Raw genomic sequence first — 57671 nt, 5'->3', positions numbered from 1 at the left:
GGCATGCCTTGATCCTGGCACAGACAAATAGCAGTAGAATCCATTACCTCCAAACCTTGAGTTAATACTTCAATATAAGTCAAATAATCATATCTTTTAGCGTTTGGATTTTTTAAAGGATCTTCGGAATAAACTCCGTCTACCTTAGTTGCTTTTAAAACTACATCAGCACCTATTTCGATGGCTCGTAAACAAGCTGCAGTATCTGTTGTAAAAAAAGGATTTCCGGTACCTGCTGCAAAAATTACAACGTGGCCAGTACGCAAATGAGTGATTGCTTTGCGTCTATGATAAGAATCAACTACCCCCAACATAGGGATGGCCGACATAATTCGCGCTGGCATATCAATACGCTCCAAAGCATCTCTCATTGCCAATGCATTCATTACTGTAGCCAACATTCCCATATGGTCACCAGTAACACGACCAACTCCTGCCTGGGAGAGTGCCTTACCGCGAAATAAATTACCACCACCTAACACAAGGCCTACTTCTACGCCCATTTTAATTAATTCTGATACATCCCTGGCTAATGTATCTAAAACAGAGGGATCTATACCGAATTGTGACTTGCCCATAAGGGCTTCGCCACTGTACTTCAGTAAAATACGTTTATACTTTAATTTAGAGTGACTTTCATTCATCATGTGCGAACCTGAGCCATCACTTCTTCCACAAAGTTATCTTCCTTTTTCTCTATACCTTCACCAACTTCATAGCGAACAAAAGAAAGTACTTCCGTATTTTTCTCTTTTAAAAGTTGCCCCACTTTAATGTCAGGATTTTTAACATAAGGTTGGCCTAACAAACTTACTTCATCAATAAATTTATTGATACGGCCTTCGATCATTTTATCGATAATATCTTGAGGTTTTCCACTTTCTTTTGCTTGAGCTGTAAAAATTTCACGCTCATTTTCAATCGCTTCAGCTGACACTTGATCTCTACTTACTACTATTGGCTTGCTTGCTGCAATGTGCATTGCAATATCTTTAGCAAGCTCTTCATTATTGCCTTTTAAGGCAGCCATAACTCCAATGCGTGAGCCATGTAAATAACAACCTATGACCCCACTATCACAACTCATACGCTCTAAGCGTCTTAGTTTAATATTTTCACCAATTTTTGCTACTAATTCTTGACGTGCTTGTTCAACAGAAATACTAGAAGTAAATGGAAGATTAGATAGTTCTTCAATAGTAGCGACTGTACTATTTAATGCTACTTCTGCAACAGTATTAGCAAAGTTAGTAAAGTTTTCATCACGAGCGACAAAATCAGTCTCACTATTGATTTCTAACATTACTGCGGTATGTCCGTCAGCAGAACGAGCAATAACAACAACACCCTCGGCCGCAACGCGATCCGCTTTTTTGTCCGCTTTTGCCTGACCTGCTTTGCGCATTTCAGTGATTGCTGCTTCAATATCACCATTGGTTGCTATTAGAAATTTTTTGCATTCCATCATGCCTGCACCAGTACGCGCACGTAATTCCATGACTAAACTTGCACTAATTGACATTTTTCATTTCTCCGTATAGCAAAAAGGGGGCGAATCAAGGGTTTATACCCCTAGCCCCCTATATTTTAAATTTAATTATTCGCCTGTTTTTGTTGCATCACTAGCTTGTTCAACTACTTCAACAAACTCAGCATTTGATGAACCCACACCTACAGTGTTACTTCCTTTTGCATCTAAAATCGCATCAGCAACACAACGAACGTATATATCTACAGCTCGCATAGAGTCATCATTACCAGGAATAATATAATCGATGTTTTTAGGACTATTATTTGTATCGACAATACCAATAACAGGGATTCTTAACCGATGAGCTTCCTCTACAGCGATATGCTCGAAACCAACATCAACAACAAAAAGAGCATCGGGCAAACCACCCATATTTTCGATACCGCCTAGACCGCGCTCCAATTTTTCCAGCTCACGCGTCAGCATTAATGCTTCTTTTTTAATCATATCATTGAATAATCCTTTTTCTTTCATTTCTTTTAGTTCTTTTAAACGAAAGATGGACTGACGAACCGTTTTATAGTTAGTTAACATACCACCTAACCAACGATGATCAACATAGGGCATACCACAGCGTTTCGCATGTTCGCGAATACTTTCTTGAGCGGCTCTTTTTGTGCCTACAAAAAGAATTTTTGCTTTGTTAGATGCTAGTCTTCCAACATAGTTTAATACGTCGTTGAGCATCACCATGGTTTTTTCAAGATTAATAATATGTATCTTGTTTCGAGAACCAAATATATACTCACCCATTTCAGGATTCCAAAACCGAGTTCTGTGTCCAAAATGAGCTCCTGCTTCAAGCAGTTCACGCATGCTTACATTCATAATTTATCTCCAGGGTTATTCCTCCACGCTTCCCATACGAAACCCACAAAGGGACCCTATCATATGTGCCGAAACGTGTGTGTATTTAAAGCGCGTCATTTATAACATATTAGATAAGATTCATCAATTAAATTTACTTAAAAATCATTTTTTTTAGATTGTGCTAAGCTTTAATTAAGAGCCATTTATATTTTTATTCCTGGTGACTCTTTAAGTTACTTATTGAACTCAAAATAAAGAATAAAAAATGTATCAATATAACCCAAAGTTACATGTTAAAATCTGGCTAAGTAATGATCCAAATGTATTTATAAATTTGGAAAATCAAATTCGTCTTCTTGAAATGCGTGAGAAAAACCCTAAAGATACAGTTCACTTGGTCTATGACTCTACATTATTAACCCACTCTTCAGTTCAAGCCCTTCATGAATTTAGTAAAGAAAACGATATCATTTTGATAGATGCACATAGAATAAAAGATATACTTGAACTTGAAAATGAAAAAAAATTATATGGTTTTTATAATGAAGAAATTTCCAATTTAAATTCAGGAGGAAATTTAGGAGTAGCTAGTGATATTTTAAGATGGCTTTCACCTATATATAAACTAGGAACCTATACTGATTTCGATGTTCCCATTGACACCGCAAATATTCCTTCCACTATACCCGTAGACAGTCCCCTGTTACTAAATATTGGTAGTTTAAAAATAGGAAAAAAAGAGTTTATCCTTGCCAATAATGATTTTGTAGCAATCATTGATGAAGTTGCCGGTAAAAATGAAATTGAACGTGTCCAAAATGGTCTTCTAGCAACACTGTCACAATATGATACAGATTTTATAGAAAAGACAGAAAAAGAACTATTGACTGATAGTTTTATCAATCGCTACATTATTAAATTGATGAAAAATCGCTCTGAATCTCTTTATATCTCGAAAACCAAAGATCTCATTTCCCTAGGTACCCCCAACTCATCGTTAAAGATTAGGGCTTATATTCATGAAATGATGACTAATAAAATTGATTTTTTAAATTTTAATAGGATATCTCCAAATGAATCCTCCCAAGATATCATCAATAGATTGAGAAAAGAACTCCAGTCGCAATTAAACCTGGTAAAATATCTATTCTTTAGAAAGGAATATTCTGTAATTAGAAATGCCCTGGAAGCAAATGATGAGAAATTTTTAAGCTATTTAATGAAAAAGGAACATGATCTATATCTCAAATCCATTGTCATTTGTACTACGGGACCAATACAAATAGCTAATTCATTATTTAATGATTATGTAGTGAATACTGATAAATTTAAAAATGAAATTCAGCCTTTATCTTTTAATTACTATGGATTACAAAATACTTTTCGCTCTCAAAACTCAATCCCATTGCATGAAAATGTTTTAGGAATGTTAAAATTTCTTGGTGTTGAAGATGGTGAATTAAACGACTCTTCCTGGCTTAATACCGGGAAGGAATTACAAGCATCGCGTATAAAACAGCTAGCGGTGCGCCAGCAAGAGCTCGCATTAAGTTTACCTTTGTCTTTTGCTTCGGTAAAAAATAACCTGGAAAAACATATCAATGACTCTTATCAAGTTATAAATGAAATAAACCAAGAGAAAATTAAAGCTCTTACGCTTATATTAAACTGTTTTCAAGAAAGTAAATTTAACATTCTGCAGTTTAAAGAAGTTTTACTCAGTCTCGAACACTTGTCAAAGGATATCTATACTTATCAAGTAATAGAAGATTTAAAAAAACTTACTCATGAAGCGGTTATCTTTAGCATCGCAAAAGGCAAAAAATTAAAATTAGCCACACATTCAAGTCAACCTGTTCTATCTACATATAATAATGTGCGTAGCATTAAACAATATGTCCATGATCTTATAACTTGGCCCAAATAGAGGAAGAAAATAATGAACAAAAAATTTATCTCGTTATCAGTTCTTACTTTGATAATAACCTTAGGACAGTCCAGTTTTGCATGTTCTGGTGACTCTAAACAATGCAATAAACAACATCACTCTGATAATCTAGCAAAAGAGCTTAATCTTACACCTGAACAACAGGCGAAACTGCAAACTTATAAAGAAGAAGCTCAAGCTAACTTCAAATCCAACTATACACAACTTCGAACGCTACGTACTCAAATTAACTCTTTAATCCAATCTGATAAAATAGACGAAGCAAAACTAGATTCATTAATAGATCAAGTTAATAAAATAAGAGGCTCGATGTTAAAGAATAAGGTTATCATGCAGCATGAGATGTATACTATTCTGAATGCGAAACAAAAAGCTAAATTTCTTGAATTAAAGAAAAAATGGTACTTGGATCATAATGTCTGATTTTAGCTGGTCTTAGCTTTAAAACAACAATTATTTAAATCAATTGATTGAATCTTTCGGTATTTATTTTGCATGCTCCATATAGGCACGCTGCGGGAAAAAGTAGGCTGCATAATAACTCTCGCCGCAGGAATAGTTTGTTTTAAAGAATTAGCTTTCATCAAATCAGCCAACTTATGTGTCATATTTTTTTAGACTGGTTCACCGATGTTAAGACTCTTTTCGGAAGCATCCTAAGGCACAGCGCTAAAACAAATGAACCCCGCGAACAAGTTACGGGGTACAGTATATTCAGGGATTTGAACTGGGAACAAGCTTTAATATTCTTTCAAAAGGTTAGAAATTTGGATAAATCAATTGTTAAATTCATACCGACTTCTTTTTGAATTCACTCGATGAGTGACACTCTTCCCTAGCTAATAAAATACTCGATACTTCATGGAAACATTCTCCTTAATATATCATCTTTATTAATAAAATGATGTTTTAACGCTGCAGCTGCATGCATACAAATAGCGGCAATAAGTGCATATCCTAACCATTCGTGAATCCATTCAAATAATATCCTTTTATCCTCATCTGGAGCAACAAGATTGGGTAATGTAAATAACCCAAAAAATGATGCTGGTAGTCCAGCTGAGGAAGTAATTAACCAACCAGTGATAGGCATAGCAAACATGAACACATAAAATGCCCAATGCATACTACGCGCAGCAATTTTTTCAAGCCATGGTAAGGCAAGCTCTGGCATTTCATTACTCAAACGCCAAATAATTCTAAAAATTGCTAAAAAAAGTACTAAAAAACCATATTCTTTATGCCAACCATATAATTTTAATTTTTCAGGACTCCATGGCAGCGCAACCATATATAGACCCAGTGCTAATAATCCAATTATGAGTAATGCAATAATCCAGTGAAGTAATATAGCAACTACCCCAAATTGCGTTGAACTGTTTTTTATTTGCATAAACTTACCCTGCTTTTTTATCAAGATAAGCTTCTGCGCCGATTTTGATATTTACTGTATCGCTTAAAGCAGGTAAGAAGGCATTAATGCCAAAATCCGAGCGTTTTATTGAAGTAGTCGCAGTAAATCCAACAGACATTTTATTACTGATTGGATTCATTCCTTTTTTAGTTAAAGTTACTTGTAATACAACGGGCTTACTTACACCACGCAAAGTTAACGTACCATCGACTGTTGCAGTTTCTTTTCCTGTTGGAGTCACCCTATTACTCACAAAAGTTGCAGCAGGAAATTTTTTTGTATCAAAGAACAATTGACTTTTTAAATGCTCATCGAGTTCTGGAATACCTGTAATCATATCCGCTACATCAATTTTGACATCAACTTTACTTTGACCTGGGTTATCTTGATCAAGTGTGACCTTGCCAGTTGCATACCACTTTCCATATTGTGTTGAAAAACCAAGATGATCAATACTCCATAACACATATGTATGTTTATTATCTAAAATAAAAGTTTCTGGCGCTGCATTTACTTGAAACGAACTTATAGAGAATAAGATAAATAATGAAAAATACTTCAGTAGTTGTTTCATACTAAAATTCCTTTTCTAATAATAATTGATATTCGTTTAGTAACATAAAATTTCTATATCATTAGTATCAAATTTTACACTAATAATTTTATTATTTTACTGAAAGACTACCCCCCACAATGCGTTCACAAATTCCTTTAGGTAACAAAATAAATGCGTCTTTTTGACCATCCTTGGTAGCCGAAGAGGCACATGAAGCAGTCGCAGTAGCACAATCATTCATACCTTTTTTAGCAATTCCATAGCACTTCTCGGTAGTTGTAGCGTCATTACTATCAGCAGCACTACTACCCGTTGCAACAAGAATAAAAAAAGCGGTCATTACTGATTGAATGATTTTTTCCTTTGTTATCATGATTTATCCTTAATATTTAAACTATTCTAAACATACAATAGAGAAATTAAATCAACAAGTAGATTTAAGATTATTTTAAAATTCACAGAGTGCGTAAAATAATAAACCGGCTTTTAATGAGAATATCGAATTGATACCAAGGATTACTCTGAGTTTACTTATTCTATGCGTCTTAACTATCAGATAGTTATTTCGGTTCTTTTATCGCGCTACAGAAGGATTTCTACATTCATTAATTCAACTCAACCGGCTAAAAATCCACACTCCCGATTATACATCAGGCTTAATTCGGCACCAGACAAGGAAGAAGAGCTTCGTTTTTGGAAACAAGAAAATAACTATCAACGGCGCTCATTGGTTGAAACGAATAGGTCGCGAATCAATTTTATTTTTGGCGATCAAATGAGTGTTCGTACGCCCGAAAACCCATTAACAGACCTTGTTATTCGATGTCGGATTATCAATAAAATGAATAAACCAGGCTTACCTAAAAGTGCGGCCGTTTTTTAAGTAGCCCCCTATGGGGGCTGGCAGAGAACCTGGGATATGCAACAACGCTGAACAAGTCGCGGCACGTAGGCTGTGGGGATGAATGGTCAACTCGCCTTAATTAGGCAGTTAAATCACGGGAACAACGTACTTTAAATTGATTTAATTTAAAATCATAAAGCTGGAAATGTTCTCCACTCGAAGAGTAATTTTGAAACCATGCATAAAACATGGGTAAATTAGAGTATTCAGTAGAACTCCAGTAATATCCTGAAAAGCCACCTATGCCCTTCTCAACTAAGTTAGCTTGGATATTTTGTTGACTCGAAAGACAGCCACTTCCACAACTGCCATCTTGTTTCTCATATCCTAGCTCACAAATGGCGGGCAAATACCAATCTGAATATCCTTCAATATCCATTTTGCAAAGTCCTGCAGCATAATATGCCAACGGATAGGAAGAAACTGGGCTGTAATAATTTAAAATATACCCAGTATTACATTGTCCATTAGCTCCTCCTTTACAAGGTGTTGCAGATTTTTCATTAATTCCATGTATCGCATAATGTACATCGCAGCTGGCTCTCCCTGAGCCATTAGAGCTCCAAATAATACCCTCGTGATAACGCTCTGTCTGATCCGAACTATTTACTACTTTACCCCTTATACTTCCATTCACAAAGGTATCATCGATTGAATAAATATACCCTCCCTGATAAATACATCCATAGCCTAATACAAAAACGCTAAGTTGAGTTGAAAAACCATTATCAGATGTTACAGCTATTTTTCCAGGTATAGGTTGGATCCCTGATGTACAAGGAGTACCTTCAGCACCACTACTTGCAACAGAACCAGGGAAAACCGTAACTGTACATGAATCATTGGGTTGAAGTTCATTTGAACAGGTAGTTGAAAATTTTGTTCCTTGCGGCAATCCAGATGATTCTACTGCAACATTAGTCGCATCAATTGATCCCAAGTTAGTAATGATAAATTGTCGTGATGCTCCAGTTAAAGCAGTATTTACATGAGCACAAGAAGGATTGGTGCTGGAACAAGCTACTGAGAGCGATAACTGAGATACATTTGGAGTCAAGGTAGCCTTACCAAAACTTACCTTAACTTTGTGGTGTGTTGTAACGTTTCTAAGCTGAAAAGTATGTCCTCCTTTTTGTACTTGTTTTTCATCAACGAACCAATCACTCACTCCATAACCAGTCTCAGGTGCTGCGTTAAATGTAATCGTGCTTCCTTGTTTCACTTTTTGAGTGATATTGGGCTTTATTGAGCCATGATCTGTTGCATTGGGTGTTATCATGTACTCTAAAGGTGGCTCTGGTTGATTAATTAATTGAATTGAAAGTTGAATCGCAGTGGATGGTTGGCTACATATAAGAGGAAATAATCGAAAACACAACTCAGGCCCGCCAAAAATATCTCCTTTTAGTTCATTTCCTTTAGCCTCTAAAACTAACCTACATTTTCGCCCGGGTAACAAAAGCATATTAGGCTCACAATCTTCCTTTTCATGATAAACTTGATGGATACCTGGTATTTCTTTCATAACCATATATTGAGGATCTTTTATTGCTGTATTTTTTACTATGTATTCAATTCTTTTTATTTCAGTCGGCGCCAGGGTAATATTCGTTGGTGTCAAGGCAGTAAACTCTATATTCAGCCTTGTAGCACCTTTTGCTTGGGCTGATACTGAAAGAAGAAAAGATACAACTACAATGATTGCTTTGTTGATTAAACTCATTCTTCAACCTCCAAAAAAAGGAAGATACATTCGATTTGAAGTCATAACTGTTGCAATTAACAGCAATCGCTTCGTTTTGCTTAATTTCTAAGTAATAACTAGTTAATTGCAACAATGGGAAGTATTTAAAAGTTGAAACAAGGAGATCTGTCACTAACGTCCTCTTCCTGACTTAGTGATATCTCATCACACTCCATATGCTGTATGCGCTTAGAAGTTTTGGAAAAGAATGAGACCAGACTTGTCTCATGTTCGTATTCAAGGCTATGGCGACTATAAGATTTAAATTCTGTTAAACATGCAAAAGATTTGTATGCAGCTGCAAGCATTGCACCAACAATAGTTATTCCTACTGCAACACCTAATACTGGTTGAACAATAAGTATGGGCAAAGCAATACCAAAAACAGCTGCATATAAAGTGGTTGCAGTAGCTGCCCAGAATATGGACTCTGCTGCTTTAGCAACATCATGATAAAGAACATTTCTTTTTCTGGAATTTATATCACGGCTTATTTGCTTTAATGCCATATCAGGACTGAGTTTCGTATTTTTGATTTGACTTAGATTATCCACTAACAGCTCATAGCTAGAAGTGATTTGTTCAATAGTTTTTGTGCGAGTTGCTTTCCGATAAGAGGTATTATAATACTGCTCTATTGCTTGGATCGTTTGAGACATCAATTGATGAGCCTTCATATAATCCTGAAATAAGGTACGTAACTTTTTGTCACACTTCTTTAAACGTTTTTCTATATCACTGTTATACACAACCATTTCCAATTCCTTATGTTATACGTTAACTCAAAATTACATTTTTGATATACAAAGTTAATTTGTTTCTATATGTAACATATATTTCATCAAATTGTCATTATTTTTAATTAACTTAGTAAAATAATTACATAGGAATCTGAATTCATTCAATTTTTTTATTGAGAATAAGTAATGAAGACATGTGCGTCCAGAAAATATACCCCAGGGCTCGATTTAACGGAGCATTTTATTATTTACTGTTATCCAGCCCAGGCCAAAAATGTAAATCCAGTAGATTGCTTTCAAAAGGAACCGTTGCCAATAGAGGTGATTCTAGTTTATGAACTAGGGTATCAATGTTTTCGGATAATGCTTGCATATTTGGGTCGATACAATTAGCAATCCATCCGATACATTCAATTTTATGAGCATTTAAAGCAGCTTCCGTAAGTAATGCATGATTAATGCAACCTAACCTTATTCCCACAACAACAACAACAGGAATTTGAGTTATTTTCAACCAATCAATCCAGGTTTCATCGTAGTTCAAAGGAACCATCAATCCTCCAGCGCCTTCGATAAATAATTGTTCAACTCCTTCCATGTTTAAATTAAGACAATAATCCGCTATTTCAGTTATTGATAAACGCACTCCTTCCTTTTCAGCTGCAATATGCGGTGATATAGGTAATTTAAACCGCCAGGGATTAATAAGATCTAAATCAAAATTATTGTTTTTTATTAATAATTGAGCATCATGACTAATTAATTGATTTTCAATTTCTATACATCCGCTTGCAACTGGTTTTATAGCGGCTGCATTAAAAAAATAATCGACTAAACGTGCGGTGACGTATGTTTTACCGCAATCTGTATCAGTACCTGTAATAAAATACCGTCTCATTTAATAAACTCTCTTATTTCGTCTATGAATAAATCCATGTGAGACAAAAATGGCATGTGTGCTGCTCGCTTAAAAAGCATATAGTTAAATTTGGGATACTCCATTTGCATAAAACGCATGGTTTTAACCGAGACAATAGGATCAAGTCGGCCAAACATAAAATATGCAGGTTTAGTAAATTGCTTTAATTCCTTGCGAAAATCCCAAGTTTCTAAAATACTAAGGCCGAATCTCAACCCATCTAAAGACGGAAGTTTATCCGGAAGATATTGTGATTTTGCCTGCATGGCCAATCCATGAAGATCGAGAAACTCACTTAGCGTCCTATGCGGATCCTCTGTTATATTTTTATAAAAACCCTGAAAAACCTCTTGGGAAATACCTGGCCATGGGTCATCAAACAAAAATCGTGGTGATGAAGTAACACTTATAAAAAAATCTACTCGCTCAGGTTCTTCCAGTGCCAAATGCATCGCATATAGCCCACCCATAGACCAACCTATTAAAGCAAATTTTTCCGGTAATTGATTCAGTAACACCGCTTTAAACAATTGCCAGTCCATGATTGGACTATGTCCAAAGCCTGGTAAGTCAACCAGTACCAATTGATAATATGGCCTTAGTTTTGGAACCAAAGCCAACCACACCTGGCTATCAAATCCCCACCCATGAAAAAAAACAAGAGGGAATCCATCACCGTATTTATGGATGTTTATATTCATATATTCTACTTAGTTTATCGAAAAACTCATAAATCTGTTCTGGGGTATGATTATAATTTAAAATAACCCGTAATCCCGATTCTTTGGTGCTGACTGTTGGCTTCCTTATGGCACAACAACTAATTCCTTGTTTTTTTAGTTCATTTGCATAATATAATGCTAAATGTGGGCATCCTAATCGCAACCTTTGGATCGGGCTTGTTGAGTCTGCCCAATTTAGGGGTGACTGTTTAATAAGATTTCGAAATAAAGCGATTAGTTGCATTAATTTTACTCTTCTATTTTCTGCAAGTACTATAATTTCTAAGGATTTGAGTAAACCGTAACTTAAAGCCGGACTAATGGCAGTTGAATAAATAATAGAGCGCCCCGCTTGTAATAAAGCATAGATCCAATCAGCTTTTCCAGCAACGATGGCTCCTTGAGACGCAAAGGCTTTTCCTAATGGAATCATTCTTAAGGGAACTTCCTTTTGGGTTAGCCTGTGAGAAACAACCGCACCTTTACCCTGATGGCCTAAAATACCAAAGGAATGAGCTTCATCTACTATGAGTACACTTTGTCTATCCCTAGAAAAAGAAGCGAGCTCGGCCAAAGGTGCTAACTGGCCACTCATGCTAAAAATCCCTTCGGTGATTACTACACTACCAGCAAAGTCTTTCGTACATTTACGTCTTAAGTCATCTAAATTATTATGAAAATAACGTACATAGTTTACTTGTGACAGGGCTAATCCATCATAAATTGAAGCATGGATTTCTTTATCTATAAAACAGTGTACTTTTAACTGGCCTAATAAAGCTGTCACGGCAAGATTTGCAGCATATCCTGAAGAAAATAAAAGACAGTCATCTACTGCTAAAAGATTAGCAAAGGCTTCTTCAACCGCTCGATGGGTTGTATGGTAGCCACTTAGCACCATGGAGCCACCACTACCACTTGGATATAAGGCATATCCTCGTTGGTAGGCTTCGGATATACGTTTATCCTTTGCTAATGATAAATAATCATTACTGTCAAAATGTATTAATGATGAGTCCTGCGACATTACTCGTGTTCTTAATAAACCTTGAGCAGCTAACTGATTTGTATAATCTCTAATTTTATTGCTAACAAGCATTTATGCCATCTCAGTGAGACCCAGTTTACTAAAAAGAACCTTGTCTTTGGAGCGCTGAGGATTATCTTCGGTTAACAATTTATCACCAATAAACACAGAATTTGCACCTGCAAAATAGCAAAGTGCCTGCAACTCATCACTCATTTCAGTTCTTCCAGCAGTCAATCGGATAACACTTTTGGGCATTAATATTCGCGCAGTAGCAATAGTACGAACCAATTCAATGCCCTCAACCTGCTTTGAGTGAGCCAGCGGCGTCCCCTCTACAGGAATCAGGCGATTTATTGGCACACTTTCTGGTGGTGTTTCCATATTTGCAAGAGTTAATAAAAATTCTATACGGTCTTCTCTTGTTTCACCCAAACCCAAAATACCACCACAACAAACACCAATTCCCGCTGTACGAACATGATCTAACGTCTCCAGGCGGTCACTAAACTTACGTGTAGTCACTACTTTTTCATAATACGAAGGTGAAGTATCAATATTATGGTTATAGAAATCTAAGCCTGCTTCTTTTAAGCTGGATGCTTGTTCTGGAGTTAACATGCCTAAGGTCATGCAAGTCTCTAATCCTAAGCTTTTTACGCCTTTAATCATCTCCTGCAACTCATTCATAGCCTTATCAGGTGGGCAACGCCAGGCAGCACCCATACAAAAACGTTTAGCTCCTCCATCTTTAGCCTCTTGTGCACGTTTTAATACTTCAGCAACTGACATTAATTTTTCTTTTTCAACATGGGTTTTATGATGCCCGCTTTGTGAGCAATAACCACAATCTTCAGGACAAGCCCCTGTTTTAATACTCAATAAAGTAGCGAATTGTAATGAATTAGGCTTATGATGCTCCCTATGTAGCATCTGAGCATGATACAACAAATCATTAAATGGTTGCTCATAAATCGCTGTAATTTCAGAAATTGACCAGTGCTTCTTTGCTTGAGTCACAATTATACCCCTCTGATATTCTTATTTTATTTATAAAGTGAACATGATAAAGTTCACATCAAGCTTGTCAACCAAAATTTTTTAAATGGTAAACACCCAACAATTAATTCATCGAGACTTAAAACATGTTTGGCATCCTTGTGCCCAAATGAAAGACTTTGAAATTTACCCCCCACTGATCGTTGAAAAAGCACAAGGATGTTATCTATATACTGATAAAGGCCCTTTAATAGATGCAATTTCGAGCTGGTGGTGTAAATCTTTAGGGCATGCTCATCCCAATGTAATTGCGTCAATAAACAGACAACTTAATCGGTTTGAACATGTTATTGCGGCTAATACTACACATCCTTTACTGGTTGAATTGGCAGAGGAATTAGCCAATATTACTCATAAACAGCATATATTTTTTGCGAGTGATGGGGCTAGTGCTGTTGAGATCGCTATGAAATTAGCCATTCATGCAAATCAAATCAAAGGGTTTTCAAACAAGAATCAATTCATCGCCTTAAAAAATGGATATCATGGAGAAACACTAGGAACTATGAGTATTAGTGACCTGGGAATCTACAAAGCACCTTATACATCATTTAATTTAATTTGCCATTTTATTGACAACATTCCGTATGTTACAGGGAAAAAGGATCCCTTATGGGCTAATTGTGAAACGCATTGGGCTACTATAGAAAAGCAATTGGAAACCATAGGAGATAATGTCTGTGCACTCATTGTTGAACCAATAATCCAAGGCGCAGGTGGAATGTTGTGCTATAGCCAAGATTTCCTAAAAAAGTTAGCACTATGGGCTAAAAGCAAGGGTATTTATCTTATTACTGACGAAATAATGACTGGTATAGGCCGCACTGGAGAATGGCTTGCTGCCAATCATGCTGAAATCGAAGCAGATATTATTTGCTTGTCTAAGGGATTAACATCAGGATCAATACCTCTAAGTTGCATTATGATCGACCATTCTGTTTTTGAGCTCTTTTATGCGGATTATTCAAGTGGTAAATCATTTTTACATTCACATACTTACAGCGGTAACCCGCTTGCTGTAAGTGCTGCATTAGCAACAATTAAAACAATACATGAGGAAAGAACAATCTCCCATGTCCAAAATATAGGCGAATATATGCTGACAACCCTGACAGAAGTTGCCCAGCTTTCAGGTAAATTAACAAATGTTCGTGGTATAGGGGCTATTGTCGCAGCAGATCTTGAAGATTCCACGCACCATAGAGTTGGGAATAAAGTATATCAACAAGCTATAAATTATGGTGCATTGATAAGGCCAATAGGGAATACACTTTATTGGCTTCCCCCATTAAACACAAGTCACGAAATAATTGGGAAATTAGCGGAAATAACACTAAAATCTATAAAGGGAGCATATGCGATACCTTAAACATGCAAGAATCACTCAAAAATTTGTTATTTTTTATCTATAGACGATTAAAATTGCTATGGATAGCGTTGGCTATTTTTTCCTTTTTCATACTTTCTTATATTAATTGGTATAATAACGATATCAAATCGTCGATTTTAGCATCAAAGGTCGCTAATAAGCTTGCGAATGATATAGACAATTTTATTAACAGCATATTTGAAGATATAAATAAGTTACTTGTAGATAAAAAACTGCATGTCACTAACAAAGAGACGATTATTTCTTCCCTACAGCATATCAATATAAATCATCCCAGAGTTTCCGGAATCGCCATTTGGGATCCTGTTCATCAAATTGTATATTCGACATTGCCTCATAATAAAAGCTTTCTATTAAATATTAACCCAAACCATGTCTTTGTTGGTCCAATAACCTCTACCTGGTTTGTCCATCCCATATATGTGATACAAAGGAAAATTGACCATTTTCAAGCTGAAGTCGTCATTATGTCCTCCATACTTGAAAATATATTAAGCTCTCCAGAATATAGCAGCTATTCAATTGTCTTACATGATGAAAATCGAAAAAAACCAATTATAACAATGGAACAAAAAGAAAAATTCCCGTGGCTGGATAATAAGCTTCTTCAAATTAAATCTCTTTTATTTCCGAAACTAGTAGTTTCTACAAGATTAAATAGCATTAGTGGCATTATAATCACTGTGGTTGAAAATAGGCGAAACATAATCCGTAGTTTTTGGTTCAAGGAAATTTTACTTGCTCTTGATATATTAGTGCTTTCAATTTTGTTATATTTTTTACTCAAACAAATCCTTAACAAATATTACTCGTTACATGGGGCTATCAAGAAGGCAATTAAAAAAGAACAATTTTATCCGGTTTATCAGCCCTTATTTGACGCACGAAATAATGTTTATTCTGGTGCAGAAGTTCTTTTAAGATGGAAATACTATCAAGATACAATCATAATGCCTGATCTTTTTATTCAAGAAGCTGAAGATACAGGCTTAATTATTCCCATAACATTGCAAATTGTTGAAACAGCTTTTAAAGAAACTAAAGAGTTGCTCTATGGCTCCCCTTCATTCCATTTAGCATTCAATTTATGTGCTTATCATTTCACTGATACGCTTTTTTTTGATCAATTTCATAAATTAGTTGATCAATATTCCATTTCCCCTAATCAAATATTATTAGAAATTACAGAACGCTATTTACTTGATGTAAATGACAAATCTTTTATCAAAAAAATGTTAGCGCTTCGAGAAGCAGGCTACTCTCTGGCTATAGATGATTATGGAACAGGACACTCAAGTATTAGCTATTTACAATATTATCCTTTCAATTTTTTAAAAATTGATAAAATATTTATTCAGGCTATAGGCTCAAAGGCAATTACAGAAACTTTGAATGATGCCATTATCAACTTAGCAAAAAAAATAAATTTAACTATTATTGCAGAGGGTGTAGAAACTAAGGAGCAAGTTAATTATTTATTGGAAAATGATGTGCACTTTTTACAAGGATGGCATTTTTCAAAAGCACTTTCAATTGACCAATTAACTGACTTATTAAAAGGAGAAAAAAAATGAATCGGTATATAACTTACTGCTTTCTAATTCTTTGGGGTTCATCTACTTCATGCTTTGCGGTACCTGTAGATCTTAACGGTGATTATTGGCAATGTACAACCCATGATGCGACAAATACCTTTTGGACCTCAAAAAGTACTTATCAAAAAATCGCTCTGAACTTTTCATATGCCAAATGCAAAAAAAATAGCAAAATACCCGCTTCATGTCGCACAAGCAAAGCCAACTGCGAAAACTTCATCGCAGGAGTTAATGTCATGCCTAAGTGGGAATGTACTGCATTTGATAAAGAAGCATTTGTCTGGACAAGTAATCGTTATCGACATCGGGAAGATGCTGCATTAGCCGCCCTGGCATATTGCAAGCAAAAAAGCCCTATACCAGATACATGTTATATTAATTTAATATCATGTATGAATAAGCAGGCACTTTAATAAATGGTTTATTGCGTAGGACTAACAGGTGATATAGCAAGTGGTAAAACCACCGTAGCCACCCTTTTCTCTCAGTTGGGTATAGAAATAATCTCTGCTGACAAAATATCTCGAGAACTTACCCAAAAAGATAAAAACATCTATAAGAAAATAGTCGCCCATTATGGAACTCTAATTCTAAACTCAGATAAAGAGCTAAACCGAAGCCAATTAAGGGAAATTATTTTTTCAAATCCCAAAGAACGTGAGTGGCTAGAACATCTTTTGCATCCACTTATTCGCAAAAAAATTAAAGAAAAGGTAGACAGTTGTTCTACACCCTATTGCGTAGTAGAGATACCTTTGCTTATTACAAAACATAATTATCCATTCATCGATAGAGTATTGCTTATCACCGCACCAATAGAAACTCAACTAGCACGGGTAATGCAACGAGATCAATGCAGTAAGGAGCAGGCACAGGCAATTTTATCAGTTCAGCCTAATATGAACCTACGTCTAAAAAATGCTGATGATGTGGTAGTTAATGATTTGGAAATTGAAGATCTGACAACAACGGTAAACAATTTACATCGTCAGTATCTTCAATTCTCAAAAGCTACCAAATCATAGAGTAACTTTTAAAGATTCATCATCAAGCTCTGGTTTCGATTCATTGCGCAAATTTTGAAGCATTGCCTTGGTATTTTGATAAAAGTCTTTGGGAATTTGGCCATTTCGATTCAGGCACAAATGAACTTTTTTATTGGCTGATTCATTAATTATATTATGTACCTTAGTTAAAGTAGTATCCCATGTTTGCTTATGATCTTGTGCACTTTTAATTTCTTGTAGAATTTTGTTCATTTCTTTAGGTACAGTATTGTCAACTCCGCTATTACTTGAAATTTTTACTGAGCTGAAAAAATTACTATTCCATTTAGTATGCATAATATCTTTTTGAATGTCTTTTAAAACCTCTTTTGCAATTGTTTCTTGTGATAATACTTGAACTTGATAAATTTGGAGCTTTTGATTTTTAGAAAATACATCTAATAATTGCTTTTCAAATTCGTCTTTTACTTCTTGACATTCATTAGAGTTTTTTAAACTATTTAAAATTATTTCAGCAGGTATAGTACGAAAAAGAGTTTCATAAAGGTATGCATTGTCTTCAGGTGAATTAGTATCAGCTTTTCTGGGAGCATGGACGAATTTATAGTGCGCAGCCTCTGCATGTTCCTTATATCCAGAATTATCATCAATCAAAATAATATTATCGGGTGCGATATTAAATTTTTTTCCATATAGCTCTAATATAGAATTTTTTGATTGTTCCGTGTTGTTTTCCCGAAGTTGTTTTCCTATTTCGCGGGCAATATCCTCTCCAAGGTAAGGCCTTTTCGATCCAAGAAAATGATTAAGCGCTTGATACATGGTAGATACATAATTTCCATAAAATGGATCATTGTCTGTCATTTGAATACGCTGTGAACCAATGACTGGTAGGATATTGTTTTGATATAAAATATCCAATGTTAATTTTAAAAAATTCTTATTGGGTACGCAGAAGTCTTTTGGATCATCACCCAAATCTAATTCCGGGCTTCGATTATGCCCTGGAAATATATTCTGTGTGGCACCTGCTGAATTTATAGGGCCGTCAACATCAAACACAACAATTTTATTGGGGTTTTTCATGTTTTTCTCCATTGCATTAGTATTCATTTTAACCATGAGGGTCATTTTTAGTCCAATTTGTTAATTTGATTTGTCATATAAGATTTATAAATAATTTATTAAGTTCAAGATATTGATGTTAATAGCACTATATAAATTCCCATTATCAATTCTAGATTCACGGAAAATGAATTATCCCCTGACAGCCTGAGTGATAGAGTGCTTTGATTTCAAATTGAGATATAAGATAAATTTTGATTTTTGATCAGTTACAAGTGACTGGACAAGGTAAAAGAAACAAGCTTGAAAAAACTATGAAACAATGGCCCAAAACATGATTCTAAAATCAATTACCCTGGATCAAGAGTATCAAGATAGCCATGTGTGATGAGAATTGGAAGGAATCTTATTTAACAAAAAATTTGTAACCGATATTTTAGGTATTTCCTATTATTAGAGAGACTAGCAGAAATTTTTCCTAAATGGTTTTACAAGAAATGATGACGTATCATCGCGATTATCTCTTGATTGGCTTCAGGGAAATTTTTAGGGTTCAACTCCTGAAGGCTAACCCATTTCATCCCTAACTGATTTTCCCTACACAAGGGTTCACCAGAAAAATGGGTTACCAGAAAAACGATCAATGTTACCGTCTTATCTGGATACTGATGCTTTATTTCACCTAATAGCTGATATTGATGCACATCCAGATCAACTTCCTCCTTGATTTCTCTAATCAATGCAAATTCTGAAGATTCATTTTCTTCTAATTTACCCCCTGGAAACTCCCAACATCCTCCATGGGAAGCATGCATAGGACGTTGGGTTATCAGGAATCGTTGTTGTTTATCAATAATAACTGCTACTGCAACCGTTATTTTCACACTAAACTTCCATGACAAGCTTTAAATTTCTTACCAGATCCACAAGGACAGGGATCATTTCGTCCAATTTTTTTCTCATGGCGCTTATAAGTTTGAGTTTTATCATTTTCTTCATCAGCATCACTAAAGTCACTGTGTTGCAAGCTCATTTTACTCACTTGTTCTGCACGTCGTTGCTCTTCAACCGCATTGACATCTGCGGCAGTCTGAACCTCCACAGAAGAAATGAGTCTAATTACATCATACTTTAAATTATCAAGCATTGTAGAAAATAAAGTAAACGCCTCTTTTTTATACTCTTGTTTTGGATCTTTTTGTGCATAACCGCGCAAATGGATACCTTGGCGTAATTGATCCATTGCAGCAAGGTGCTCACGCCATTGGTTGTCCAGGGTTTGCAAAATAACAGACTTTTCAAACTGAGATATTGTCTCTCTACCTGCCTGGCTCACTTTTTCAATATAGTGTTTTTCTGCTAAATCAAGGATTTTTTCCTTGATTTGTTCAGGTTGAATATGATGATCTTCCTCAATCCATTCAATTACAGGAATTTTAAGTTTAAATTCATCTGCTAAAACATCACTTAAAGCCTTGGGATCCCATTGATCTTCTAAACTTTGTGGCGGAATATAGGTATCAACGAGATTAGAGATCACTTCTTCTCTCATCATCTTCACTGTCTCTTCTGTATCTGTCATTTCCATGATTGAAGCACGCTGGGTATAAATGACTTGTCGTTGATCATTAGCCACATTGTCATAATCTAAAAGCTGTTTTCTTACATCAAAATGATGTCCTTCAAGTTTACGTTGCGCATTCTCAATTGCCTTTGTTACTAAACTATGTTCAATAGGTTCTCCGGGCTGCATTCCTAATCGTCGCATCATTGAAGCAACACGTTCAGAAGCAAATATTCGCATTAAATTATCTTCAAGTGACAAGTAAAAACGGCTGCTTCCTACATCACCTTGACGGCCCGAACGACCTCTTAGCTGGTTATCAATTCGGCGTGACTCATGCCGTTCAGATCCAATGATCCTTAATCCACCTGCCGCAATAACCTCATCATGACGTTGCGTCCATAATTTCTTTACTGCCTCTTTTTCTTCCTCAGTTGCAGATTCTGGTAATTGAGCTAAATCAGCTGCTAAACTTCCGCCTAAAACAATATCTGTTCCCCGGCCAGCCATATTTGTTGCAATAGTAACAGTGCCTGGACGGCCTGCCTCAGCAATGATTTGTGCCTCTTTTTCATGAAACTTAGCATTCAAAACTTGATGTTTGACATTTTGCTTTTTTAACAGTTGGCTCAAAAATTCTGAGGCCTCAATAGACACCGTGCCCACCAAAACAGGCTGCTTACGTGCAACACACTCACGAATATCAGTAATAACCGCTTGAAATTTATCTTTTTGGGTTAAATAAACCAAATCAGGTTCATCTTTTCGTATCATTGGTTTATTTGTTGGAATTACCACTACATCAAGATTATAGATCTGTTGTAGTTCATAAGCTTCTGTATCTGCTGTTCCAGTCATTCCCGATAACTTATTATACATTCGGAAGAAATTCTGGAATGTAATAGAGGCAAGCGTTTGGTTTTCATTTTGAATAGCAACATTTTCTTTTGCCTCAACAGCCTGATGTAGTCCCTCAGACCATCTTCGACCTGGCATTGTTCGACCAGTATGCTCATCCACAATGATGACCTGGTTGTCTTTAACAATATAGTCGATGTCACGATGAAACATAGCATGAGCTTTTAATGCTGCATTAACATGATGCATTAGCATAATATTGCTCGCATGATATAAGCTCTCACCATGATCCAGCAATTTTGCTTTAACAAGTAACTCCTCTATGTGTTGGTGGCCTGTGTCGGTAAGATGAGCTTGTTTTTGCTTTTCATCAACCGTATAGTCCCCCTCCCCACCTTCTTCCTGTTTTTTTAAATGAGGAATTAAGGTATTAATTTTAATATACAGTTCCGAACTGTCTTCAGCAGCACCAGAAATTATCAACGGGGTGCGCGCCTCATCAATAAGAATTGAATCTACCTCGTCTATTATCGCAAAATTAAGTTCTCTTTGTACTTTATCTTCAAGACTAAATGCCATATTGTCACGCAAATAATCAAAGCCATATTCATTATTGGTTCCATAAACAATGTCGCATCGATAGGCCTCTTGTTTTGCAGCATGAGGCATGTCCGGATAAATAACTCCTACAGATAGACCTAAAAACTCAAATATAGGTTTCATCCATTGGCTGTCGCGTTTGGCAAGATAATCATTAACCGTGACTATATGAACACCTTTTCCAGAAATCGCGTTTAAATATGCAGGAAGTGTAGCAACCAATGTTTTTCCTTCCCCTGTTCGCATTTCAGCAACATTACCTTCATGCAACACCATGCCACCAATTAACTGCACATCAAAATGACGCAATCCCAAAGTTCGTACCGAGACTTCTCTTACAGTAGCAAAAGCTTCCGCCAACAATTCATCAAGGGTTTCTCCCTCAGCAAAACGTGCTTTAAAATGCTGGGTTTTTGCAGCTAACTCAACATCGGTTAAGGTTTGCATTTGCGCTTCAAACGCATTAATTGCCATTACTGCTTTTTCCATACGCCGTAATGTACGCTCATTTCGGCTTCCAAACATTTTCTTAATCAACGCATTCAGCATGGCCTAAATAATCCTCTGGAGATTTCAAATAACAAATTTGTTAATGTACTAAAAATTCGAAAAAAATACTATGAATACCTTTAATTTAAGTGAATATTGGATGTTTATTTTCAATTTCTAACAAGTACTGGCTTAATTGTTCAAACAAGTAGATATTCTTAGTTTGCAAAATTTCCATTAATTTTCTTTTCCACTGGCTCGCCCCAGGTAAGCCAAAACCTAGATTAAATATAGGTTTAATCAGTAAACTAAGAGAAACCCCTTTATAGAACTCATCAAGCAAGTATTCTAAATAATCATTAAATATTTGACTACGAGATCTTTTAGTGATTTCAGGATAGAGCCCATGATGCACTGTTGCGATCTGAAAAGGATTATCACAAGCCAATCGCCCTAACATCACCCCATCGACATAATTGAGATGCTCATTGATTTCGTTTAAATTCAATATATTACCATTAATAACAATAGGGATATCGGGAATTTCTTTCTTTAAGCGATAGACATAATCATAATGAACTGGTGGAATGGTTCTATTTTGCTTTGGGTTTAAGCCTTGCAACCACGCTTTACGTGCATGCACAATTATTTTTTGTGCACCTGCCTCAACTAATTGATGTACAAAATTACTAAAAAACTCATAACTGTCTTGGTGGTCTACTCCTATCCTGGTCTTTGCGGTAACAGGTATATTTACTGCCTCTCTCATGGCACGAATACAATCCCCTACCTTTTCTGGTTCTTTCATTAAACAGGCACCAAAATTTCCAGCCTGGACTTTATCACTGGGACAACCTAAATTAATGTTTATTTCATCGTACCCTTCTTGCTCCGCTCTTCTAGCACACTGAGCTAGAAGATTTGGCTCAGAACCACCTAATTGCAATGCGAGAGGATGCTCCTTTCTATTAAATTGTAATGACCGGATAGGATTATTGCATACAGCCCCTGTAGTTTGCATTTCTGTATACAAAAGCGCATTAGGCGCCAATATACGCATAAACACGCGAAAATGACTGTATGTCCAATCAATCATCGGGGCTATTGCTATGGGAGAAAATAAAATCTGTGACACTTTTATATTTAATTAAAAACCATGATTATAACCGATCTTTCAATTTGGTACAAAATTAGAATGGGGGTCATCATTTTGGTTTCGGAGATTAATAGATTGCTTAAGTCTCAGCAATTTAAATTGCATTTTTAGATTTCTAGAGAATATATCTAAATTTTAATAAACCCTAAAGTGTGTCATAGAGTTTATTAATTAGTTGAAATAACACTAGTATTAGTAATTTTCATATTGCATATAGATATTTCAAATTGGATTAAATTTAACAACAATGATTTAATCTATTTAATTCATAAAATGTAAATTGAGACACATCATGCATTCTGAAGACGAGGACACACTCACCACTAACCCAGAAAACTTTGAGAACACCTCATCCCCTAAATTACCTGATGGCAATTACACATCAAGAACCACAAAACGTGAACCTAATAATACGAATATTTTTGATGGGAAAACGGTCAATAACTTTGAGCTATTAAGGTCATATGCTGAAAACATACTAAAAAATTTCCTCAAAGAGAGGATGGGTGAGTTAGAATTAACAGATTTGGAAGCGAAAATCCAAGAATTAGAAAAATCAATCGAAATAGAGAAGGAGCCTTCTAATAAAAATACTTTAGAAGCAAATTTGAATTTATTAAAAGATCTCAACAAAGTCACTGGGCTCTCTACAATCATGATTCCCAATGAGGATGGCACTCCATCCCAATACTGTATTTTGCGTGACACTACTGGTGGCGTTACTGAAAAACATTCCCTAATAAAAATGGACGATACGATAACTCAATTGTTAAATCTAAAGAGCGATCAAGAAATCGACGCATCTTCCTACCTGGCTAATAGAAATAAATATAAATTAAACACTCAAGGTATTCTTAAATTACCCAAGCATGGTAAAACGACTGAAGTCCAACGAGAAGCCATCGCCTTAAACATATCACGAATCCTGGGATTTACTACAACGGAATCGACAATGGTCGAACATAATGGGAAAGCCGCTCTTTTTATTCCTTTTGACAAAATACTGCTCTTGAATGAATTTGCTGAAGGTGAAGCACAGCGAGTGATTCTTCCCAGTTCCTTAAAAGGGATCACTAAAATTGGCGATGAATACCTACACTACTCAACCATAGTACCAGTTGGGAATCGTTTAAATCCGGAACAAACGATTAAGGATTCCGGCCATGCCATGGCCTTTTCATATCTATGTAATGACACCGATTTTATTGGTATGAATAATCAAAACAAAGCGATAAATGACAAAAACGAACTTTATATATTTGACCAGGTTGTGATGTCAAAAGAAAAGATGTCTTTTGACACACGCTTAAACCTGGTTCCCATCGGGCTTGGCCGACATTCGCGCCATAACCAGGGCAGAAACCGTAGTATTATTGAAGATTCTTCGTTTGACACCAAATTTGATGGAGTTTCCCGATTATTACTAAGCAAAAATGATATCGATTCTATGCTGGATAATTTCCTGCAAAGCCATTCGCAAAAAATATCTCAAATAAAAAACTCTATTAATGCAATTACTGCAATTACTTCAATGAGTAATGCATACTTTTCCAAAGACAATCCTGAGTTAATTCGCTTAAAAAATCAGCTAAAAGAGGTAGAAATTTTAAAAAATGATGCCTTGGCTGTAAAGAAAACTATAAATCAACGTATGAAAAACTTATTTGCTAACTTTCCGACTTTGGATGGTAAAGCAATGAACGCAGAGCTGTTCTTAAGACATAATCGCATTTTAAAAGATTGTTTAAGTCTTGAAAAATTAGTCAATAAACCCGTGTTGTTCACCGATGATGGTAGACCTTATAGGCATCCATGGACTTATAGAAATACCAACAAAATTAGTTCTATTAATATCCTGGATGAGAAAGTGCGTATCAAATTTACTTCATTAGATCCAATTCTATTGAATGATATTTTAAAAAGCACAGGTGTCCCGCAAGACAGTTATGAACTAAAGGATAGTTTAATTATTCCAATTGCAGAACTAAATAAAATTAATGAAAATTGTATATTTCCAGAACGAAGTCCATTTGAGATGCAAACAGACTATCTCGATAGCAGTAGCTTAAAACGAAACTTATCCGGTTATAGGGATGAAAAGCAAAAAATGCTAATTTCTCGAATTATGGATTATCAAACTCAAATAAGTAAAAAAGATAATGGTACCAAAGATGTTGTTAGGTTTATGGACTCCATGTTGCGAGATCTTAACACATTTTCACAGTTTGCAAATAAAGGTATGGTAAAACAAGTAGAACTGGATCCGCAATTGGATATGCAACAAAAATTACGAAAGATAATTTACGATACAAATCCACAACTGATAGAGAAACTGCAAAGCGCCTTTGAGGCATCAGTCAAATTAGATCGCCTGAATGAATTCAACGATGTTTTGAAATCCTATGTCTATTGCCATTGTAAAAGTAAAGAGTTGTTCGAACAGTACCTGGATAAATGCATCGAACATGGCGATCATGCTATAAACTACAAACAGGCTAAAAGCGAAGCAGATACGATGTATCAGGAATCAGTCAGTGTGTCTCATGATTTTAGAAAGCAACATGAATTAGGAAAAATTTCAACAGTAACAACGATGAGAGAAAATACTATTTATACAAACTTACTAGTAGACTCACCAAGTGAAGATTGGGATAATGTTGATGTACCTCATATAAGAGAAAGCAATAAAATTGATGAAGCAATAATTTTTAAAAATTCTAAAGAAAGATTCCAGAACGTTACACATACCAGAACTCTCAAAGTAGAACCCGAAGTTGAACCTACAGCTTTAGTAGTAAAACCCTAGGTGAAAAAATCTGAGAGAGTAACTAGTTCTTCATGAGTTGCTTTCTTATCCAATGCCTGGTGCATTATCTAAAGTAAATTTCACTTTTTTAATAGGGAAATTAATCGATGAACTCTTTACAACTTGAGGTTATCTTAAAAAATTTCAGTGAGGCTCCTAACAAAAAAATGTGTGCAACTCTGGACTTAACCCTGCGTAGTTTATCCCTTACAACACTTAACGACTTTTGCCTGCAAAATGAAACGATTAGAACTCTATTAGGACACCCCGATTTCCAGTATTTTTGGCAGGAAAAGATGGCGGGCATTAAGGTCAAGGGGTTACCGGATTTTAAATTCAAGACTACTGCAAGCCTTACCCCTATGGAAATAACCCTGGGTTATTTTAATTACCTGCAGTCACTAAGATATCCTGACGAAGCAACAAAGTTTATACATCAAGCTTTATCTTTCCATTCTTTTCACGCTTTGGAAGCATTTTCTCAGGAACTAATCATTAACATTGATCTTAATAATGAAAAAATCTGTTCATTGATGAGATCAACAATTTCCTTTTTTGAACAAGAAGCAGCATGGCATGGCACTCCTGCCTATCTTCTAGTAGCCAAATTATACTTCAGATGGGCACTTGCCCTTACTGATATAAAAAATGAGCTCGTTCCGATGGCTTATCAAATGACACTAAAAAATATCGAATTGGCGAAGATATTGGAAATTGAATCGGCTAATGATCTAAACAATGCCTATTTTGGGCTAAGCCTGGCAAAGAATAATCCCTTTTATTTATCTTCTATAGAAGACATTCGTGCCGCCTGTATCCAACAAGCAGGAGACTATCTTGAGATAACCGATATTACCAAGGCAACCCATTCAACACATTTACAAAAAATATTCAGAATGAAAACAAAAATGCCTAACCTTGCGGCTTTACCAGAACTTCATCAGGCGATTTTAAATGATTTAGTTCATACTTTAAGAGCGGTATTTAAACAGAATGAATTGGAAAGCAAAAACTCCTGGGGGGAAACCGCCCTACTCTTCGCTATACGACACAACAAAATAGATAGCATCCGCTGTTTATTGTCCCTTGGCGCAGACTGTACCCAAACTGATTCTCAGGGAGTTAGTGCATTAAGGCTCGCTTTGGAAACGGAGCAATTGGGGATAGCAAGGTTATTACTCAATGAAGCACCCCAATTAATAGAACAACAAGATATCTTCTTAATCGCAAAAAAAGGACCTAGCAAAACTTTAGATGCATTGAAGAAAATACCTACAGAAAACGAACTGAAAACACTGGAGCAAGCCTTTCTAAAAAATAATAACCAAACCATTCAGAAATTACTAGAGAAAGGACTGAGTCCCAATATCATTCTTTCCTCGGGAAAAACAGGCTTAGCGCAGCTATTCCTAACAGGAAATAATGAAGGTATTGAATTATTATTGAAATACGGTACATCACTCTCCCTTCAAGATGCACAAGGTGAAACAATTATATTTTCTCTTATGAATATACTTTCATCTAAAACTAAGAATAGTACTATTAAATATTATTTCCATTCTTTTATTACCCTGGGCGCAGATATTAATGTTCAAAATAACATGGGAGAAACATTACTTATACAGGCCGTAAAACGTGATGACATAGAAGCTGTTTCTTTTTTATTACAGCAGGATCATGTTGATTTAAAGAAACAAACTAAAGAAGGCCTTTCGGCTTTGGATTATGCAAAAAAACTCCAGTACCATTCCCTGATTTCTCTTTTGAGTATACAAAAAGAAAAAAACGTTCAACAAAAACAGCCAGACATATATAGCGCAGCTTACAACATTAAGACCTTTTGGGGCTTAAGAACTAATTCATCCCCCAGAAACAAAGATGCATCCTGTGCAATAAAAACCATCTTGATTAAATAAGGCGCACCACCATCCCGAGTGAATGGAATAAGTCGCTCATTAATGGTCGGATATACGTATGCAAATACTTCTCTTTTCACTAGTTAATTACTTGCAAAAACGGATAAGTCCATATACGTAGGGTGGGGGGATGAATTCTCAACACGCCTTAGTACAACAGGAAACTACTTAAGAAATTTATGTATTGCATTAATCCTTAATATCCAAGAATATATAAGACTGGTGCTAACATCTTGCTTCTTTATAAAATTCATTGCTACAGAATGTCTCTTGCACTGGTGTTTTTCAATTTTTTATCAACATTTTTTTATACAATCTGATATTAGCTTTATCGTCACCAGGATTTTGTGAACATATTAACAAGGATGCATATGAAAAACGCAAAATTATTACAACGTCGTCTATTTGTGTTGGATATCGATGAAAATCTCGCAAGCATTCAATTAGATGAAGATGAACCGCATAATTTGTCAAAAAGTGCCGAACGAAGCCTAAGCCAAAGCAGTTCAGGCATAATCAATCAACCAGATTTGATTCCTGGATTATTATGGACAAAAGCAACAGCATTTAGAAGACAGGAATGGAAAAGATTTTTTGAAGAAATTATTAAAATCAATGAACGCTATAAAAAACAATCAAATGATGATATTCCATTGATTTCTATTATTTTTTTGACGAATGCCTCTTATGACGGCGAAAAATTTATTAACAATGTTTTTAAACATTTTTTTGGAGAAAAAATTACGAGCCATTTAGTTCCGGATCTTAGTGGATTTTATAATAGGCAGAGTCAATTACAAGAAATTAAATATCTTGATAAAAGTGATTACCTGGAATACTTGTTCCCTCACTTACAAAATAAATTTGCCCTTATCAATCGCTCGCAAATCACATTGATTGATGATTCGCAAATAAATATTTATGGTGTTAAAGAATATGGTTTTTCTGCAATTCATCATCCTTCTAATCCAAACCAGAGGCCCTCTTTTTTTACTTTTACCGCACATGGTGCCGCGGTGTTTGAACAGATGCATCGAATGCTTAAAGGTGCAGATGATTTTGTCGCGGAGCAAAAATGTACTCTAATACATCGATAAAAAAGTTTATTAAATAACGTGAATTCGAGCTCAGAAAAAGAAACATTAACCACGGGAAGGACTTGGGAAACGTTAATGCTTTAGATATGCTTCTGTTAAGCCTTAGCGACAATATTAGCGTATGTTTAGTCCATCGGCAGCCCTAAACAAGACAAGATAGAATCAGGTATCTCATGTTAAGCACAAAAATCATATATGATTTTAAAAGTATTCTGAAGTCAAATATCAGATAACACTCTCAGGATGATTGACACCATTCATTGCCTGAATTAACAATTGTAAACGTGTGCGCCCTTGAAAAAAATTAATATCCAATTTATATGCGGCATGAATATACTTCACTCGGTGATTTGGCCAGGATTTTAGATCTATATTAAAAGCAATCGCATCTACTTGTTGCTTACTTTGCGTTTCAATTAAGGTCATTTTTAAATGATTTTTTCCTACTAAACGCTGCTCAAGCACCTCAAAAATATTATCAAAAACTGGTTCAGCAAATTGTTGTCCCCATGGCCCAGCCTGTTGTATTAACTGAGCGATCTCAAGAGTCAATTCATTAGGCTGCAATGGGCCATCAGTGAGTATTTCGCCTTCACATTGAGATAAATCAATATGTCGTCCCACTTCCAAAACAAATGCCGCACGAAAAGCCTTAAGAGAGTCGGGATGAATACTTAAACCAGCCGCCATAGCATGCCCACCGAACTTTTTAATGAGCCCAGGATAATCCTTATCAATTGCAGCGAGTACATCTCTAATATTTAAATCTGAAATAGAACGTGCTGATCCTTTTAATTCATCATCACTTACTGCGGCAAAAGCAATAACTGGACGGTGATAGCGCTCTTTCATCCGTCCGGCCAAAATACCAATCACTCCTTGATGCCAGGTTTTATCAAAAAGACATAAGGCAATAGGTAAATGAGTACTGTTATAATCAGCATCAAGAGCAAGTTTTTCCAAAACAAGCAACGCTTGCTCTTTCATTTCTATTTCAATTTGTTTTCTTTCTTCATTGAGCTCATCTAATTGCTGGCAATAATTTCTTGCTTGTTGCTCGTCTGTGCTAATTAAGCATTCTATACCCAAAGCCATGTCATCTAACCTACCAGCAGCATTGAGTCTTGGTGCAATAGCAAACCCTAAATCAGACTCTCTTAATCGTGCATATTCGCGACCGGATACCTCAATCAAGGCTTTTATTCCCACACGCCCAAGACCCTGGCGTATTCTTGCCATTCCTTGGTTTACCATAATGCGATTATTTTGATCAAGCCCAACCACATCAGCAACTGTACCTAAAGCAACTAAATCCAAAAAACTTGCCATATTAGGCTCAGCGATATCCATTTTTTGAAACCAGTTGGCATTGACCAAATGTCTGCGAAGAGCCAACATGACATAAAAAATAACCCCTACTCCGGCAATGGATTTACTGGGAAATTGACAACCCGGTTGATTTGGATTCACAATCGCGCAAGCATTAGGAATGCTTTCTGCTGACAAATGATGATCGGTGATTAAAACATCTATGCCTAATTGATTCGCCCGTTCAACCCCTTCAAAACTAGCAATGCCATTATCTACAGTAATAATAAGAGAAGGCTTCCACTTGCTGGCTACATCGACTATTTGAGGAGTTAAACCATAACCAAACTCAAATCTGTTAGGCACTAAATAATCAATAAAACGGGCTCCCATAGCACGTAAAGCAGTAATAGCAAGTGCAGTTGAAGTCGCCCCATCGGCATCAAAATCACCAATAATTATAATACGCTGCTGTTCATGTAACGCCTTTTCCAAACGCAAACACGCGGAATCAATTCCCTTTAACGTATCAAAGGGTAACAAGGCTTGTAATTGTTTATCCAACTGTGATATTTCGGTGATGCCTCTAGAGGCATAAATCCGGTTGAGTACCTCAGGCACATTTGGAATATTGAGTGAGTGTTTGGGTTGCACACGCTGTTTAATAAGCATGGATAATTTTTCTCCACAAATGAACAAGCCAGCCAGCAGAATATTGGATATAAGCAGCATTATTCCAATACCAATGAACTGTCATTTTTTTTAATTCTTCTTGATGCTGTTCACTGAGGATGGAAAACTCAGTGAACAATAAAATTTTATAATCCTTAAGTACTAATGAAGGGTGATACAAACTCACATTTGTCCCACAAATTTTTGCCCAAGGTAAAAATTGTTCGTCAGCACAAATAGCAATTGATTTTTTATTCTCAAGTAGAGCATTTCCCCAAACCCATAGCCCATTGATTAAAGAGTGATTAGGTCTAGACGCAAAAAGCATTTGGCATTCAGTTAAAAACTTTTGCCAATACATTGTATTATCTAATTGTGCTAATTCAGGCATCAATGATTGATTCAATAAATGCCGCACTGGTTTAGAGTGCAATAAATACTTTTTATCATTATAAAACAACCATGTTTCTGGATTATGATAATGAAGAATTTTACCTTCCTCAGCCAGGTATTGCGACAATAATTCGAACCATAATTTAGCCTCGCTTTCTTGAATGTGCAAATCTTTACCACAAACTGTAATCATGGCGTCATTATGAGTTGCTATCCAATGAACGGGGCTCAAAACAAACCACTCACCATCCAGATGATGGTACTGCCTTAACAGATCGGCAAAAGGGGGATTAGACGGATCATAATCAAGGCAACGTAAAAAATTAAGTAGTGCGTTTCCCTCTGAAATTAATAATTTCGCATGCTCTGGTATAGGGTTACATTCGGAATCAATCACTACATACATACTTGTGAGGCCTTAATCAGTCCATCTTTTTTAAATAAAGCTTTTAGATTTCTTAATGCTTGACGCATACGATCTTTATTTTCTATGAGGCCAAAACGAACATAATCATCTCCTTGTTGACCAAAGCCTATTCCAGGTGATACTGCAACATGTGCTTCTTGTAATAAATACTTACTAAATTCAAGTGAACCCATGTGCTTGTAATGAGGAGGAATAGGAGCCCAAACAAACATGGTTGCTTTAGGGCGCTCTACTGTCCAGCCTAGTTCATTTAAGCCATCACAAAGAATATTACGACGTTTTTCGTAAAGATCTCTAATTTCTCGTACACACTCGTCAGAACCCTCTAATGCGGCAATTGCTGCAACTTGAATTGGCGTAAAAGTACCATAATCCAAATAAGATTTAATACGAGTAAGTGCTGCAACAAGTTCTTCATTGCCACATGCAAAGCCAATACGCCAACCCGGCATATTATAAGATTTAGACATTGAATAGGTTTCAATTGCTATATCGACAGCACCAGGAACTTGTAATATTGAAGGTGCTTTGTACCCATCAAATACAATATCTGCATAAGCTAAATCATGAATCACCCAAATTTCATGTTTTTTTGCTAAATTGACTATTTGCTCAAAAAAAGCATAATCGACACAATGAGTGCTTGGATTAGCAGGAAAATTAATCACTAAAGCTTTAGGCTTAGGTAAACTTCTGTTGATTGTGTCTTCCACGGATGCTAAAAATTGAGTTTCGTTTATGAGTGGAATTTGTTTTACATTAGCTCCAGCAATAATAAATCCATAAGTATGAATAGGGTATGCGGGATCAGGCACTAAAATCGTATCACCAGGGCCACTAATCGCCAGTGCCAAATGAGCTAATCCTTCTTTTGAGCCAATGGTTGCCAGTATCTGAGTTTCACTATTTAAATGTACATTATAATTACGCTCATACCAGGAAGCCATTGCTCGCCTTAACCTCGGAATTCCCTTAGACATAGAGTACCGGTGAGTGTCTGGTCGTTGCACTGCTTCAATCAATTTGTTCACTATATGGGGGGGTGTTGGCTGATCAGGGTTACCCATTCCAAAATCAATGATATCCTCTCCACGCGCTCGGGCTTCTGTTTTTAATTGTGTTAGTGTGTTAAAAACATAGGGGGGTAAGCGGTTAATTCGTGGAAATTGATTCATAATATCTACCTCTGTAGTATACTCACAACTACTATAACTCAATCAAACTTCCAAAACTATGAATATCAATCTAGAAGAATCCGAGCTACATACAGTGCAAGCTTATAGTAATAATAAAATTCAGATTAATTCCATTACTTATGCGAAAAGTCTCATTGTTTCCAAAACAGAAATCATCAGTGAACTACTCATTAAAAGTATCCAGGAAATTGATGAAGTCTACATGAACTTATTAACGCAATTCAAACCGGAAATTATAATCATTGGCCATGAAAATACCGGAAAACTGCCGCCTTTGTCAATTATGAAGCAACTTGCACAACAACGAATTGGAATTGAATCTATGTCAATCGGTGCAGCCTGTCGCACGTACAATGTTTTATTAAGCGAACATAGGGCTGTTGTTGCAGGTTTTATTTTTTGAATACAAGCCTTGAACAATTAATTGTAGTTCGGTTTACTGCTTCGATAATGCTCCTATAACCATTCTGCAAAATCGATGGTCGTTTTTTTTCCAACATGATCATAATTTTTTTCAATCCAAATGCTTGCTTCCTGTCTCCCTAAGTCACGCATAGCTACTAAAAACTCCCAATCAGGAGTATAAACAGTTGATAAGGGAAAATCACGTAAGTCTTCATCAGCTCGGATACAATGCATAAATATTTTTTTATAGTCCTTTTCATATTCTTTTTTTAACTGCCCTTTAGTGATTAAACTACTCACAAAAGCTACTGCTCGCATTTCACGCATTAAAGAAGAGTTAAACGATACTTCCCTGACCCGAGAATCAATTTCTGCAGGAGTTTTTGGAATATGGTTACGAACAATTGGGACTGTATGAAAAATCAGGATATCTCTACAGCTTGTTTGATAAATTAAAGGGAAAATGGCTGGGTTACCCAAATAACCACCATCCCAATAAAACTCTCCATCGATTTCGATTGATTGATACAATTGGGGTAAACATGCAGAAGCCAAAAGAGTATCTATGGATAATTCATTATTGTCAAAAATACGGATTTTACCAGTTTGAACATTAGTAGCGCATATAAAAAGTTTAATAGCACTTTTAGTTTTGATTTGCCCTACATCAATTATTCTTTCTAAAACATTTCGAATGGGATGAAAATTAAATGGATTAAATTGATAAGGGGAAAAAAGGCTCGCGATTGAATTAAATAAATAAAAATTAAGGGGTGCCCTTATAAAAGGTTCTATAAAGAAATCGAAAGGAGATTTTGCTGTGATGCCAAACAGCTTCCCATAGTCACTCATCGCATGCCAAAAATCATGCAATGATTGCCTGGCCCCCTCTTCTTTTCCCTGCAAAAAACCATATGCAAGGACAGCTGCATTCATACTGCCAGCACTTGTGGCTGAAATACCTTCTATTGTAAACAACTTTGATTCAAGAAATTTATCTAATAAACCCCAGGTAAATGCACCATGAGCACCACCACCTTGCAGGGCAAGATTTATTTTTTTTCTTTTAGGCATTTCAATCTCCCTATCAAAAGCATACAGTCCTCTCAGTCCTAGCGTTTAGAGCTAATGATTCGATTAAGGACTGAGAGCACTGCCATTGAGTTAAGGAATCTATATTTATTCTTTCGTCCAATAGCTTTGTAATCGGATCCAGAATCAACTACTCCTGTACAAGCAGCGTGATGTCGATTTGAGGTACCCTTCAGTCAATGCAGCGAACGAAATTCGCTCTTCTTAATTTGTTAACCTATCTCAAATAATCCTCTACGACTGTACCATAAGGTAAAGTTAAATCCGTAATAAAATGGACTACTGATACAATTTTCTTAACGGGTAACTCTGCAATAGGAGCTAATGCATGAGGGTGCAACTCCAGACTACCAGGCCCGGTCCAGGCACCTTTAACCGTTACATCTTCTAAATAAGTTTTAGTCAATTGATTCACTTCTGGGGTACCATCAACACCTGGTATATTTTTTAAAAGAAAGGTAGGTTTCTTTAATGAATCTAATACGGTTTTTTTATCAATTTCATGATGTTTGTATCCCATAGTTGCTGTAGCAATGCGCAAACTGCCATAATCTAACAAACCAATAAGAACATCCTCCTCAACAAACAATTTGGGTTTCGCTAATTTTTTAGGAAATCCCCAAATTTCTCGGCCACCCGCAATAGGTGCATGACAATCAAGAAACATTGATATAGTGAAGCCTCCTTCTTCTCCTTTATAGCGGACAGGAATCACTTGACCCGATTCTGTATAATCCCCAAAGCCTGTCGAATCCGGCATCCTGATAAATTCAAACTTAACAAAAGGATCAAGGAGTTCTAGACCAGGGGGCAGAATATCTTCAAGCAATTCGGGAAAGGTTTCATAGGTAATAATAAAAAACTCGCGGTTAATAAATCGGTAAGGCCCTGCAGGATATGTTCTAATCCAACGTGGCGCAGGCATTTCAAACTCATTGACCATCTTTGACTTTTTCATTGATTTCTTCCTTTAATGTTTATTCCCTATCAACAGTATAATGCTAACTCAAATATTTTTTATTATTTAATTCAACATTTAGGAAAACTTCTCCTCTCTTTTCAGACTCATTAAGTTTAGTTTAATTTAATTCAGAACATAATTGCACTGATGGTAATCCCTGTTTTGAAGAAGAGTTTATCAATTGTTGTTTTTCAATTCTATATAAAAACATTATCACATCATGTTTACAAATTCTTAATGCAGGAATTTTTTTATATATGCATTGCTTCAGATTTTCTTGCTATTAAGTAATCATTTATTTTTAACTTATTTGATTTATAAAATAGCGCCATTTAGAATTAAAAATATAGGTGCATCCAGGGAGTGAATTGATGTTTCTAATGAATAAACAATATCTTAGGGATATGACATGAATAAGCGTAAGCTACAAAATACTGCTGTGATTTCAGCAGCTCTGAGTGCCTCGCTTCTTTCTATCTACACTAATACCGACTGGTTTTCCGCAAAACATGAACATGTAGAACTTGAAAGATGTTATGAAATAGTACGTGCAGGTAAAAATGATTGTGCAACCTCGAAACACTCTTGTGCATCACAAGCAATAAAAAATAATGATCCCGAAGAGTTTATCATGTTACCGAAAGGATTATGTGAACGAATCCTTGGAGGTAAGAGTGCTTAGATATGAGCAGCTACCAGCCCGTGTTAAAAACGAGATACAAGTACAACAATATCAAAGTGAGTTACTGGTAGGAGGAGTACAATTAGGCGTAGTAGTAGTTTTGATAATTATTAACTGCTTCACCCCGGTAGGCTATACCCCTAATGCTCCAGTTCATTCCGCTTCATTAGGTTTATCACTCTTTGCTGTCTTAATAGTAACAAGGTTATGGTTTGCCTACACCAATCAATTAACTCATTTAGTGCTTGGATTATCAATAATAATAGAAATGCTCTTATTGCTTTTTATTATTTGGACCTATTACTTGCAATACCAAACATCACCAACAATTAATTTGAAAAATACCCATATTAACTATGTTTACATTTTAATTACTCTACGTGCTCTGCGTTTTGAACCAGAATGGGTACTACTTTCTGGTTTAACTGCAGTGATAGGCTGGAGCATCATTGTTTGGCAAACTTTGGCAAGTACAGGAATGAAGGTGATTACTTGGGATTATGTTACCTACGCCTCTACACGAAGTGTTTATTTAGGTTCCGTCTTTGACGTACTTTTATCAATTTTATTAGTTACTATTATCCTTTTTTTAGTGCTAGAGCGCGCCAAAAAAACACTATTCCAGGCAGTGGAACAAACCAGCGCAGCAAAAGATTTAGCACGTTTTTTTGATACAGGTGTTGTGAAAAAAATAACCTGTTCTGACTCTTTATTGCAAGCTGGTTACGGCGAAATCCGACAAGCAGCTATAATGTTTACGGATATGCGAGGTTTTACTAAAGCATCAAATACCTTATCACCCAGCGGTTTAATTAAGTTACTTGGAGAATATCAGCGTATTCTTGTGCCTATTATCCAAAAACATAATGGAAGTATTGATAAATTTATGGGTGATGGAATTATGGCAAGCTTTGGTGCAGTCACCTCTTCCCATACTTATGCAGCAGATGCGCTAAAAGCAGCGGATGAGATACTCTCTGTGTTGTCTTCATGGAATGAAAAAAGACAAAATGAAAAAGAAATCATTATTGATGTTGGTATAGGGCTTGCAGTAGGTGAAATTGTTTTTGGAGTTATAGGAAATGCAGATAGACTTGAATATACCGTGATTGGAGAGACAGCAAACTTAGCTGCAAAATTGGAAAAGCATAATAAAATAGAACATTCAAAAGGATTAACCACGGCATTTTCTTTAATGGAGGCTTTAAAGCAAGGCTATATCAAACAAGAAGAAATAGTTGAACTTAAAGCACGAATTGTGGCAGGAGTGGATCATCCTATGGATTTAGTGGTTCTTGGGAAGTAGAAATTAAAAAGTATCCACTCCAATTATCCCCAGGAAGAATAACTCTAAAACGGCACATTCTGATATTGGCTGGGGACTGTACAAACATCACCATCTGGTTGAAAACGTGTTGGCACGACTGTAACATTTTTGATCCATTGCTACAAGGCATGACAAGTTGAGGCGGAATGATGCGTCAATGCTTGCCATGGCCTGCTCCTCTATTGGGCCGCCCATGTAATCAGGGCTACTGAAGTTTAGTCCAACATGACTCAAACAAGGAAACACGATGCGGTCCTTTTATGTTTATCTTATGGCAAGCAGGCAATGGTACACTGGATACCGGTTCAACGTCAGATTTAATGAAACGAGTCTGGAAGCATACAAAGAATAGGGTTCCTGGATTTACAGCCCAGTACAATGTACACCTATTGGTTTATTATGTGGTTCATGATGCCTATGTAGAAGCTGCCCGATGTGACAAACGCTTCAAAAATTAGTGCAGACAATGGAAGTTAAATTGAATTGAGGAGCTTAATCCAGAATGGCGTGATCTAGATGAAGAAATCTGCTATTGATTAAGAACGCCGCGAACAAGTCCTGCACGTAGGTTGTGGGGATAAATTGTCAACTCGACTTAGGTATTAGAAGTACACTTTATTTTCCACAGCAAGTGATTTTCTTTAATGAATTGCAATGCACCAGGTAAATTAAAATCAGGATTTGCTTCATAAACAGCTTCATATGCATGAGTTAATGAAAAACCATTTTGAAGGGATATAAAAAAACGAAACATGTCTTGAGAGATCCAGTGAATAGTCACACGTTGATATTGCCTCGAAATAACAATATAGCATTCGACTGACCTCAAATGAATATTTTGTTTTTCTTCTGGCCTTTCAATCAAGTCCATAATCTCTTTTAATGAATAAGGTGACGAAAATAAGTAAACAGATGGATTAAAAATTAAGTATATTTTTTCTGGAAATTCTAACTTTTTTGACCATTTTAAAGGGTGGATGACTCTAAAATTTGGAGCTCGATAACTCATGTGCTTCAACCACTCCACTTCAGCTATGTCAGGCAAATAAATAAGGTGCCTAATCGGCTCAACATTTTGTAAAAACCGAGGAAAATCTGCCCCCCAATCATCAAGACAGTTAGTTTTAGGCATGTTTTCTTCCTCTCGACAAAAAATAGCTGCTAAATTATCCGCACATTCTTTCCCGACTAATTTCCAAACAGCTGGAAAGGTTATTTCTAAAGCATGATATAGAGTCTGAAAGATATTATTTCTGTATATATTTAATCGAAATCCAGGAGCTATTGTGCTTTCACAAATATTTTTCATAAATTCAATCTCATTTGGATTGAATATTGTTGTCGCAAAATCATCCTGTATTTGTTTCATCGTTGACATAATAGGTTGACTTTTTTGCCTCATTCAATAAAACCTCCAAAGCAGGTATACTCCTATCCCATTCCAACAATGTCGGAACAATACCTGTATACCTTATAGCATAACGGTATAAATCCCAAACCTCTTGGCAGACATAGTTATCATGTGTATCTAAAAGCAAGCTATTATTATCTTGTGTATATACTGAATGCCCTGTCAAATGAATTTCTTTGATTGCATTTTTGGGAAGAACTTGAATGTATTGATGAGGTTCCCAATTATGATTAAAACAAGAAACAAAAAGGTTATTTAAATCCAATAAAATGTGCACACCTGTACGTTTGACTAATTCTGCTAAAAACTCAGCCTCTGAATAAGATGAATTTCGATACTCAAAATAAGAAGAAGGATTTTCAATTAACAAAGTTCGTTGCAAATAGTTTTGAGCTGCATCAATATTATTAACAATGGCTATTAAATTTTCTTCATTATAGGGAACTGGCAATAAATCGGGAAGGTAAAACTTTCCTGTGTTACTCCATGATAAATGATCCGAAAGCAATACAGGTTCAAATTTATTGATTAGCTTTTTAATTCTTTTTAAATGATTTTTACAGATGCCCTGAACAGATCCCAAGGACAATCCAACACCATGAAAACTTATAGGATAAAGCTCCCGAATCAAAAATAGAATATCATGCAGCGGCCCACCATGAATCATAAAATTCTCTGTATGAACCTCCAACCAATCAATGTTAGGCTTTTCCTTAAGAACCTGATAATAGTGAGGTTCCCTCAAACCAATACCTATTTGATCACCGTTTATTCGCATTAGTTTTAAATATTGGGTTTCTTGATTAATTAAAATAACCGTTCTATATTTCCATTACTATAAATTATATTTTAAACAAAGAGTTATAAGTCAATCATTTATATAAATATATTGCCAGCATCAAAAAAATTACGTGATTAAAAGGAAATAATATCATGAGCATTAAAACTATTATAGCGAAGTCTTTTATGTCTACGGGATTAGCTTTATTATTACCAGTAGCAGCGAATGCAACTGTTCCTCAATGGGAAATTGTCCCTAATGAAAGTCAATTAACCTTCACTGCTACTCAAAACGGTGCTCCTGTGACAGGCCAATTTAAAACCTTTACGGGGACTATTTTAGTTGACCCTAACGACTTAAATCACAGCAGCATAGACATTATTGTTGATATTAACTCAATAAGCGCTTCTTATTCTGAGCTAAAGAGTACTTTACTTACCCCTGATTGGTTTAACCCCAAGGTTTTTCCAAAAGCTGAATTTAAATCAACCCAAATTGAAAAAACTGGAGATAATACATACAAGGCGGTAGGTACGCTCACTATTCGTGATAAAACTGAGCCAGTAACTTTGAATTTTACTGGAGATCAATCTGACCCTAATAAGGGAATTGTTACGGGGAGTACGGTCATTAAAAGGACTCAATTTGGCGTTGGTCAGGGCGACTGGTCAAAAACCAATGAAATAAAAGATGAAGTTACAGTAAACTTTAAAGTAGTTGGTGTTAAAAAATAAAACTCTATGTTGTCGTCCTCGCACAGCATTATTAAGTAATAAAAATCGCAAGTTGGGCCTTGGCCCAACGAACAATTATATTACAATCCATCCTTAAATTTTCGTTTTACAATTGCCTTCGTGCTTCCAAAATATTAGGTATTTGTTCAAGTTTTGTTAATAAACGAGATAAACTACTTAGACCATCTACATCCACAGTTAGAGTAATATAAGCCATATTTTCTTGTTTATTGCTTTGAGTTTGTAATGCGTAAACATGGGCTTTTTCATTTGCCAATAAAGAAGTAATGTCTTTAAGTAATTCAGAACGATCAAAAGCTTTAATAAGAATATCCACTACGTAATTCTCACGTGTAGCACTTCCCCAGCTTACTTGTAAGAAACGTTGCTTTTGGCGCTCACTGGCATGAATAATATTAGGACAATCCTGTCTATGAACAGAGACCCCTCGTCCTACAGTAATATACCCCACTACTGCATCTCCCGGGACGGGTTGGCAGCATCGTGCCATAAAGGTCAACAAATTACCAACACCCTCAATACGTAAATCACTTCCCGTAACTTCGGGTTTTGAGTGGGGTTTAACAAATCGCTCTAAATTAAGTTCAGATGGAGTAGGTGGCGTAATTTTACTAATAATTTGTCCTATCTTAATATCACCACGCCCTAAGTTTGCATAAAGATCATCAAGTTTTTTGAAATGCAACATCGGAACAACTTCATTTAATTTATCTGATTTTATACCTAAAGATTTTAGCTCTTTATCTAATAGGTCACGCCCCTCTTGAACATTCCGGTCGTAATCTTGCATTTTAAACCAATGTAAGACTTTGGCTTTTGCCCTGGAAGTTTTCAAGTAATTTAAGTGGGGATTAATCCAGTCGCGTGAAGGTTTAATTTGTTTCCCAGTTAAAACCTCTACGCGATCACCTGTTTTCAATTGATAAGTCAAAGGCACTATATGGCCATTTATTCGCGCACCACGACATCGATGGCCTAAATCACTGTGCACATGATAAGCAAAGTCCAAAGGTGTAACACCTTGAGGTAAATCGAGAACGTCTCCGTCAGGAGTAAAAACATACACCCTATCTTCAAGAAACTCAGTAGTACTACTCTCAGGAACTCCTTTATTGCTTGCCATTTCCCTATGCCAAGCCAAAACGTCACGTAGCCATTCAATTTTACGTTCATGGCTTTCTTTTTGTTTGCCGCCACCTTCTTTATATTTCCAATGTGCAGCTACCCCCATTTCCGCTAAATCATGCATATGAAACGTTCTGATTTGAACTTCAAAAACCCTGCCTTCTGGTCCTTGAACCGCTGTATGTAATGATTGATAGCCATTAGCTTTAGGGTTAATAATGTAATCATCAAATTCTGCAGAAATTTGCTTCCAGAGCGTATGTACCATACCTAATACTTCATAACATTGCGGCTTGGTATCAACTAGTACACGTACCGCCGTAGCATCATAAATTTCATCAAGAGAAACATTCTTACGTGTCATTTTCTTGTAAATACTATGAATATGTTTTGAGCGTCCATAAACCGCAAAATGATCTATTCCACTTGCTTTGATCTGTTCATTCAATTGGGCAACAATCGCATTAACAAAGCTATCACGTTCCAACCGCTTTGCCTTCAGACCTTTAGCAATCGCCTTATAATCATCCGGATGTAAATAACGAAAAGCAAGATCCTCCATTTCCCATTTAATTGCTCCTATCCCAAGCCGATTAGCTAAAGGAGCATAGATTTCCATTGCCTCGGTAGCTAATTGCTTACGTAATTCTTCAGATAAATGCGAAGCTGTTCTCAATACACATAAGCGCTCAGCAAGTTTAATCAACACAGCGCGAACATCATCAACCATTGCTAATAACATTTTACGTATGTTATCAATTTGCTGTTTATTTTGTGGATATTTATTCAAAGCTTGAAAACTGTGCATAGCACTCATACGTTCTATACCTTTTACCAGCTTTGCAATATTAGGACCTAATTGCTCGGCAACATCATCAACGGATAAATCAGCATAGTGTACATTTTCAAAAATAATGGCTGCCGCAAGTGTTTCCTGATCTACTTCAAGATCTGCAAGCAGATCAGCCATAGATAAACCTTGTTGCAAACATGATTGGCCGGTTTCTGTTGCATGTTCTTGCCCTGCCAATTGGCTTAATGTACATGCAGCACGGATGAGCTCAAGATTATCCAAATAGCCTTTTGCACCTAGCTGATGAAGCCATAATTCCACATCAATACTACCATCGGCACATAATGGAATAGTGTCCTTTACTCTAACCATAACTTTTACCCTTTCTCAAACATCGCAATTGATTCAACATGAGCTGTATGAGGAAACATATCCATTACTCCTGCTTTTATCAATATATAATTTTTTTGATTTACTAAAATATCTGTATCTCTTGCCAATGTAATAGGATTGCATGACACATAAACGATACGCTCTGGATTAAGCAAATCTATTTGTTTCACAATCTCAAGTGCCCCAGATCGAGGAGGATCTATCAATACTTTGTTACATGGCTGCTGCACTAGCTTCTTCACTTCATTGACATCATCTAAATTAGCAGCATAAAACTCAACATTTGAAAGATGATTTTTTTTTGCATTCATAGATGCTCTTTCAACCATCGTTTTACTGCCTTCTACTCCGAGCACTTTAGAACAAAATTTAGCCATTGGAAGTGAAAAATTACCCAACCCACAGAATAAGTCTAGCACTATATCGGTACTTTTTAAGTCCATCAGTTGTAATGCAAGAGCTACCATTGACTGATTTAACATCGAATTAATTTGTGTAAAATCAGTAGGATGAAAAGCGAATGAAATTTGAAAATCCGGTAAGTGATAAGCTAAATACTCATTAGAATCAGCAGGATAAAAACAATAAATGCTCTCTGGACCACCAGGCTGAAGATAAATTTTATAATGATATTCTTCAGCAAACTTTTTAAGTTTAAGCTCATCTTCTGCTGTTAATGGGGTTAAATTTCGAAAAATTAGAGCAATCTCATCATCTCCAGCTGCAACTTCAATTTGCGCAATGCAGTATTTATTGTCCATTGAGTCTATCAAATGCCTTAAAGGCATGATATCTGAATCGAGTTTTGCGTTTAAAACTGGACACTGGGTAATTTCAGTAATATACCTTGGGTTATTACGTTCTCTAAACCCAATCATCGTGGCCTGTTTTTTTTCCACGTAGCGCACACTAAGTCGTGCTTTATTTCTATAGTTCCAATAATTAGCAACTAAAGGTGACAAAACAGTCTGCGGCTTAGTATGACCATATCGTGATAATAAATCCAACAATTGGTCTTGTTTGAAATGGATTTGTTCTTCTTGGCTTAGATGCTGCAGCGAACAACCACCACACATTACATAATGAGGGCACTTAGGAGTAACACGAAGAGATGATGGTTCAAGAATTTTTAATAAGAAACCCTCGTCAAAATCTTTTTTTACCCTCGTGTACTGGAACTCAACTAACTCACCAGGCAATACCCCTTGGATAAAAGTCGCTTTACCATTAATACGTGCAACCCCCTTTCCATCATGGCTTAAATTATCAATTCGGGCAGTTTGCACAACTGGATTTGTTTTGGACTTTGCTCTTCTCATCAAAATAGTCTCATTAATATATCTTTTAGCTTACTGAAAAGTATCTTCTTATAAAATCAGAACGATGTATTTAGCATGCGCAGTAAACACTGTTCTTTGCTTAATCATGACTGTTACCAGATAGATCGCATTTTCAAAATGTTAGAGGTTATCATAGGCATATGCTATTTGTCATGATAGCTTGCTATAACAAAATCCTCAATGCACCACATCATTGCAATTTTTTTTAATCATTCACCAAAACATTAACATTCATATTTTTAATTGTTAATCTCACCTAAATATAGGTAATTAGGATAATTTACATGCTTGTAATTGGTTAAATATAAATCATTTAAAAAATGGGCTTATTTATCAAACAATTCAATGGTCTATTCACAGTGTTATCCACAGTTTTTGTGGATAACACTAAATAATGCTAATATGACGAAAATACAATAAATTCAATATAAATAAGGAAAATCAGGTTGTTTACAAAAATTTTGAATACAAATAAATGATAATGATTTAAAAGTTATCCACAGGAAAAATTAAATTGAACTAATTTAGCGGGCTGGTTATTATATATAAAGAAAATAGAAAAAAACAGTCTTGACATTAATTTTTATAACTTTTTTTATTCAAAAAGCGTCTAAAAATGCAACATTTTCTTCAACAGAATCGCATCTTCAACATTGTTATTATCTGTATAATATGCTCGTTTTATTTCGGATTGTTCAAATCCCACACTGTGATAAAGACCCAAAGCAATTTTATTACTAGGTCTTACCTCAAGAACAATAAATTCAATATGGGATAATTGGCGCAATGAATTAAGTATATTTTGTAAAAACTTGCGTCCGTATCCTTGAGATTGAAAGGATTTTGCAATACAAAAATTTAAAATATGAGAACAATTATTAGTGTTCCTACAAATGATATAACCAGCGATAACTGGCTTATCATCAACATTTGATTCAAATACACGACAATCGTACCCTACTCGCACACAATCTCTTAAGATATCTCGACTCCAGGGAGCAATATGGACATCTTTTTCAATTGCATAAACAGCGTCTATATCTGATTCGGTCATGCTACGAATATTAAATGTCATCCTTTGCTACTCCTGAGAAAATAAATTGCTCGCCTGGGTGAGTCATTCTTAACCCAAGCTATGCAAAATAAGCAAGTGTCTAAGACGCGCCATCAATATTTTTTTTCTTTTTCGGCAAATATAGATCGGTAATGGTTCCCTCAAATGCTTCCGCTGCTTGAGCAACAGTTTCAGAAAGCGTTGGATGAGGGTGGATAGTTAGAGCTATATCTTCCACGTCACAACACATTTCAATGGCTAAAGAGGTTTCAGCGATCAAATCTCCTGCATTGACCCCAACAATTCCTGCACCTAATATTCGTTTCGTATCAGGGCAAAACAATAACTTTGTCATTCCCTCTTCACGACCCATACTCAGTGCTCGCCCACTGGCAGCCCAGGGAAAACTGGCTTTTTCATAACGAATATTTTTTTCTTTAGCCTCTTTTTCAGTAAGCCCAGTCCATGCAAGTTCTGGATCAGTGTAAGCAACACTTGCAATACATTTAGGATCAAAGTAATGTTTTTTACCAGCAATAACTTCTGCAGCGATTTTTCCTTCTGGAATCGCCTTATGTGCTAACATCGGTTGACCTACTACATCGCCAATAGCAAAAATATGCGAAACATTCGTTCTTTGTTGATTATCTACTTTGATAAATCCTCGTTCGTCAACTTTGACTCCAGCCTTTTCAGCATCAATCATTCCGCCATTGGGTTTTCTGCCTACTGATACAAGAACTTGTTGGAAACAAAGTGGCTTATCTGTTGCATGATCACCTTCCATAGAAACATAAATACCATCCTTTTTAGCTTCTACCGCAGTTACTTTCGTTTTTAATAGGAGTTTAACGCCCTTTTTCTGCATCCGCTTTTGTAAAACATTGACTAAATCAGAATCAGCTCCGGGAATAAGTTGATCCATAAATTCAACTACAGTTACATCAACTCCTAAAGATGAATAAACTGTAGCCATTTCTAAACCAATGATACCTCCACCTAAGACTAATAAACTCCCTTTAATATCTGCAAGTTCTAATGCACCAGTAGAACTAAAGATTCGTTTGTCTTCAGGAATAAATGGTAAGTTGATGGATTCCGAACCAACTGCAATAATTGCATTTTCGAACGTCACTTCAACAGCCCCATCCTTGGTGGTTACCGTCACTTGATGAGTACCCGAAAATTTTCCAACTCCAGTGAGGACTTCCACTTTACGTTGTTTTGATAACGCTTTTAAGCCACCTGTCAATTTAGAAACTACTGAGTTCTTCCAAGTAACAATTTTTTTATTATCGAGTTTAGGCTTGCCAAAAGTAACACCTTGCTCAGACATTTCATGAGCCTCATCAACAACCTTAGCTATATGGAGTAATGCCTTTGATGGAATACAACCAACATTTAAACAGACACCGCCAAGCGAATCATAACGTTCTACCAATACTACTTTTTTTCCTAAATCTGCTGCTCTAAATGCTGCCGTATATCCTCCAGGACCACTTCCTAATACGATCACATCTGTTTTTATTTGATTAGCCATTACAAGCCTCTTAAATTAGATATTATTAAAATCATTCACACTTTATAATTAAGGGTATCTCTACTTATTAATTACAGATTTTCCCCTAAAACTACAATAAAATTCGTCTTATATCACTTAAGCAATCACTAATAAAGCGAGTAAAACGCGCTGCTTCTGCGCCATCAATAACTCGGTGATCATAAGAAAGTGATAAAGGTAACATTAACCGTGGTTGGAATGCGCCGTTCTCATAAACAGGTTTTATTTCTGAGCGAGATAAACCAAGAATAGCAACTTCCGGACTGTTTACTATAGGGGTAAAAGCTGTACCACCAATTCCACCCAAACTAGAAATAGTAAAACATCCACCTGACATATCCGTTGGCATTAAACCTTTATCGCGAGCTTTTGTGCTCAAACGAGTCATTTCAATAGCAATGTCGGCAACACTTAATTGATCCACATTTTTAATTACAGGCACTACTAAACCATTTGGCGTTTCTACTGCAATTCCTATGTTACAATATTTTTTATAAATAAGATTGACGCCTGAAGAATCTAAAGATGCATTAAACTGAGGAAACTCTTTTAATGCTTTACTTACTACAGCACATACAAATGCTAACAGGGTCAGCCTATAACCTTTCTCTTTCGCCCTTTCCGCCTCAGATTTTCTAAATGCTTCAACCTCAGTGATGTCTGCTGCATCAAACTGCGTTACATGAGGTATGGTTATCCAAGAACGATGAACATTAGTTCCTGTAAGTTTTTTAATTTTATTGAGTGGCTTTATTTCAATTTCACCAAACTGAGAGAAATCAATAACAGGGCTCAGTGGGATACCCAAAGTTCTATTACTCGGTTGTGCGCTTAGTCTTGCTTTTACATAAGATTGGACATCTTCTTTAGTAATACGTGATTTACGGCCGCTACCCTGTATTTCAGCTAAATTGACACCAAATTCTCGAGCTAATCGTCTTACAGCAGGACCTGCTGCCACCATTTTTGCCGACTCTGAACTCGCTGAAACAGTTTGAGTGTACTTAGGAGTTTCAGGAACAACTACAGATTGCTGAGAAGTAGGACTCGTTTCTTTTTGAGTTTTAGTTTCAACTGTGTTAACTGCTTCAGTTTCATTTTCAACTGTAGCTATTAAAATTTCATCACCTTCTGAAACCTTATCACCTACTTTAACACTTAGTTTAGTAATTTTTCCTGCGACTGGAGAGGGGATCTCCATGCTCGCCTTATCGGATTCTAATGTGATGAGAGGCATATCTTTTTCTATATGATCTCCAACCTCGATCATCACCTCAATCACATCAACCTGAGTGGCGCCACCGATGTCAGGAACCGTAACCCTTTTTTCGGAGCTTGCTTGTTTGACATTTGATTGATTTTCTTGCTCTTTTTTCGTCTCAGATTGCTTTTCTTCTTTAGCATCTGACCCTTTTTTTTCAGTGGTTGTAGATTGAATTTGACGATCGGTTTCATTTTCAACAGTAGCCAATAAAATCACATCACCTTCCGATATTTTATCGCCTACATTAACACTCAACTTAGTAACTTTTCCAGCAACCGGGGATGGGATTTCCATGCTCGCTTTATCGGATTCCAATGTAATTAGAGGAGTATCTACTTCTATTTGATCTCCGACCTGAACCATAATTTCAATCACATCAACCTGTGTAGCGCCGCCAATATCAGGAATTTTAACTTCTATTTCTTTTGACATTTCTTTCCTCAAATTTAGCCTGGGTAAGAACACAGCGATCACCCAGGACAGATTGTTAATGCATCAGAACCCATGGATTAGGGCTTTTGCCCGCTTCCAAATATTTAATTCAATTCTAATGATTAACCGGATTTAATTTATCAGGATTAATGTTATAGCGTTTCATTGCGTCTACAACTTTAGATTTATCAAGGTCTCCTTCAGCAACTAAAGCATTCAAAGCTGCTAAAACGATAAATTTAGCATCAACTTCAAAAAAATGGCGCAATTGCTGACGCGTGTCACTTCTTCCATAGCCATCAGTTCCCAAAGTTACATAATGATTTGGAACAAAAGGACGAATTTGATCTGCATAAATTCTCATATAGTCAGTCGCGGCAATTACTGGACCAGGTCTACCCTTTAATTGCTCCGCAACATAACATTTTTGCTCTTTTTCTTGGGGATGCATCGCGTTATAACGCTCTACAGCTAAGCCATCTCTTCTTAATTCATTAAAGCTCGTCACACTCCAAACGTCAGAAGTTACTGAATAATCTTCCTTCAGCATTTTTGCTGCTTGAAGAACTTCACGCAATATAGTTCCACTGCCCATGAGTTGTACGTGATGTTTTGATTTCTTCTTACTTGCTTTCAGTAAATACATTCCTTTTATAATGCCCTCTTCGACTCCTTCAGGCATATCTGGATGTGTATAATTTTCATTCATTACAGTTATGTAATAGAAAATATTTTCTTGCTTTTCATACATGCGATGCAATCCATTCTGGATGATCACTGCAAGCTCATATGCATAAGTAGGGTCATAAGAAACACAATTAGGAATGGTAGAAGCATACAAATGACTATGCCCATCTTGATGTTGTAAACCTTCACCAGCAAGTGTCGTACGGCCCGCAGTACCGCCAAGCAAGAATCCTCGCGCTTGTATATCTCCGGCAGCCCATGCTAAATCACCAATGCGTTGAAACCCAAACATGGAATAGTAAATATAAAATGGGATCATCGCTAATTTATTTGAACTATACGATGTTGCTGCTGCGATCCAGGAACAAAACGCACCTGCCTCATTAATTCCTTCCTCCAGGATTTGACCATCCTTTGCTTCCCGGTAAAACATGACTTGCTCATGATCTACAGGAGTGTAAAGTTGACCAACAGGTGAGTAAATTCCTATTTGTCTGAATAATCCTTCCATACCAAAAGTTCGGCACTCATCTGGAACAATGGGGACTATACGTGAATTAATCTCTTTGTTTTTTAACAAAACTGAAAGGATGCGAACAAAAGCCATAGTTGTAGAAATTTCTCTATCTCCCAGCCCCTTAGTAATGGAAGAAAAATCTTCTAAGGCGGGTATTTTAAGGCTTTCTACCTGAGTAGATCGTGCTGGCAAATAGCCACCTAAAAGTTCCCTTTGTTTTTTAATATATTTTATTTCTGGACTATCATCTGCAGGCTTATAAAAAGGGATGTCAGCAATGTTGTCATCACTGACAGGAATACTAAATCGATCTCGAAATATTTTTAGTTGATCTACAGTCATCTTTTTTTGTTGATGGGTAATATTTTGTCCCTCACCAGCAGCCCCCATACCGTAACCTTTTATAGTTTTTGCCAGGATAACTGTTGGAGTTCCTTTATGATCAACAGCTTTAGCATATGCAGCATAAACCTTTTGCGGATCGTGACCACCTCTGTTCAAGCGCCAAATTTCTTCGTCCGTATAATTTTCAACCATTTTCTTTAGCTCTGGATAATGATTAAAAAAATGTTGTCTTACATAGGCACCATTATTTGCCTTGTAAGCTTGATAATCTCCATCTACACACTCCTCCATACGCTTTTGCATCCAACCATCCTTATCACGAGCAAATAGTGGATCCCATCGCCCTCCCCATATAACTTTGATCACATTCCAACCTGCACCACGGAACAATCCTTCTAGTTCTTGAATAACTTTGCCATTACCTCGAACAGGGCCGTCTAAACGTTGCAAATTACAATTTATAACAAAAATAAGATTATCTAATTTTTCTCGAGCAGCAATACTTAAAGCACCAACAGATTCGGGTTCATCCATCTCTCCATCACCAAGAAAAGCCCATACTTTTCTATTTTCTGCTTTTATAAGCCCTCTATTTTCCAAGTACTTTAAGAATCTAGCTTGGTAAATAGCCTGCAAAGGCCCCAAACCCATTGACACAGTTGGGAATTGCCAGAACTCTCCCATGAGCCAAGGATGAGGATATGACGATAAGCCATCAACTTCAACTTCTTGCCTGAATTTACTCAATTGTTTCTCTGTAAGTCGTCCTTCTAAAAACGCTCGTGCATATATCCCTGGAGCAGAATGTCCCTGTATATAAATTAAATCACCACAGTTTTCATTATTAGAACCTTTAAAAAAGTGATTAAATCCTGTTTCATACAGAGTAGATGCAGATGCATACGAAGCAATATGCCCACCGAGTTCTGCTGCATATTTACCTGCACGTAATACCATAGCTACAGCATTCCAACGAATTAAAGCACTAATTCTTTTAGCAAGCCCCTCATCAGGAGGAATTTGTTTTTCTTCATGGGGCTTAATGGTGTTTCTGTAAGGTGTATTTATTGAACTTGATAAATTTACGCCTTCTGTATTTGCTTTATTAAGCAGCTGTTTTAAAAGAAACGCTCCTCTGTCCGGACCGTCATTGATCAATACAGCTTGCAGGGCATCCAGCCATTCACGTGTTTCAACAGGATCCAAATCTAAATTATTTTCATTTGCCATGAAAGTGTTCCCCGAAATCTATTAAATACAATTAGGTACAGTTTGTAATTTTTTTGGAATTACTCCAGCACAACTTTGCTTACAAACAGTTAAGTCTGATATGCAGTCACAAGTTACTTTGCGGCATTGTAGTGGATCGCGATAAGAATTCAACTCACGCATCACTTTTTTACCTTCTACTTTTTTTTCATGCACATATTTCTCAAAATCACTAGCAGCTGAAGTTTGAGATGCTGCAGAACAAGTTGGGCAATTGTTAAGACAATTTTTTCTACAAAACTCAAAATGCTGCACACAAGTCATGTTACACTGTGCTACTGCTCGTTCTTTAAGTACATTTTGCCGTATTCCTTGACAACCAAATAGGCTAAGCAACAGTACACAGCAAAATAATCGCCAAAAAAAGCTCATATAAATATCCGTAATAAGCTACATCCAAGAAAATAATGTAAATAAAGCAATTAAAACCAACATAACAACAATTGCATGCTCTACTAAACTTTCGGCTGCGGGCATGGATATTTCTTCCACGTCATTACTTCTAACCGCCTGCATCCCGCAATCTCTTAACATCTCAGAATTGCTTTCTGGTTTTGCAAAAAGAAAACGAGAAAACAAGGAAATACCTCGTTGAAAATTTCCAACAAGTAAAAAGAGAATTACTGTAAGCCGAGCGGGTATCCATTCAAGCAGATCAGTAATTTCATTTGCTTGTTCATGAACAGTATTAAATTCTCGACATAATGTAATCAAGCGATATGCTAGCGCTCCTATTGGTCCTGCAACAATAAACCAAAATACAAGAGAAAATAACTGTCTGTTTGTACAGATAAAATAATCGGCCACTAATTCCTGGTCACTTTTAATCTCTGAATGGGTGATTGGATAAAATATATTTTGCGGTCCAAGACAGTAGAAGAAAATTAAAGTACTTAAGATCAACCCCATTAAACCAAAAAAAACATGATGCAGTAACAAATAGATAACTAATGCCAACAGTAATATGGGTATTACTATGAAAGCAAGGAGTGCCCAGGGATTTACAAAAAAACTATTTTTATCTGCGCTGCTTTTTATCTTTTGATAGTAATTAGTAAACCAATTAAATCGTTGATAAGAAGCTGCGTGAATCAGGAATCGCTCACAAGATAGACATAAAAGTATAACTAATAATTTCATTATTTAATCCTTACGCATTTTATCAGATAAGGCTATGGGGGTTGGGTATTTCAATACAACAAAATACGACGAAACAATAAAGGTTAAGATAGTTGTTGCCTGGATCAAATTCGATGCTTTATCGGAAATGAGTTGTGTACTGAATGCAATGCTAGCGACAAGCAATGAAAACTCACTCGCTTGTCCCAATCGGACACCAACTTCTTTTGCAACCTGTTTTTTTTCACCCGATTTGTTAAGAAGAAAATAAAATAAAAAAGGTTTAATTAGTAAAATTAGGGCAGACAGAATCAAGGCAGGCATAACTATTTGTTTCGCCAAATCAAAATTAAAAGTTGCCCCGATTGAAAAAAAGAACATAACTAAAAAAAAGTCCCTTAATGGCTTTAAACTTTCTGCAATAAAAAGAGAAATAGGACTAGCAGCTAATGCTACACCAGCAATAAAAGCACCTATATCTTCTGATAGCCCTATTTTTTGTGCAAGAACAGATAAACCAAGGCACCATCCAATAGATAATAGAAATACATATTCTTGGGTTCTATCAAATCGAGCAAGTAAGCGTATTAACACATATTTTTCAACTGCAAAAGCAAAGATACAAAGTGCCGGCAAAGCAATACCAACTAGAATAATATCGTTAAAAGAGAGTTCATTCCTTTGTTGGACGCCATTAATCAAAATTAATACAATTATTGCAATAACATCTTGCATTAATAATACGCTGATCATGACTTCACCTGTGTGTTGGTGATGTAAGATAGTAGTAGGTAATAATTTCAATCCGATAATCGTGCTCGAGAACATCATCGAGGCACCTAAAATCCATGACTCAGTTACGGTTAATCCAAAAAATCGCCCAATCCAATATGCAGTTAAAGCAAAAAGTATAGAACTAATTAAGGCAATCCATGTTACTTTTCTCAACATATGAATTAGATTTTGCGGTTGTAGGTGTAATCCGAGCAAAAAAAGAAGAAATACAATACCAACATCGCCAATTTGCTTCACAATACTTATGTCAGAAACGAGCTTCAATCCCCACGGTCCAAGCATTGCTCCAAGTAGGATATAGGCAACTAATAATGATTGTTTGGTATAAAGAACCAGCGTAGATAAAAATGCAGCGCCTGCGAAAATTAAAAAAATGGTATAAAACACAGAACCATCATGCATTGATCAAGTACCTTATTAATGTTAATTAGCCTAAAAAATTTAGAGAATATTACCATGAACCAATGTAACAAGACATTATTGCCCTCACTTACTCTGATTCATTCAGACCACACTATTCATTATTACAATATTAGTATCTTGTAATATAGACGCATTGATTTTATCTATTTATCCACAAATTAGCTATCTCTATATTCCATTATTCAGCTAAATTTAAATCAAAACGGAAAATGATCCTCTTACTCCATTAAGTGACAATTTATGCTTTAAACTGTCTGCCGTATTTTTTGATGTAAATGGCCCTACCCTAACAATATAGCTTCGACGATAACGTTCTATAGAAACAGGGGATGATGTTATACGAGTCAATTTTTCCTTTAAGCGTTTTGCAGATGCCTCTGTTGTAAAAGCACCTGCTTGTATGTAATAACGGGCTTGTCCAGGTCCTGCTAATGTTTCTATTTCAACATTTGCGGTCCCTTTAGGAAATACACCAAGTTTTAATGCCGCTGCATAAGATAAATCAATAATCCGATTGGAATGAAAAGGACCACGGTCATTCACTTTAACTATAGCCTCTTTCCCGTTATCTAAATTTTTTACTTTTATATAAGTAGGCAAAGGTAAGGTCTTATGTGCAGCAGTCATAACATACATGTTATATGGCTCACCACTTGACGTTCTTTGTTTATGGAATTTTGTTCCATACCAAGAAGCGACTCCCCTTGTTTTGTAACCGGATGAGTTTCTCATCACCTGGTAGGAGCGTCCATCAACTGAATATTCACTGGGATTGCCATATCGGCTTAATGGTTCTTTAGTAGGGACTGGTTCTTTAAAGTTAATCGTTTTCTGTTTTGTTGGAGCGCCATCTTGATATTGTGTATATCGATTTGATTTATTTTTATATCGATCATAAATCGAATTATTTACGCTCTGGGATGTTTGTTGTTTAGTTTTTTTTCCGTCGGAGGATGCTGTATTAAGAGACTGATTTGTAGTTTGACATCCTGTTAATAGAATTGTCATAGCAATAAGTATCTTTCGCATATTTACCATTTCGAATTATTATTATTTTTGATTAATATACCTAAATATGGCTTAATTTCGAAGAATTATTTTCAATAGAAAAAAATTTCATTATTTTTCACATGCCCTTTTGTTGCATGCAAAAGGGTGTGGTACCATATGCACATTTTTGTAATTACATTAGGCAATAACATGACAAGAACAACGTCTATTCTTTTAACTACCTTGTTTATTATCACTTTATTTGTACAGTCAACCCATTCTATGGCTGATGAAGGAACGTTACCAACAAAACCTACACCAAATTTAGACAGACCTTCTCCTACTGTTTCGAATAAACCATTAGTCACTCCAGCCGCACCTATCCTTAATGCTAAGGCTTATATATTAATTGATGTTAATAGTGGAAAAATTATCGCTGAAAAGAACAGTGAAGAACGATTACCTCCAGCCAGTTTAACTAAGATGATGACTTTGTATGTTATCTCTAATGCTCTTCATCATGAACAAATTCATCTTACAGATAATGTCAGGGTAAGCCGCGAAGCCTGGAAAATTGGCGGTTCACGTATGTTTATTAAAGAAGGACAACAAGTACCTGTAGAAGATTTGCTTAAAGGGATTATTGTTGACTCAGGAAATGATGCATGTGTAGCTATGGCCGAACATCTCGGTGGAACTGAGAACTCCTTTACAGACCTAATGAACCAACAAGCTCAGAATCTAGGGATGAAAAACAGCCACTTTACTGACAGCACTGGATTACCCGATCCTAATCTTTATACTACAGCTAAAGATTTAGCAATTCTTGGTAGAGCATTAATTATTGACTTCCCTCAATATTATGAGTGGTACAAACAAAAATGGTTTACTTACAATGGTATTCGCCAACCCAATAGAAATAGACTGTTGTGGCGTGATAATCAAGTAGATGGTATAAAAACTGGTCATACCAACGACGCCGGTTTCTGTTTGGTATCTTCTGCAAAACGCGACAATATGCGCTTATTAGCAGTGGTATTGGGCGAGCCTACTGACTCATCTCGCGCAGATGATAGTGAAAAACTACTCAACTATGGATTCAGATTTTTTGAAACTCATCAACTTTACAAGTCTGGACAATCAATTGCGGAGCTACCTCTTTACAAAGGACAAATAGATAAGGTAGCAGTGGGCTTAAACGAAGATCAGTACATAACAATTCCTACTGGACAATATCAACGTCTTAATATTACAACCAAAATACCTTCATATCTTGAAGCACCAATTAAAAAAGGAGATAAAATAGGTGATTTAGTTGTACAATTTGATAATAATGTTGTATCTACACAAACTCTTTATGCACTGCAAGATGTAGATTCGGGGGGCTTTTTCACACGCACCAAAGACTCTATACGTTTGCTCTTTAAAGGTTGGTTTGGTTCCTAAGGTTTATACAGGATGACTAAAGAAACATTCATTGATTTTCCCTGTTATTTTCCTATAAAAATAATAGGGAATAATTCAACCTTTTTTCTTGAAGAAATTAGGCAGATTACTCTGACCCATTTTCCTGAAACAGCTCAAGATGCATTGACACAAAAATTGAGCAAAAATTCCAATTATCTGGCAATCACTGTTTCAGTATTCGTTGAAAATCAAGAAAATCTAGATGCTTTTTATCGAGCACTGACTCAACATCCAGACGTAAAGATGGTTTTATAATGAAAATACGACAGCTAGGTATTCAAAATTACAATAATGTTTGGCTGCAAATGAAGGATTTTACTCAGAAACGCCAAACAAACACAGAAGATGAACTTTGGCTGCTCGAGCATTTTTCTGTATACACTCAAGGTCAGGCAGGAAAGCCAGAACATATATTAAATCCTGCCAATATACCTGTGATACAATCTGATCGTGGAGGACAAGTAACTTATCATGGACCAGGTCAACTTGTGGCCTATGTTTTAATGGATCTAAAAAGCAAAAATTTAGGGATTAGATCCTTAGTAAGCAAATTAGAACAAATTTTAATCTGTGTTCTTGAGCAATACAAAATTGAAGGATCGATTCGATGTGGAGCCCCAGGAGTCTATGTTAAAGAACAAAAAATTGCATCGATAGGGTTAAGAGTAAAAAATGGTTGCACTTATCATGGAATTGCACTTAATGTTAATATGGATTTAAAACCATTTTCAGGCATTAATCCTTGCGGATTTGAAAAAATGGAAATGACCCAGATAAGTCATTTCTATCCTACGGTACAATTAGATGAAGTCAATCAACAATTTGTGCAATACTTTTTACAACAATTCTATCCTTAGTGCCCCATGAACTTGTTCATAGACTATGTACAACCACTTACAGACTGGTTGCAACAAAACCCTCACTGGTCTTTATTTATAACATTCCTGATTTCATTAACCGAGTCATTAGCAATCATAGGAAGTATAGTTCCAGGTAGTGTTACCATGACTGCTATAGGAATTCTCGCCGGTTCTGGGGTTATGCGTGTTGACCTCACTTTATTGGCAGCTATTTTAGGTGCTGTAGCAGGTGATAGTTTAAGCTATGCCCTAGGCTACTATTACAGCGAGCAGTTAATTGACATTTGGCCATTTAAGAAATATCCCAAATGGCTACAATATGGAAAAGATTTTTTTAAGGCTCATGGCGGAAAAAGTGTCTTGATAGGCCGTTTTGTTGGCCCCTTACGTTCTATTATTCCGGTGATTGCTGGAATACTCCATATGAAACAATGGCATTTTTTTGTTGCAAATGTCTTATCAGCTATAGGATGGTCTCTATTATACGTAATGCCTGGAGTTATTCTCGGAGCTGCAAGTCATGAGCTATCAGCAGAGAACGCGACCCACTTATTTGTATTAATCCTTATAGTTCTTGCTGGAATTTGGCTTATCAGCTTAATATTTAAGTGGCTCATTAAGCAATTAAATTCTTTCTTAAAATTATCGCTACATAATTTATGGATTAAATTTAAAGATAATCCATTATTAGCCCATGTATATCAAGCGCTCACACCGATTGATGAAAAAGACCACTATACTACAGCATCCTTAGTACTCATTACTCTTTTTTGTATCCTAGGTTTTGTTATTATTTTGGGATTAACAGTTAAGACATCCTGTCTGTCTTATATTAATTTACCGATTTATTTATTCCTTCACAGTCTTGATACAACGATAATCAAAATTATTTTTATTTATTGTACCCAAC

The 57671-nt window shown here is 36.1% G+C and carries 51 protein-coding genes and 2 pseudogenes (2 of these 53 cut by a window edge); 20 read left to right on the top strand and 33 right to left on the bottom strand.

The window, feature by feature from the left end; all coding sequences use genetic code 11:
* From pyrH to rpsB, 3 genes are all read right to left on the bottom strand, one after another.
* Positions 1-647 carry the 5' portion of a UMP kinase gene (gene pyrH / locus EKG34_RS08705; protein ID WP_012979124.1) on the bottom strand. The gene continues 94 nt to the left of window position 1, outside the view, so the window shows 647 of its 741 coding nt (coding positions 1-647); it begins with the start codon at positions 645-647; its stop codon lies beyond the left edge, outside the window.
* Positions 644-1522 (bottom strand): translation elongation factor Ts, encoded by an 879-nt coding sequence (gene tsf / locus EKG34_RS08700; protein WP_003637064.1) that lies wholly within the window; start codon positions 1520-1522, stop codon positions 644-646. The genes pyrH and tsf overlap by 4 nt, the downstream gene beginning before the upstream one ends.
* Positions 1523-1597: 75 nt before the next feature.
* Positions 1598-2362 (bottom strand): 30S ribosomal protein S2, encoded by a 765-nt coding sequence (gene rpsB, locus EKG34_RS08695; RefSeq protein WP_085956276.1) that lies wholly within the window; start codon positions 2360-2362, stop codon positions 1598-1600.
* A 244-nt stretch (positions 2363-2606) separates the two neighbouring features.
* Between rpsB and EKG34_RS08690 the strand changes: the two genes are divergently transcribed.
* A complete protein-coding gene (locus EKG34_RS08690; protein WP_003637062.1) occupies positions 2607-4268 on the top strand; it encodes a glycosyltransferase family 88 protein in 1662 nt (553 codons plus the stop codon).
* 12 nt (positions 4269-4280) lie between these two features.
* Positions 4281-4712 carry a Spy/CpxP family protein refolding chaperone gene (locus EKG34_RS08685; protein WP_003637061.1) on the top strand — a complete coding sequence of 144 codons (432 nt, stop codon included), beginning with the start codon at positions 4281-4283 and terminating at the stop codon, positions 4710-4712.
* Between the two features lie 436 nt (positions 4713-5148).
* On the opposite strand, the gene EKG34_RS08680 is transcribed toward EKG34_RS08685, so the two are convergent.
* The 3 genes from EKG34_RS08680 to EKG34_RS08670 all read right to left on the bottom strand — a co-directional run bounded on the left by EKG34_RS08680 (position 5149) and on the right by EKG34_RS08670 (position 6632).
* Positions 5149-5682 carry a cytochrome b gene (locus EKG34_RS08680; RefSeq protein WP_003637058.1) on the bottom strand — a complete coding sequence of 178 codons (534 nt, stop codon included), beginning with the start codon at positions 5680-5682 and terminating at the stop codon, positions 5149-5151.
* A 4-nt stretch (positions 5683-5686) separates the two neighbouring features.
* Complete coding sequence (locus EKG34_RS08675; protein WP_003637057.1) at positions 5687-6277, bottom strand: YceI family protein; 591 nt, start codon at positions 6275-6277, stop codon at positions 5687-5689.
* A gap of 91 nt (positions 6278-6368) precedes the next feature.
* Entirely contained in the window at positions 6369-6632 is a 264-nt protein-coding gene (locus EKG34_RS08670) for a BufA1 family periplasmic bufferin-type metallophore (protein ID WP_003637056.1), read from the bottom strand.
* Positions 6633-6797: 165 nt separating this feature from the next.
* On the opposite strand from EKG34_RS08670, the gene EKG34_RS08665 reads away from it, so the two are divergent.
* Positions 6798-7142, top strand: coding sequence for a hypothetical protein (locus EKG34_RS08665; protein ID WP_012979125.1), 345 nt, complete (start codon positions 6798-6800; stop codon positions 7140-7142).
* Positions 7143-7242: 100 nt separating this feature from the next.
* Here the strand turns inward: EKG34_RS08665 and EKG34_RS08660 are convergent, their stop codons facing one another.
* The 6 genes from EKG34_RS08660 to bioB form a co-directional block, all read right to left on the bottom strand.
* A complete protein-coding gene (locus EKG34_RS08660; protein WP_003637054.1) occupies positions 7243-8886 on the bottom strand; it encodes an InlB B-repeat-containing protein in 1644 nt (547 codons plus the stop codon).
* 125 nt (positions 8887-9011) lie between these two features.
* Positions 9012-9662 carry a DUF5638 domain-containing protein gene (locus tag EKG34_RS08655; protein ID WP_003637052.1) on the bottom strand — a complete coding sequence of 217 codons (651 nt, stop codon included), beginning with the start codon at positions 9660-9662 and terminating at the stop codon, positions 9012-9014.
* A 229-nt stretch (positions 9663-9891) separates the two neighbouring features.
* On the bottom strand, positions 9892-10545 hold the full coding sequence (bioD, locus tag EKG34_RS08650; protein WP_003637050.1) for a dethiobiotin synthase: 654 nt from the start codon (positions 10543-10545) through the stop codon (positions 9892-9894).
* Positions 10542-11267, bottom strand: coding sequence for an alpha/beta fold hydrolase (locus EKG34_RS08645; RefSeq protein ID WP_003637049.1), 726 nt, complete (start codon positions 11265-11267; stop codon positions 10542-10544). Before EKG34_RS08645 ends, bioD begins: the two co-directional genes overlap by 4 nt.
* Positions 11248-12387: an aminotransferase class I/II-fold pyridoxal phosphate-dependent enzyme gene (locus EKG34_RS08640; RefSeq protein WP_003637048.1), complete on the bottom strand. Its 1140-nt coding sequence runs from the start codon at positions 12385-12387 to the stop codon at positions 11248-11250. Before EKG34_RS08640 ends, EKG34_RS08645 begins: the two co-directional genes overlap by 20 nt.
* On the bottom strand, positions 12388-13335 hold the full coding sequence (bioB, locus tag EKG34_RS08635; protein WP_003637047.1) for a biotin synthase BioB: 948 nt from the start codon (positions 13333-13335) through the stop codon (positions 12388-12390).
* 85 nt (positions 13336-13420) lie between these two features.
* Here bioB and bioA point away from each other — a divergent pair, with 85 nt between their 5' ends.
* From bioA to coaE, 4 genes are all read left to right on the top strand, one after another.
* The gene (bioA, locus tag EKG34_RS08630) at positions 13421-14743 is read left to right on the top strand and encodes an adenosylmethionine--8-amino-7-oxononanoate transaminase (protein WP_003637046.1); all 1323 of its coding nucleotides are present in this window, start codon (positions 13421-13423) and stop codon (positions 14741-14743) included.
* 68 nt (positions 14744-14811) lie between these two features.
* Complete coding sequence (locus tag EKG34_RS08625) at positions 14812-16338, top strand: EAL domain-containing protein (RefSeq protein ID WP_223800022.1); 1527 nt, start codon at positions 14812-14814, stop codon at positions 16336-16338.
* Positions 16335-16772, top strand: a complete 438-nt coding sequence (locus EKG34_RS08620) for a hypothetical protein (RefSeq protein ID WP_003637044.1) — start codon at positions 16335-16337, stop codon at positions 16770-16772. Before EKG34_RS08625 ends, EKG34_RS08620 begins: the two co-directional genes overlap by 4 nt.
* A 3-nt stretch (positions 16773-16775) precedes the next feature.
* Positions 16776-17384 (top strand): dephospho-CoA kinase, encoded by a 609-nt coding sequence (gene coaE / locus EKG34_RS08615; protein ID WP_003637043.1) that lies wholly within the window; start codon positions 16776-16778, stop codon positions 17382-17384.
* Here coaE and EKG34_RS08610 read toward each other — a convergent pair.
* The 4 genes from EKG34_RS08610 to dusA form a co-directional block, all read right to left on the bottom strand.
* On the bottom strand, positions 17379-18344 hold the full coding sequence (locus tag EKG34_RS08610) for a hypothetical protein (RefSeq protein ID WP_125461274.1): 966 nt from the start codon (positions 18342-18344) through the stop codon (positions 17379-17381). The genes coaE and EKG34_RS08610 overlap by 6 nt on opposite strands.
* Before the next feature lie 575 nt (positions 18345-18919).
* On the bottom strand, positions 18920-19315 hold the full coding sequence (gene mutT, locus EKG34_RS08605) for an 8-oxo-dGTP diphosphatase MutT (RefSeq protein WP_003637040.1): 396 nt from the start codon (positions 19313-19315) through the stop codon (positions 18920-18922).
* On the bottom strand, positions 19312-22002 hold the full coding sequence (gene secA / locus EKG34_RS08600; protein WP_003637039.1) for a preprotein translocase subunit SecA: 2691 nt from the start codon (positions 22000-22002) through the stop codon (positions 19312-19314). The genes mutT and secA overlap by 4 nt, the downstream gene beginning before the upstream one ends.
* Before the next feature lie 85 nt (positions 22003-22087).
* The gene (gene dusA, locus EKG34_RS08595; protein ID WP_012979127.1) at positions 22088-23077 is read right to left on the bottom strand and encodes a tRNA dihydrouridine(20/20a) synthase DusA; all 990 of its coding nucleotides are present in this window, start codon (positions 23075-23077) and stop codon (positions 22088-22090) included.
* A gap of 313 nt (positions 23078-23390) precedes the next feature.
* Between dusA and EKG34_RS08590 the strand changes: the two genes are divergently transcribed.
* The 3 genes from EKG34_RS08590 (at position 23391) to EKG34_RS08580 (ending at position 28917) form a co-directional block, all read left to right on the top strand.
* Positions 23391-25904 (top strand): hypothetical protein, encoded by a 2514-nt coding sequence (locus tag EKG34_RS08590; RefSeq protein WP_003637036.1) that lies wholly within the window; start codon positions 23391-23393, stop codon positions 25902-25904.
* Between the two features lie 107 nt (positions 25905-26011).
* Entirely contained in the window at positions 26012-27820 is a 1809-nt protein-coding gene (locus EKG34_RS08585) for a DUF5630 domain-containing protein (protein ID WP_003637035.1), read from the top strand.
* Between the two features lie 371 nt (positions 27821-28191).
* The gene (locus EKG34_RS08580; RefSeq protein WP_003637034.1) at positions 28192-28917 is read left to right on the top strand and encodes a hypothetical protein; all 726 of its coding nucleotides are present in this window, start codon (positions 28192-28194) and stop codon (positions 28915-28917) included.
* Positions 28918-29142: 225 nt separating this feature from the next.
* Here EKG34_RS08580 and recJ read toward each other — a convergent pair whose 3' ends face one another.
* Genes recJ through alaC form a run of 3 tightly spaced genes read right to left on the bottom strand, consistent with a single transcriptional unit; the run spans position 29143 to position 32892 of the window.
* Entirely contained in the window at positions 29143-30897 is a 1755-nt protein-coding gene (recJ, locus tag EKG34_RS08575) for a single-stranded-DNA-specific exonuclease RecJ (protein ID WP_003637033.1), read from the bottom strand.
* Entirely contained in the window at positions 30887-31696 is an 810-nt protein-coding gene (locus tag EKG34_RS08570; protein WP_003637032.1) for a hypothetical protein, read from the bottom strand. The genes recJ and EKG34_RS08570 overlap by 11 nt, the downstream gene beginning before the upstream one ends.
* A complete protein-coding gene (gene alaC, locus EKG34_RS08565) occupies positions 31687-32892 on the bottom strand; it encodes an alanine transaminase (RefSeq protein ID WP_003637031.1) in 1206 nt (401 codons plus the stop codon). The genes EKG34_RS08570 and alaC overlap by 10 nt, the downstream gene beginning before the upstream one ends.
* A 58-nt stretch (positions 32893-32950) precedes the next feature.
* Here alaC and EKG34_RS08560 point away from each other — a divergent pair, with 58 nt between their 5' ends.
* Positions 32951-33316: an Mth938-like domain-containing protein gene (locus EKG34_RS08560; RefSeq protein ID WP_003637030.1), complete on the top strand. Its 366-nt coding sequence runs from the start codon at positions 32951-32953 to the stop codon at positions 33314-33316.
* A 53-nt stretch (positions 33317-33369) separates the two neighbouring features.
* Here EKG34_RS08560 and EKG34_RS08555 read toward each other — a convergent pair whose 3' ends face one another.
* A complete protein-coding gene (locus tag EKG34_RS08555) occupies positions 33370-34392 on the bottom strand; it encodes a patatin-like phospholipase family protein (protein WP_003637028.1) in 1023 nt (340 codons plus the stop codon).
* A gap of 235 nt (positions 34393-34627) precedes the next feature.
* Positions 34628-35368: an acetoacetate decarboxylase gene (locus EKG34_RS08550; RefSeq protein ID WP_003637027.1), complete on the bottom strand. Its 741-nt coding sequence runs from the start codon at positions 35366-35368 to the stop codon at positions 34628-34630.
* A 412-nt stretch (positions 35369-35780) separates the two neighbouring features.
* Between EKG34_RS08550 and EKG34_RS08545 the strand changes: the two genes are divergently transcribed.
* From EKG34_RS08545 to EKG34_RS08535, 4 genes and pseudogenes are all read left to right on the top strand, one after another.
* Positions 35781-36053, top strand: a complete 273-nt coding sequence (locus EKG34_RS08545; RefSeq protein WP_003637025.1) for a BufA1 family periplasmic bufferin-type metallophore — start codon at positions 35781-35783, stop codon at positions 36051-36053.
* A complete protein-coding gene (locus tag EKG34_RS08540; protein WP_003637024.1) occupies positions 36046-37359 on the top strand; it encodes an adenylate/guanylate cyclase domain-containing protein in 1314 nt (437 codons plus the stop codon). The genes EKG34_RS08545 and EKG34_RS08540 overlap by 8 nt, the downstream gene beginning before the upstream one ends.
* A gap of 7 nt (positions 37360-37366) precedes the next feature.
* A pseudogene (locus tag EKG34_RS18590) lies at positions 37367-37579 on the top strand (IS5/IS1182 family transposase); the annotation flags it as partial.
* 48 nt (positions 37580-37627) lie between these two features.
* Positions 37628-37862 (top strand): annotated as a pseudogene (locus tag EKG34_RS08535) (GIY-YIG nuclease family protein).
* A gap of 113 nt (positions 37863-37975) precedes the next feature.
* Here EKG34_RS08535 and EKG34_RS08530 read toward each other — a convergent pair.
* Together EKG34_RS08530 and bufB are read right to left on the bottom strand one after the other, a co-directional pair.
* Complete coding sequence (locus EKG34_RS08530) at positions 37976-38689, bottom strand: HvfC/BufC N-terminal domain-containing protein (RefSeq protein ID WP_003637022.1); 714 nt, start codon at positions 38687-38689, stop codon at positions 37976-37978.
* A 40-nt stretch (positions 38690-38729) separates the two neighbouring features.
* Positions 38730-39569: an MNIO family bufferin maturase gene (gene bufB, locus EKG34_RS08525; protein ID WP_003637021.1), complete on the bottom strand. Its 840-nt coding sequence runs from the start codon at positions 39567-39569 to the stop codon at positions 38730-38732.
* 155 nt (positions 39570-39724) lie between these two features.
* On the opposite strand from bufB, the gene EKG34_RS08520 reads away from it, so the two are divergent.
* Entirely contained in the window at positions 39725-40306 is a 582-nt protein-coding gene (locus EKG34_RS08520; protein WP_003637020.1) for a YceI family protein, read from the top strand.
* Between the two features lie 106 nt (positions 40307-40412).
* On the opposite strand, the gene relA is transcribed toward EKG34_RS08520, so the two are convergent.
* The 10 genes from relA to EKG34_RS08470 all read right to left on the bottom strand — a co-directional run bounded on the left by relA (position 40413) and on the right by EKG34_RS08470 (position 54473).
* On the bottom strand, positions 40413-42617 hold the full coding sequence (gene relA / locus EKG34_RS08515) for a GTP diphosphokinase (protein WP_003637017.1): 2205 nt from the start codon (positions 42615-42617) through the stop codon (positions 40413-40415).
* A gap of 5 nt (positions 42618-42622) precedes the next feature.
* Positions 42623-43957 carry a 23S rRNA (uracil(1939)-C(5))-methyltransferase RlmD gene (gene rlmD, locus EKG34_RS08510; protein WP_003637016.1) on the bottom strand — a complete coding sequence of 445 codons (1335 nt, stop codon included), beginning with the start codon at positions 43955-43957 and terminating at the stop codon, positions 42623-42625.
* Positions 43958-44588: 631 nt separating this feature from the next.
* Complete coding sequence (gene rimI, locus EKG34_RS08505; RefSeq protein WP_003637015.1) at positions 44589-45053, bottom strand: ribosomal protein S18-alanine N-acetyltransferase; 465 nt, start codon at positions 45051-45053, stop codon at positions 44589-44591.
* Positions 45054-45132: 79 nt separating this feature from the next.
* Positions 45133-46572: a dihydrolipoyl dehydrogenase gene (lpdA, locus tag EKG34_RS08500; RefSeq protein WP_003637014.1), complete on the bottom strand. Its 1440-nt coding sequence runs from the start codon at positions 46570-46572 to the stop codon at positions 45133-45135.
* Positions 46573-46663: 91 nt separating this feature from the next.
* Positions 46664-48289, bottom strand: coding sequence for a dihydrolipoyllysine-residue acetyltransferase (gene aceF, locus EKG34_RS08495; protein ID WP_003637013.1), 1626 nt, complete (start codon positions 48287-48289; stop codon positions 46664-46666).
* 115 nt (positions 48290-48404) lie between these two features.
* Entirely contained in the window at positions 48405-51068 is a 2664-nt protein-coding gene (gene aceE, locus EKG34_RS08490) for a pyruvate dehydrogenase (acetyl-transferring), homodimeric type (RefSeq protein WP_003637012.1), read from the bottom strand.
* Between the two features lie 21 nt (positions 51069-51089).
* Positions 51090-51479, bottom strand: a complete 390-nt coding sequence (locus EKG34_RS08485) for a hypothetical protein (protein ID WP_003637011.1) — start codon at positions 51477-51479, stop codon at positions 51090-51092.
* A gap of 18 nt (positions 51480-51497) precedes the next feature.
* On the bottom strand, positions 51498-52247 hold the full coding sequence (gene ampE / locus EKG34_RS08480; protein ID WP_003637010.1) for a regulatory signaling modulator protein AmpE: 750 nt from the start codon (positions 52245-52247) through the stop codon (positions 51498-51500).
* A 3-nt stretch (positions 52248-52250) separates the two neighbouring features.
* Positions 52251-53423, bottom strand: coding sequence for a cation:proton antiporter (locus EKG34_RS08475; RefSeq protein ID WP_003637008.1), 1173 nt, complete (start codon positions 53421-53423; stop codon positions 52251-52253).
* A gap of 213 nt (positions 53424-53636) precedes the next feature.
* Complete coding sequence (locus tag EKG34_RS08470; RefSeq protein ID WP_003637007.1) at positions 53637-54473, bottom strand: septal ring lytic transglycosylase RlpA family protein; 837 nt, start codon at positions 54471-54473, stop codon at positions 53637-53639.
* A 171-nt stretch (positions 54474-54644) separates the two neighbouring features.
* Between EKG34_RS08470 and EKG34_RS08465 the strand changes: the two genes are divergently transcribed.
* The 4 genes in view from EKG34_RS08465 to EKG34_RS08450 are tightly spaced (at most 12 nt apart) and all read left to right on the top strand, a layout consistent with a single transcriptional unit that may run on beyond the window.
* Positions 54645-55880, top strand: a complete 1236-nt coding sequence (locus EKG34_RS08465) for a D-alanyl-D-alanine carboxypeptidase family protein (protein WP_035905188.1) — start codon at positions 54645-54647, stop codon at positions 55878-55880.
* Positions 55881-55892: 12 nt separating this feature from the next.
* The gene (locus EKG34_RS08460) at positions 55893-56156 is read left to right on the top strand and encodes an HP0495 family protein (protein ID WP_003637005.1); all 264 of its coding nucleotides are present in this window, start codon (positions 55893-55895) and stop codon (positions 56154-56156) included.
* Positions 56156-56758: a lipoyl(octanoyl) transferase LipB gene (lipB, locus tag EKG34_RS08455; protein WP_003637004.1), complete on the top strand. Its 603-nt coding sequence runs from the start codon at positions 56156-56158 to the stop codon at positions 56756-56758. The genes EKG34_RS08460 and lipB overlap by 1 nt, the downstream gene beginning before the upstream one ends.
* Positions 56759-56764: 6 nt before the next feature.
* A protein-coding gene (locus EKG34_RS08450) for a VTT domain-containing protein (protein ID WP_003637003.1) crosses the window boundary here: on the top strand, positions 56765-57671 show its beginning. It continues 1139 nt past the right edge of the window; the window shows 907 of its 2046 coding nt (coding positions 1-907); the start codon lies at positions 56765-56767; its stop codon lies off the right edge, out of view.

This window comes from Legionella longbeachae (assembly GCF_004283175.1).
In the GTDB taxonomy this organism is placed as follows: Bacteria; Pseudomonadota; Gammaproteobacteria; order Legionellales; family Legionellaceae; genus Legionella; species Legionella longbeachae.
This window is presented reverse-complemented; position numbering and strand designations above follow the sequence as displayed.

What these genes read in the sequence shown, in the direction of transcription:
- tsf (WP_003637064.1), bottom strand. Translation starts at nt 1,522, where the DNA reads ATGTCAATTAGTGCAAGTTTAGTCATGGAATTACGTGCGCGTACTGGT.
- EKG34_RS08690 (WP_003637062.1), top strand. Translation starts at nt 2,607, where the DNA reads ATGTATCAATATAACCCAAAGTTACATGTTAAAATCTGGCTAAGTAAT.
- EKG34_RS08685 (WP_003637061.1), top strand. Translation starts at nt 4,281, where the DNA reads ATGAACAAAAAATTTATCTCGTTATCAGTTCTTACTTTGATAATAACC.
- EKG34_RS08680 (WP_003637058.1), bottom strand. Translation starts at nt 5,682, where the DNA reads ATGCAAATAAAAAACAGTTCAACGCAATTTGGGGTAGTTGCTATATTA.
- EKG34_RS08675 (WP_003637057.1), bottom strand. Translation starts at nt 6,277, where the DNA reads ATGAAACAACTACTGAAGTATTTTTCATTATTTATCTTATTCTCTATA.
- EKG34_RS08670 (WP_003637056.1), bottom strand. Translation starts at nt 6,632, where the DNA reads ATGATAACAAAGGAAAAAATCATTCAATCAGTAATGACCGCTTTTTTT.
- EKG34_RS08665 (WP_012979125.1), top strand. Translation starts at nt 6,798, where the DNA reads ATGCGTCTTAACTATCAGATAGTTATTTCGGTTCTTTTATCGCGCTAC.
- EKG34_RS08660 (WP_003637054.1), bottom strand. Translation starts at nt 8,886, where the DNA reads ATGAGTTTAATCAACAAAGCAATCATTGTAGTTGTATCTTTTCTTCTT.
- EKG34_RS08655 (WP_003637052.1), bottom strand. Translation starts at nt 9,662, where the DNA reads ATGGTTGTGTATAACAGTGATATAGAAAAACGTTTAAAGAAGTGTGAC.
- bioD (WP_003637050.1), bottom strand. Translation starts at nt 10,545, where the DNA reads ATGAGACGGTATTTTATTACAGGTACTGATACAGATTGCGGTAAAACA.
- EKG34_RS08645 (WP_003637049.1), bottom strand. Translation starts at nt 11,267, where the DNA reads ATGAATATAAACATCCATAAATACGGTGATGGATTCCCTCTTGTTTTT.
- EKG34_RS08640 (WP_003637048.1), bottom strand. Translation starts at nt 12,387, where the DNA reads ATGCTTGTTAGCAATAAAATTAGAGATTATACAAATCAGTTAGCTGCT.
- bioA (WP_003637046.1), top strand. Translation starts at nt 13,421, where the DNA reads ATGGTAAACACCCAACAATTAATTCATCGAGACTTAAAACATGTTTGG.
- EKG34_RS08620 (WP_003637044.1), top strand. Translation starts at nt 16,335, where the DNA reads ATGAATCGGTATATAACTTACTGCTTTCTAATTCTTTGGGGTTCATCT.
- coaE (WP_003637043.1), top strand. Translation starts at nt 16,776, where the DNA reads ATGGTTTATTGCGTAGGACTAACAGGTGATATAGCAAGTGGTAAAACC.
- secA (WP_003637039.1), bottom strand. Translation starts at nt 22,002, where the DNA reads ATGCTGAATGCGTTGATTAAGAAAATGTTTGGAAGCCGAAATGAGCGT.
- EKG34_RS08590 (WP_003637036.1), top strand. Translation starts at nt 23,391, where the DNA reads ATGCATTCTGAAGACGAGGACACACTCACCACTAACCCAGAAAACTTT.
- EKG34_RS08585 (WP_003637035.1), top strand. Translation starts at nt 26,012, where the DNA reads ATGAACTCTTTACAACTTGAGGTTATCTTAAAAAATTTCAGTGAGGCT.
- EKG34_RS08580 (WP_003637034.1), top strand. Translation starts at nt 28,192, where the DNA reads ATGAAAAACGCAAAATTATTACAACGTCGTCTATTTGTGTTGGATATC.
- recJ (WP_003637033.1), bottom strand. Translation starts at nt 30,897, where the DNA reads ATGCTTATTAAACAGCGTGTGCAACCCAAACACTCACTCAATATTCCA.
- EKG34_RS08570 (WP_003637032.1), bottom strand. Translation starts at nt 31,696, where the DNA reads ATGTATGTAGTGATTGATTCCGAATGTAACCCTATACCAGAGCATGCG.
- alaC (WP_003637031.1), bottom strand. Translation starts at nt 32,892, where the DNA reads ATGAATCAATTTCCACGAATTAACCGCTTACCCCCCTATGTTTTTAAC.
- EKG34_RS08560 (WP_003637030.1), top strand. Translation starts at nt 32,951, where the DNA reads ATGAATATCAATCTAGAAGAATCCGAGCTACATACAGTGCAAGCTTAT.
- EKG34_RS08555 (WP_003637028.1), bottom strand. Translation starts at nt 34,392, where the DNA reads ATGCCTAAAAGAAAAAAAATAAATCTTGCCCTGCAAGGTGGTGGTGCT.
- EKG34_RS08550 (WP_003637027.1), bottom strand. Translation starts at nt 35,368, where the DNA reads ATGAAAAAGTCAAAGATGGTCAATGAGTTTGAAATGCCTGCGCCACGT.
- EKG34_RS08545 (WP_003637025.1), top strand. Translation starts at nt 35,781, where the DNA reads ATGAATAAGCGTAAGCTACAAAATACTGCTGTGATTTCAGCAGCTCTG.
- EKG34_RS08530 (WP_003637022.1), bottom strand. Translation starts at nt 38,689, where the DNA reads ATGAAAAATATTTGTGAAAGCACAATAGCTCCTGGATTTCGATTAAAT.
- bufB (WP_003637021.1), bottom strand. Translation starts at nt 39,569, where the DNA reads ATGCGAATAAACGGTGATCAAATAGGTATTGGTTTGAGGGAACCTCAC.
- EKG34_RS08520 (WP_003637020.1), top strand. Translation starts at nt 39,725, where the DNA reads ATGAGCATTAAAACTATTATAGCGAAGTCTTTTATGTCTACGGGATTA.
- relA (WP_003637017.1), bottom strand. Translation starts at nt 42,617, where the DNA reads ATGGTTAGAGTAAAGGACACTATTCCATTATGTGCCGATGGTAGTATT.
- rlmD (WP_003637016.1), bottom strand. Translation starts at nt 43,957, where the DNA reads ATGAGAAGAGCAAAGTCCAAAACAAATCCAGTTGTGCAAACTGCCCGA.
- rimI (WP_003637015.1), bottom strand. Translation starts at nt 45,053, where the DNA reads ATGACATTTAATATTCGTAGCATGACCGAATCAGATATAGACGCTGTT.
- lpdA (WP_003637014.1), bottom strand. Translation starts at nt 46,572, where the DNA reads ATGGCTAATCAAATAAAAACAGATGTGATCGTATTAGGAAGTGGTCCT.
- aceF (WP_003637013.1), bottom strand. Translation starts at nt 48,289, where the DNA reads ATGTCAAAAGAAATAGAAGTTAAAATTCCTGATATTGGCGGCGCTACA.
- aceE (WP_003637012.1), bottom strand. Translation starts at nt 51,068, where the DNA reads ATGGCAAATGAAAATAATTTAGATTTGGATCCTGTTGAAACACGTGAA.
- EKG34_RS08485 (WP_003637011.1), bottom strand. Translation starts at nt 51,479, where the DNA reads ATGAGCTTTTTTTGGCGATTATTTTGCTGTGTACTGTTGCTTAGCCTA.
- ampE (WP_003637010.1), bottom strand. Translation starts at nt 52,247, where the DNA reads ATGAAATTATTAGTTATACTTTTATGTCTATCTTGTGAGCGATTCCTG.
- EKG34_RS08475 (WP_003637008.1), bottom strand. Translation starts at nt 53,423, where the DNA reads ATGCATGATGGTTCTGTGTTTTATACCATTTTTTTAATTTTCGCAGGC.
- EKG34_RS08470 (WP_003637007.1), bottom strand. Translation starts at nt 54,473, where the DNA reads ATGCGAAAGATACTTATTGCTATGACAATTCTATTAACAGGATGTCAA.
- EKG34_RS08465 (WP_035905188.1), top strand. Translation starts at nt 54,645, where the DNA reads ATGACAAGAACAACGTCTATTCTTTTAACTACCTTGTTTATTATCACT.
- EKG34_RS08460 (WP_003637005.1), top strand. Translation starts at nt 55,893, where the DNA reads ATGACTAAAGAAACATTCATTGATTTTCCCTGTTATTTTCCTATAAAA.
- lipB (WP_003637004.1), top strand. Translation starts at nt 56,156, where the DNA reads ATGAAAATACGACAGCTAGGTATTCAAAATTACAATAATGTTTGGCTG.